Annotated in this window: 37 protein-coding genes (2 of these 37 only partly in view); 23 read left to right on the forward strand and 14 right to left on the reverse strand. The window is 35.2% G+C overall.

Features of this window, described 5'->3' with window-relative positions; all coding sequences use genetic code 11:
- On the reverse strand, positions 1–231 hold the 5' end (the start) of the coding sequence (locus VB798_RS17355; protein WP_323260617.1) for a hypothetical protein. Its footprint begins 369 nt before the window's first position; the window shows 231 of its 600 coding nt (coding positions 1–231); the start codon lies at positions 229–231; the stop codon falls past the left edge of the window.
- A gap of 156 nt (positions 232–387) precedes the next feature.
- A complete protein-coding gene (gene lpdA / locus VB798_RS17360; RefSeq protein ID WP_323260619.1) occupies positions 388–1,782 on the reverse strand; it encodes a dihydrolipoyl dehydrogenase in 1,395 nt (464 codons plus the stop codon).
- Positions 1,783–1,998: 216 nt separating this feature from the next.
- Here lpdA and VB798_RS17365 point away from each other — a divergent pair, with 216 nt between their 5' ends.
- The 4 genes from VB798_RS17365 to VB798_RS17380 all read left to right on the forward strand — a co-directional run bounded on the left by VB798_RS17365 (position 1,999) and on the right by VB798_RS17380 (position 10,701).
- On the forward strand, positions 1,999–2,922 hold the full coding sequence (locus VB798_RS17365) for a class I SAM-dependent methyltransferase (protein WP_323260621.1): 924 nt from the start codon (positions 1,999–2,001) through the stop codon (positions 2,920–2,922).
- A 167-nt stretch (positions 2,923–3,089) separates the two neighbouring features.
- Positions 3,090–4,164 (forward strand): peptide chain release factor 2 gene (gene prfB, locus VB798_RS17370; RefSeq protein WP_323260623.1). Its coding sequence is split into 2 segments (ribosomal slippage): positions 3,090–3,149 and positions 3,151–4,164, totalling 1,074 coding nucleotides; the frame shifts between segments, so codons are not numbered across the junction.
- A gap of 590 nt (positions 4,165–4,754) precedes the next feature.
- Entirely contained in the window at positions 4,755–7,979 is a 3,225-nt protein-coding gene (locus VB798_RS17375) for a TonB-dependent receptor (protein WP_323260625.1), read from the forward strand.
- 250 nt (positions 7,980–8,229) lie between these two features.
- Entirely contained in the window at positions 8,230–10,701 is a 2,472-nt protein-coding gene (locus VB798_RS17380) for a bifunctional YncE family protein/alkaline phosphatase family protein (protein ID WP_323260627.1), read from the forward strand.
- Between the two features lie 156 nt (positions 10,702–10,857).
- Here the strand turns inward: VB798_RS17380 and VB798_RS17385 are convergent, their stop codons facing one another.
- On the reverse strand, positions 10,858–12,873 hold the full coding sequence (locus VB798_RS17385) for a TonB-dependent receptor plug domain-containing protein (RefSeq protein WP_323260629.1): 2,016 nt from the start codon (positions 12,871–12,873) through the stop codon (positions 10,858–10,860).
- A gap of 368 nt (positions 12,874–13,241) precedes the next feature.
- Between VB798_RS17385 and VB798_RS17390 the strand changes: the two genes are divergently transcribed.
- A complete protein-coding gene (locus tag VB798_RS17390) occupies positions 13,242–16,283 on the forward strand; it encodes a glycoside hydrolase family 3 N-terminal domain-containing protein (protein ID WP_323260631.1) in 3,042 nt (1,013 codons plus the stop codon).
- A gap of 159 nt (positions 16,284–16,442) precedes the next feature.
- Here VB798_RS17390 and VB798_RS17395 read toward each other — a convergent pair whose 3' ends face one another.
- The gene (locus VB798_RS17395) at positions 16,443–17,723 is read right to left on the reverse strand and encodes a DUF349 domain-containing protein (protein WP_323260633.1); all 1,281 of its coding nucleotides are present in this window, start codon (positions 17,721–17,723) and stop codon (positions 16,443–16,445) included.
- A 555-nt stretch (positions 17,724–18,278) separates the two neighbouring features.
- On the opposite strand from VB798_RS17395, the gene ettA reads away from it, so the two are divergent.
- Positions 18,279–19,949, forward strand: coding sequence for an energy-dependent translational throttle protein EttA (gene ettA, locus VB798_RS17400; protein WP_323260635.1), 1,671 nt, complete (start codon positions 18,279–18,281; stop codon positions 19,947–19,949).
- Between the two features lie 67 nt (positions 19,950–20,016).
- Here the strand turns inward: ettA and VB798_RS17405 are convergent, their stop codons facing one another.
- Positions 20,017–21,111, reverse strand: coding sequence for a PorP/SprF family type IX secretion system membrane protein (locus tag VB798_RS17405; protein ID WP_323260637.1), 1,095 nt, complete (start codon positions 21,109–21,111; stop codon positions 20,017–20,019).
- 411 nt (positions 21,112–21,522) lie between these two features.
- Here VB798_RS17405 and VB798_RS17410 point away from each other — a divergent pair, with 411 nt between their 5' ends.
- Together VB798_RS17410 and VB798_RS17415 are read left to right on the forward strand one after the other, a co-directional pair.
- Complete coding sequence (locus VB798_RS17410) at positions 21,523–25,689, forward strand: T9SS type B sorting domain-containing protein (RefSeq protein WP_323260639.1); 4,167 nt, start codon at positions 21,523–21,525, stop codon at positions 25,687–25,689.
- 714 nt (positions 25,690–26,403) lie between these two features.
- On the forward strand, positions 26,404–28,413 hold the full coding sequence (locus VB798_RS17415) for a hypothetical protein (protein WP_323260641.1): 2,010 nt from the start codon (positions 26,404–26,406) through the stop codon (positions 28,411–28,413).
- A 110-nt stretch (positions 28,414–28,523) separates the two neighbouring features.
- Here VB798_RS17415 and trpA read toward each other — a convergent pair whose 3' ends face one another.
- A complete protein-coding gene (gene trpA, locus VB798_RS17420; RefSeq protein ID WP_323260643.1) occupies positions 28,524–29,303 on the reverse strand; it encodes a tryptophan synthase subunit alpha in 780 nt (259 codons plus the stop codon).
- 114 nt (positions 29,304–29,417) lie between these two features.
- Positions 29,418–30,779 carry a UDP-N-acetylmuramate--L-alanine ligase gene (locus VB798_RS17425; RefSeq protein WP_323260645.1) on the reverse strand — a complete coding sequence of 454 codons (1,362 nt, stop codon included), beginning with the start codon at positions 30,777–30,779 and terminating at the stop codon, positions 29,418–29,420.
- 252 nt (positions 30,780–31,031) lie between these two features.
- Between VB798_RS17425 and VB798_RS17430 the strand changes: the two genes are divergently transcribed.
- The 10 genes from VB798_RS17430 (at position 31,032) to VB798_RS17475 (ending at position 47,046) form a co-directional block, all read left to right on the forward strand.
- The gene (locus VB798_RS17430) at positions 31,032–32,513 is read left to right on the forward strand and encodes a type III PLP-dependent enzyme domain-containing protein (RefSeq protein WP_323260646.1); all 1,482 of its coding nucleotides are present in this window, start codon (positions 31,032–31,034) and stop codon (positions 32,511–32,513) included.
- A gap of 306 nt (positions 32,514–32,819) precedes the next feature.
- A complete protein-coding gene (locus VB798_RS17435; protein WP_323260648.1) occupies positions 32,820–32,948 on the forward strand; it encodes a hypothetical protein in 129 nt (42 codons plus the stop codon).
- A gap of 185 nt (positions 32,949–33,133) precedes the next feature.
- The gene (locus VB798_RS17440) at positions 33,134–33,787 is read left to right on the forward strand and encodes an HAD family hydrolase (RefSeq protein ID WP_323260649.1); all 654 of its coding nucleotides are present in this window, start codon (positions 33,134–33,136) and stop codon (positions 33,785–33,787) included.
- Between the two features lie 24 nt (positions 33,788–33,811).
- On the forward strand, positions 33,812–34,750 hold the full coding sequence (locus VB798_RS17445; protein ID WP_323260651.1) for a glycoside hydrolase family 43 protein: 939 nt from the start codon (positions 33,812–33,814) through the stop codon (positions 34,748–34,750).
- A 180-nt stretch (positions 34,751–34,930) separates the two neighbouring features.
- Positions 34,931–35,317, forward strand: a complete 387-nt coding sequence (locus VB798_RS17450) for a MerC domain-containing protein (protein WP_323260653.1) — start codon at positions 34,931–34,933, stop codon at positions 35,315–35,317.
- Positions 35,318–35,547: 230 nt separating this feature from the next.
- On the forward strand, positions 35,548–37,128 hold the full coding sequence (locus VB798_RS17455; RefSeq protein WP_323260655.1) for a C1 family peptidase: 1,581 nt from the start codon (positions 35,548–35,550) through the stop codon (positions 37,126–37,128).
- Between the two features lie 38 nt (positions 37,129–37,166).
- A complete protein-coding gene (locus VB798_RS17460) occupies positions 37,167–40,475 on the forward strand; it encodes a caspase family protein (protein ID WP_323260657.1) in 3,309 nt (1,102 codons plus the stop codon).
- A gap of 630 nt (positions 40,476–41,105) precedes the next feature.
- On the forward strand, positions 41,106–43,679 hold the full coding sequence (locus tag VB798_RS17465) for a circularly permuted type 2 ATP-grasp protein (protein ID WP_323260659.1): 2,574 nt from the start codon (positions 41,106–41,108) through the stop codon (positions 43,677–43,679).
- Complete coding sequence (locus VB798_RS17470; RefSeq protein ID WP_323260661.1) at positions 43,669–44,538, forward strand: transglutaminase family protein; 870 nt, start codon at positions 43,669–43,671, stop codon at positions 44,536–44,538. Before VB798_RS17465 ends, VB798_RS17470 begins: the two co-directional genes overlap by 11 nt.
- A 123-nt stretch (positions 44,539–44,661) precedes the next feature.
- Positions 44,662–47,046, forward strand: a complete 2,385-nt coding sequence (locus VB798_RS17475) for a ribonuclease R family protein (protein ID WP_323260663.1) — start codon at positions 44,662–44,664, stop codon at positions 47,044–47,046.
- Between the two features lie 39 nt (positions 47,047–47,085).
- On the opposite strand, the gene VB798_RS17480 is transcribed toward VB798_RS17475, so the two are convergent.
- Entirely contained in the window at positions 47,086–47,595 is a 510-nt protein-coding gene (locus VB798_RS17480) for a D-glycero-alpha-D-manno-heptose-1,7-bisphosphate 7-phosphatase (RefSeq protein ID WP_323260665.1), read from the reverse strand.
- A 358-nt stretch (positions 47,596–47,953) separates the two neighbouring features.
- Positions 47,954–48,391, reverse strand: a complete 438-nt coding sequence (locus VB798_RS17485) for a hypothetical protein (RefSeq protein WP_323260667.1) — start codon at positions 48,389–48,391, stop codon at positions 47,954–47,956.
- 219 nt (positions 48,392–48,610) lie between these two features.
- On the opposite strand from VB798_RS17485, the gene VB798_RS17490 reads away from it, so the two are divergent.
- From VB798_RS17490 to VB798_RS17510, 5 genes are all read left to right on the forward strand, one after another.
- On the forward strand, positions 48,611–50,269 hold the full coding sequence (locus VB798_RS17490) for an amidase family protein (protein WP_323260669.1): 1,659 nt from the start codon (positions 48,611–48,613) through the stop codon (positions 50,267–50,269).
- 3 nt (positions 50,270–50,272) lie between these two features.
- The gene (locus VB798_RS17495) at positions 50,273–51,127 is read left to right on the forward strand and encodes a YybH family protein (protein WP_323260671.1); all 855 of its coding nucleotides are present in this window, start codon (positions 50,273–50,275) and stop codon (positions 51,125–51,127) included.
- A 120-nt stretch (positions 51,128–51,247) separates the two neighbouring features.
- Complete coding sequence (gene nagA / locus VB798_RS17500; protein ID WP_323260673.1) at positions 51,248–52,381, forward strand: N-acetylglucosamine-6-phosphate deacetylase; 1,134 nt, start codon at positions 51,248–51,250, stop codon at positions 52,379–52,381.
- 146 nt (positions 52,382–52,527) lie between these two features.
- Entirely contained in the window at positions 52,528–53,673 is a 1,146-nt protein-coding gene (locus VB798_RS17505) for a methionine aminotransferase (protein WP_323260675.1), read from the forward strand.
- Positions 53,674–53,866: 193 nt separating this feature from the next.
- The gene (locus VB798_RS17510; protein WP_323260677.1) at positions 53,867–54,253 is read left to right on the forward strand and encodes a hypothetical protein; all 387 of its coding nucleotides are present in this window, start codon (positions 53,867–53,869) and stop codon (positions 54,251–54,253) included.
- Here the strand turns inward: VB798_RS17510 and VB798_RS17515 are convergent, their stop codons facing one another.
- The 5 genes from VB798_RS17515 to hisA all read right to left on the reverse strand — a co-directional run.
- Positions 54,254–54,748: an energy transducer TonB gene (locus tag VB798_RS17515; protein ID WP_323260679.1), complete on the reverse strand. Its 495-nt coding sequence runs from the start codon at positions 54,746–54,748 to the stop codon at positions 54,254–54,256.
- A gap of 268 nt (positions 54,749–55,016) precedes the next feature.
- On the reverse strand, positions 55,017–55,361 hold the full coding sequence (locus tag VB798_RS17520) for a phage holin family protein (protein ID WP_323260681.1): 345 nt from the start codon (positions 55,359–55,361) through the stop codon (positions 55,017–55,019).
- A 35-nt stretch (positions 55,362–55,396) separates the two neighbouring features.
- Complete coding sequence (hisIE, locus tag VB798_RS17525; RefSeq protein WP_323260683.1) at positions 55,397–55,996, reverse strand: bifunctional phosphoribosyl-AMP cyclohydrolase/phosphoribosyl-ATP diphosphatase HisIE; 600 nt, start codon at positions 55,994–55,996, stop codon at positions 55,397–55,399.
- Positions 55,997–56,023: 27 nt separating this feature from the next.
- Positions 56,024–56,794 carry an imidazole glycerol phosphate synthase subunit HisF gene (gene hisF / locus VB798_RS17530; RefSeq protein WP_323260685.1) on the reverse strand — a complete coding sequence of 257 codons (771 nt, stop codon included), beginning with the start codon at positions 56,792–56,794 and terminating at the stop codon, positions 56,024–56,026.
- A gap of 183 nt (positions 56,795–56,977) precedes the next feature.
- Positions 56,978–57,671, reverse strand: partial view of a 1-(5-phosphoribosyl)-5-[(5-phosphoribosylamino)methylideneamino]imidazole-4-carboxamide isomerase gene (gene hisA / locus VB798_RS17535; protein ID WP_323260687.1) — the 3' portion only. Its footprint extends 29 nt past the window's final position; the window shows 694 of its 723 coding nt (coding positions 30–723); its start codon lies off the right edge, out of view; it ends in the stop codon at positions 56,978–56,980.

Genomic DNA, 57,671 nt, shown 5'->3' on the forward strand with positions numbered 1-57,671 from the left:
AACTCCATGTCTGGTCTCTTCAAGCAAAACAATTGCAGTCTTTTTACTGGTAAGATTTTCTATAATCTGTGGATTAAGGGAATATACCTTTTGGATATACCCTCTCAATGATTTTGTCGTTGTTGAATCTGCAATTGTTAACTGAGCAATATCACATTGTGCTTGCACATTAGTTATCGTATTCCACATTGTGAAGAATAAGAAAATTAGATAGAAAATTTGCTTTTTCATGATTTTAAAATTTTAATGTAAGATGTTAGCATTTGAAACCTGTAACACGAGTTTCCAACTCGTGCGTGAATAATAACGAGCTGGAAACTCGTGTTACAAAAAAATCCCTTCTCCAAAAGAAAAGGGATTCGACTATCTGATTTATACTTATTTTTCTTATAAATCCACTGCACAACCATAAGCTGCTTCAGTTGCTCCTTTGATAGCTTCTGAAATGGTTGGGTGTGGGTGAATAGCTGTCATGATTTCGTGAGCAGTCGTTTCTAATTTACGAGCTACTACTACTTCTGCAATCATTTCAGTTACGTTGTAGCCAATCATGTGCGCTCCTAAGAATTCGCCATATTTAGCATCAAAAATTACTTTTACGAAACCGTCTCTAGCACCAGCCGCAGTAGCTTTACCAGATGCTACAAATGGGAATTTCCCAACTTTGATTTCATAACCTGCTTCTTTCGCTTTCTTTTCAGTTAAACCTACTGAAGCTATTTCTGGAGTACAGTAGGTACAGCCCGGAATGTTTGAATAATCTAAAGGTTCAACTTTATGTCCTGAAATTTTCTCAACACAAATGATACCTTCTGCCGAAGCAACGTGTGCTAAAGCTGGTCCAGGCGTAACATCACCAATTGCAAAATAGCCTGGAATGTTGGTTTCATACCATTGGTTTACTAAGATTTTACCTTTATCTGTAATAATACCAACTTCTTCTAAACCAATATTTTCAAGGTTTGAAATAACACCTGCTGCTGATAATACGATGTCTGAATCAATCGTGATATTTCCATTTGGTGTTTTTACTGATACTTTACAACCTTCGCCAGTAGTATCTACAGATTCAACTGAAGAGTTTGTATGAATATCAATTCCTAATTTTTTATATTGTTTCGCTAATTCTTTTGAAACGTCTTCGTCTTCAACAGGAACAACGTTTGGTAAAAATTCTACAATCGTTACTTTCGTTCCCATTGCGGCATATACATAAGCAAATTCAACGCCGATTGCACCAGAACCAATTACAACCAATGATTTAGGTTGTGTTTCTAATGACATCGCTTTGCGGTAGTCAATTACTTTTACGCCATCAATTGGAATATTTGGTAAAGCTCTTGCTCTTGCTCCAGTAGCAATCATGATGTTTTTTGCATCATAAACTGTTACTTTTCCGTCAGCAGCCGTTACTTCAACTTTTTTGTTTTTCAAGGCTTTTCCGTTACCCATGATTACGTCAATTTTGTTCTTTTTCATTAAGAATTGAACACCTTTTGACATAGAATCGGCAACACCACGAGAACGCTTAATGACTGCTCCAAAATCGGCATGAGATTCAGAAACCGTGATTCCGTAATCGGCAGCGTGTTTGATGTATTCAAATACTTGTGCAGATTTTAGTAATGCCTTAGTAGGAATACAACCCCAGTTCAGACAGATACCACCTAAAGACTCACGCTCCACTACCGCACATTTCAAACCCAATTGCGAAGCACGGATTGCCGCTACATATCCACCAGGACCTGAGCCAATCACGATTAAATCATAAACTTGTGCCATTTAATTTTTATTTTTTAAGGGTAATTTCAAATTTTATGCTACAAAGATAAGGATAAGCGGGGAATTGAAAGGAGCTTAGCAAGAAGTTTTTAGCCGAAGTATCAGTACATCTACTTTATCTCTCTAAGTTTTGTCTTAAAAAAAATGCTCTCCAACAAGATTTTTCCTTACATTAGTCTAACGATAAACACTATTTTTTGATTCCCTATTGAAACAATGGAAAATATTTCAAAAAGCTCTTTTGAAGAAACCAGTTACCTCTCTCATGAATCTTGGTTTGCCAAACAGTATCCCGATCAAGAAAAACGCTTGAATACCATTCGTAAATGGCAAAAAAGTATTGAAGATAATACGATAGATTACTGGCTTCATCAACGTTTATTTGACCTTGCCAATCCTTTAATTAATTCAAATGACCATTGGCTAACCGTGGGCGATGGCTACGGTTTTGATGCAAATTATTTTGCTAGAAATGGATGTAAAGTAATGGCTACAGATATCGGCGGAGCATTTTTGCCTTTAGTAAAAGCACAAAAATTGATTGATGATTTTTCGGTAGAAAACGTTGAAAAACTCTCTTTTGACGACAATTCTTTCGATTATGTTTTTTGTAAAGAAGCTTATCACCATTTTCCAAGGGCTTATTTGGGTGTTTATGAAATGATTAGAGTAGCCAAAAAAGCCATCATTTTGGCTGAACCACAAGACCCATTGACCAAAATGCCTTTGATGCTTGCGGTTAAAAATATCCTCGACCGTTTCGACCCCACCATTTTACAGAAGTATTGGAAAAATCGTTACTCTTTTGAAGAAGTTGGCAATTATGTCTTTAAACTTTCGGACAGGGAAATGGAAAAAATAGCAATGGGCATGAATTTACCAGCAATCGCCTTTAAAGGAATTAATAATTCTTATTGGAAAGCTGGTCTTGATACAGAAATTGCCAATAATACTTCGGCGGCTTTTCGTAAAATCCAGTCGAAACTTCGTAGAGATAATTTACTTTGTAAACTCGGTATTTTGCCTTACCAAGTGCTGAGTGCGGTTATTTTCAAAACCTTGCCGACTCAGGAGACCATCACAAAATTGAAAAATGAAGGATATTTGTATTACGAGTTTCCTAAAAATCCTTATTTATAAAAGCAAGAAACATTTCATGACAAAGCCTTCTAATTCAAAAATTTAGAAGGCTTTGTTTTTTCTAGCTATCTTTGTCAATGGAAGTTTCTAAATGGTTTTTGTATGAATCATCTTCGATTTAATTACTCTTCAGAACTGACATTTACGAAATTAAAATACTTTAACGCATGACAAAAGACAGGTTCAATGACCTGAAAGCCAAAGTAGAGGCTTTGAGGGGGTATCTTTGACTACGATAATAAGAAATTCCAGATTGAGGAATTAGAAGTAATTACGCTCGACCCTGAGTTTTGGTCGGATTCTAAAAAAGCAGAATCGACGATGCAAAAGATTAGAGCTTTGAAGTTTTGGACAATCGGTTTCGACCAACTCAATACTTTTGTTGACGACCTTGACACCATTTGGGAGTTTTACGAAATGGGCGAAGCTACCGAAGCTGAAGTAGATGCCGAAGGAGCAAAATTAGAGGAGAAATTAGCTGAATTAGAATTCCGCAAAATGATGTCTGACGAAGGCGATAGTATGTCGGCAGTACTTGAAATCAACGCAGGTGCTGGCGGAACAGAATCGCAAGACTGGGCAAGTATGCTGATGCGTATGTACATTATGTGGGCTGAAAAAAATGGTTTCAAAGTAAAAGAAGCCGACCATAACGATGGCGATGTAGCGGGTATTAAATCTGTTACTTTGGAAATCGACGGTGAATATGCTTACGGAAACCTGAAATCTGAAAATGGCGTACATCGTTTAGTAAGGATTTCTCCTTTTGATTCAAACGCTCGTCGTCATACTTCATTTGCTTCGGTTTATGTGTATCCTTTGGCGGATGATTCTATCGAAATTGAGGTAAATCCAGCAGATATTGATTGGGATACTTTCCGTTCGGGCGGAGCAGGTGGACAAAACGTAAACAAGGTAGAAACGGCTGTTCGTTTAACCCACCGACCTTCGGGAATTATCATTGCTTGTCAACAAGAACGCTCACAATTGATGAACAAAGAGGTAGCTTTACGACTTTTGAAATCGAAATTGTATCAGATAGAAATTGACAAACGCAATGCTGCCAGAGCAGAAGTAGAAGCAGGTAAAAAGAAAATTGAATGGGGTTCACAAATCAGAAGTTATGTGTTGGATGATAGACGAGTGAAAGACCACCGAACGAATTATCAAACTTCTAATACTGATGCCGTGCTAAATGGTGAAATCAATGAGTTTATTAAGGCTTATTTGATGGAAGCTTAATTAGATAAAAGAGGCAAGATATTAGAAACAAGATTAGATATTAAGCATCATATTGAGCGGTAACCCTTGCGGTTACCGTTTTTTGTTTACACATCTGTTTATCCTAATTTCCTTCAAAAGGCATCTCGAATCATTCTCAAAGTATCTCCCGACATACTTTTTTGCGGTATTTTGCGGTATTTAGTATCTCTCGACATACTAAAAGAATATATCTAGATACTTTTTTGCGGTATTTTGCGGTAAAAAGTATCTCTTGATATACTTGAAGTATGTATTGAGATACTTTTAGTATCTTTTTCCCTTCAAAAACCGAAGAAAACCGCAAAAGCTAATATAAAACCCAAACTACAACATACTTATTAAAAGAAGTATCAAAATCTGTTCTTCAACAAACTTTCTACTAAAAGAAATTACTAATCAAATAATAATAAACAATTATCAAAACTGCTATTCTCCCCTACTTGTGTAAAGTTAACATTATGCCTATTTTAACTTTTAGACTGGTTATAATTTGGTAATATTTAAAACCGTTTCGAGCAAAATAGTGAAGATAATTTTGTGTTCAACAATTCACTTAATCCATCTTCAACATGCAAATCCTTACTCTTTACTTCACAAAAAAGAGTCTCTTTAAAAAGCTCTTTTTACTATTTTGTATTACTCTTTTGGGTAATATATCTTTCGGACAAGGTACTGATGCTACCATTTCTGGAAAAGTATTAGACGAAAAAGGCGAAGTTGTGCCTGGTGTTTCTATCCGTGTTAAAAATGAATCTACAGGTTTCCAAACAGGAACAGTTACTAATACGCAAGGCGAATATCATCTACAACAATTACCCCTCGGAAAGCCCTATTCTATCACCTTTTCTTTCGTGGGTTATCAAACACAAAAGTTTTCAAATTATGCCTTGAACCAAGGAGATAAATTGAAAATTGATACCAAACTTGTTCAGGGAAGTACGCAATTATCAGAAGTGACTGTTAGCGCAAATTCTTTTGTGAACAAAGAAACTGAACGTGCTGGTGCGGCTATTGCTGTTACTTCTTTACAAATGAAACAGTTGCCAATGGAAGGTAGAAACTTTTCAGCTTTAACAGCTCTATCGCCATTACAGGGTAAAAATGGTAGTTTTAGCGGTCAGCGTTCTTCATCTACCAATGTTACAATGGATGGTGTAAATGCCCGTAGCATGTACACCAACGGTACTGTTGGAAATGGACCTTATACCATTTCGCAAGAAGCCATTCGTGAATTTCAGGTTTCAACCAACAATTATGATGTTACGCAAGGTCGCCAAGGTGGGGGTTCTGTTAATGCAGTAACTAAAAATGGTACAAATACAACGGAAGGTTCAGCCTTTTTCTATCAGCGTGCTAGTCAGGCTTCGATATTTGGCAACAAATTATTTCCATTAAATAGCGAGTACAATGCCAACGGAACACCAAGAACAACTAATATCGACCAAAAACAGTATGGTTTCTCATTAGGTGGTGCTTTAATCAAAGATAAACTTCATTACTTCGTTGCTTTCGACCGCCAGAACGAAACAATTCCTTTCCAAATTGCGCCAGTTTACAATGCTTTACAAGAGCAAAACTTCGGGATTACTAAAGCCAATTTAGATCAGTTAATTGCTGTGGCTAGAGAAAAGTATGGCATGAAAAACACACAACAATATGGAGATTTTTCAAGAGAAACGGTGGCTAATGCTATTTTTGCTCGTTTAGATTGGCAGATTAATGAAAAAAATAAATTGACTTTCCGTAATAACTTGACTACTTGGAACAGCCCAATGTCAACAAGTGATAACTCTAATATCAATTTATTAGAAAGCTGGATTGGCTTTAAATCTACAGAAAACAGTTCGTTATTTTCTCTACGTTCTGATTTAGCGCCAGATTTAACCAACGAATTGAAATTCCAATTTCAAACAGTTTCTCGTAATTACATCGTTAGTTCAGATTTACCAACGGAAAACATTCCTAGAGCCATTATCACAGTAAGGTCGGTAATTCCTACAGAAAGTAATCCGAATGCTACTCAAACTAGAACAGTACAATTTGGTGGACAAAGATTTGGTACAGAATACGCTAAAGACAAAACCATTCAATTAGCCAACACAACTTATTTGAGAAGAGGTAATTTGAATTTCAAATTCGGAACAGATAATATGTTGACTTTCTTGGATTCTAAAATCGTAAACGAAATGAATGGACGTTTCTTCTTTTCAAGTTTACAAGATTTTATTGACAAAAAGCCAAGCAGATACGCTCGTGAAGTACCTTTAGTAAATCCAGCAGTGAAACAATCTTTGTTAGATTTAGCGCTTTTTGCACAAGTAGAATTTGAACCTTTCAAAAACGTAACAGCAATGGCGGGTTTACGTTATGATGTTACGATTTTCTTTAAACAAGGAGACCCGAACCCACTTACAGAAAGCAAATTAGGCATTAAAACCAATAATACTTTAGCTGATTATAACAATATTCAACCAAGATTACAATTGACTTGGGATGTGGATGGTCGCCAGAAAGATATTATTAAATTTGGTGGAGGTATTTTCTCAGCGCAGCCAGTTTCGTATTTACAATTGAACAACATCCAAAATGCTGGTACCATTGTAGGTTCAATCGACGTTTCGGGTACAGGAGTACCAAGTCCAGATTTTGCGGCTTATCGTAATAATCCTGCTTCTACTCCGGGTATTCCAGCGGGTTCAAGTTATATTTCTACTATTAATGCTGTAAGTAAAGATTTCCAAGTTCCTTCAATTTATAAAATCAACTTCTCTTACAACCGTTTCTTTAATGCAAGATTCCGTGCAGGTATCAACTTGTTATGGTCTAAAACAGTTAATAACTACGTTTATTACGATAGAAACATTGTTGACCAACCTTACTTTACATTGAGCAACGAAGCGAATCGTGGTGTGTATGTTCCTGCCAATACTATTCCAGCGAATGGTTCTACCGACTGGACAAAAGGTAGAAAATCAGATGAATTAGGAAGAGTATTAGAATTAGAATCTTCTGGAAAATTAGACCAAATTGCGGTAGTAATTGATGCAAGTATGAAAATTGGTAAAGATGGATATTTTACCATTAGCTATACTAAAAACGATACCAAAGATAATAGCTCGTTCAACTGCTGTGTAGCCAATACTTCTACTTTCAGACCAGTTGTTGATGACCCACGTGACCAAACAGTTTCTTATTCAGATGACCAATTCTCTGATAAATTAGTCGTTTCAGCGGCTACTCCAACGGTAAAAGGTTTTCAGTTAGGTGCAATTTTTAATGGTGTTGGCGGTACTCGTTACTCATTCTTAGTAGGTGGAAACAAGAGTATTAATGGCGACTTTGTATTAACAAACGACTTGGCTTATGTTTTTGACCCAAATGGTGCTAATGTTCCAGAAGCCATCAGAAAAGGTATTCAAGGTTTGTTGGATAATCCAGACGTTACTCCAAGTGTAAAAACTTATATTCGTGAAAATATCGGTAAAGTAGCTGAAAGAAATGGTGGTGTAAATCCATTTTATTATACTGTCGATTTACGTTTGACGAAGGATGTTAGATTCTTGAACAAACACAACATTTCTCTTTCGGCTGATTGCTTCAACTTTATGAATTTATTAAATAAAGATTTAGGCGTAAGTTATAACCACGGAAATGTTAACTTAGTCTCGATGACGGGCTTCGACCAAGCTACTAAAAATTATGCTTACAATGTAGAAACTGGAGCAGGAAGAAAATTATCAACCGCTGGCGGTACTCCTTGGAGAATCCAATTAGGTTTAAGATATTCATTTTAAGAAATCTCTTTATTCATAGTGATTAGTAAATAGTGATTGTCGATTAGCATTTCAAGACTCTAATTATCAAGAAATTACGATAAAAAATGTCAGTTAAATTGTAAACATCACTTACTATCCTTTCAAAAAACGGTTACTTATGTAACCGTTTTTTGTCATTTAAAAATTACTTATCACGATTCAAATTCCTAAAATATAGTTATTAAAGTCTCATATTTCCACATACTTTCTGAACAAACCATTTCAACAAATGAAACATGTAAGCTTTTTCATCGGCATAATTTTATGCTGTTTGGCTTGTAATCCAAAACAAAGCTCCAATCAAAATCGCAAAGACCCCATTCTTGAAAGTCTGGTCGCAAAAAGAGTTACACTTCCTAATGGTTGGTCATTAACACCCGTAGGCAAAAGTATTCAATTAAATGATTTGCCTTTAAACTTAGTGGTTTCGCCTTCGCAAAAACTATTGGCTGTTACCAACAATGGACAAAGTACTCAGAGCATTACTTTGATTGATGCCGCTACCGAAAAAGTATTGGATGATGTCATCATCAAAAAATCTTGGGTAGGTTTAGCATTTAGTCAAGATGAAAAATACTTGTATGCCTCTGGTGGCAACGATAACGTAGTGGTGATTTATAAAATAGAAAACCAAAAACTGATTCAAGACGGAGAAATTACTTTAGGAGAAGCTTTTCCAAAAGCTAAAATTTCACCCGCTGGGATTTGTGTGGACGCTAATCGTTTGTATGTAGTCGCTAAAGATTCAAAGTCTTTGTTTATCTGTGATTTGGCTACCAGAAAAGTTATCAAAGAAGAAAAACTAAGTGCCGAACCATATACTTGTATGTTAGCACCCAACAGTAATGAATTGTACATTACGCTTTGGGGAGGAGCAAAAGTAATCGTTTATAATCCAGCTCAGGCGAAAATCACGGCTGAAATTGCTACGAATAGTCATCCAAACGATATGGTTTTTACAAAAGATGGAAAGTATTTATTCGTACCTAATGGAAATGATAATACTGTTTCGGTGATTGAAACTTCCACCAAAAGATTGATTGAACATATTTCCGCTTCTTTATATCCAAATGCTCCGATTGGCTCAACACCCAATGCAGTAGCACTTTCGCCAGACGAAAATACACTTTACATTGCCAATGCTGACAATAACTGTTTAGCCGTTTTTGATGTTAGTCAGAAAGGAAAAAGTTTATCGAAAGGTTTTATTCCAACAGGCTGGTATCCAACCGCAGTAAAAACCATCGGAGATAAAATTTATGTAACTAACGGTAAAGGCTTTAGTTCAAAACCAAATCCAAAAGGGCCCAATCCATTAGCCAAAAAGAAACCACAAGAAGTAGGTGCAAACCCAGAAGCCAACAAAGAAGTAGTAGAATATATTGCGGGTTTGTTGAAAGGAACGATGTCAATCATTGATGTTCCTAATGAGCAAACTTTGGCGAGTTATTCGCAAGTAGTTTTTCAAAATACTCCTTACAGCAAAGCAGTAGAAAAATTAGCAATGGGCGAAAGCGACAATCCAATTCCGATGAAAGTTGGAGGAAAATCGCCTATCAAATATGTTTTTTATATCATCAAAGAAAACCGTACTTATGACCAAGTGCTGGGAGATATAAAAGAAGGAAATGGAGACCCATCGCTTTGTATTTTTCCTGAAAAATTAACGCCGAATCAACATAAAATTGTAAGAGATTATGTGTTGTTGGATAATTTTTATGTGGATGCAGAAGTTTCTGCCGACGGACATAACTGGTCAACCGCAGCCTATGCCAATGACTATGTAGAGAAAAACTGGGTAACAAGTTATGGAGGAAGAGGCGGTTCTTATGATTTTGAAGGTCAGCGAGAAATTGCTTATCCTAAAAATGGTTTCATTTGGGATTTCTGCAAAAGAGCAAATATTCCTTTCAGAACTTATGGAGAATTTGCCGATGGCCCAGAAGGAAATTATGCAGGTGTAAAAGGAAATGTTTGTAGAAACTATAAAGGTTGGGACATGAATTTCAAAGATTCTGACCGTGAAAAACAATGGGAAGCAGATTTCGATTCTTTGTTAACCATCAATGCTGTTCCTCGTTTCAGTAGTTTAAGAATGGGAAATGACCATACTTCTGGTTCAAGAAAAGGCGCATTTAGTGTAGAAGCAGCCATTGCCGATAACGATTTGGCAGTTGGAAATTTCATAGAACATCTTTCAAAATCTAAAATCTGGAAAGAATCGGTGGTGTTTATTTTGGAAGATGATGCACAAAATGGTTCAGACCACGTTGATGCTCATCGTTCTACGGCGTATGTGGTGAGTCCTTATACCAAAAGAAAATTTGTAGATCATACCATGTACTCTACTTCGGGGATGTTGAGAACGATGGAATTGATTTTAGGTTTACCGCCAATGAGCCAATACGATGCAGGAGCAACCCCAATGTTTAGATGTTTTACCAAAAATATTGATTTAACGCCTTTCAAAGCTTTACCCGCAAATGTTGATATTAACCAAAGAAATCTTGCTATCAATACAGGAAAACGCAAAACCAACTTTGATTTTAGTCATGAAGATGCTGCTCCAGATTTAGCTTTTAATGAAGACATTTGGAAAGTAATGAGAGGAGAAAACAGCAAAATGCCTCCTCCAAAAAGAAGTGCTTTTGTGAAAATCCCTGCAAAAGCAGAAAAGGAAGACGAAGATGATGACGATTAAATGACTTTGTTAAACATGAGTCATTCTGATTTTTAAAATCACAAAAAAGCGGTCGAAATTAATTTTTCGACCGCTTTTTGTAAAATAAGTAAGATATATAAATATTTTAAATTCATAACTCATACTTCATATCTCATAATTCTTGTTTAACTCTTCTTAAAAACGATACATTAAAGTAGCTATCAAACTTCTACCAACACCATTAATTCCTGAACCATGTGTGCGGTAATCTACATTAAAAATATTTTGAAACGAGCCTATCAAAGTAACATTTTTATATTCGTAACCCGAATAAATATTGAGTACATTCCAACCGTTTGTTCCGCCTTTTGGAATTCTGTTGTCATCTTTATCGCCTTGTGCCAATCGGTCTTGTTTTCCCGCAAAGATGTCTTCTACTTTTACAAAAAAAGCATTACTTGCCTGATAATGTACTCCTGCTCTACCCGACAGTGGAGGAATTCTTCTTACAGGTTCGTTCTTCGTTTCGTTTTGTCCATAAGTATAAGCTAAGTCTGTATAGATTTTAATTTCAGGTAAAACCATCCATTCTGTCGCCCATTCAAAACCTTGTATATAGGCTTTTTCAACATTCTCTTTTCGGTAAACCTGATAATCATTAATCTTTTGTCCTTCTACTTTTACTCGTGCGATCAAATTTCTTAACTGATTATGATACAAAGCAACACTTGAAGAAAAAGTAGGAGTTCTGAATTTATAACCCCATTCAAAATTATAAGAATTTTCAGGTTTTAAGTTGGCAGTTGGTAATTCATAACGAAAATCTACAATCCCTAAAGTACCCATATCATCAATATTGGGCGCTCTGAAACCCGTATTAAACGATAAGTAAGTCATAGAATGGTTTTCCTGATGGTAACCCAAAGCCAAATTTCCGACCAAAGCCTGTGGCGAAACATTTACTTTTCCTAAAGTTTGGTCATTCACATTGATAGAATAAGCATTGAAGCGAGCACCAAAATTTACATCCCATTTATTCAAATTGATATGGTGCAAAGAATAAGCCGCATAACTATTAAAGCTTGAAGCATCAGGATACAAACCTCTGCTATAAGTAATTTTATTGTTTTGAAAATCTGTATCTTGTTTCGTACTGTTTACTTTATCTGTATAAAACTCTATTCCAGAACTGGCATCCCAATTAGGTGAAATTTCAGAACGCACATTGATAAAAGAACCAAATGTTTTTACTTGATCATTTTCTACACGATACACATTCGAACCATTTTTCTGAGAATTTCGCCCTTCCTCAGTACCTTGATAAGAAACATTGAAAGCCAAATTTTTCAGTAAAGGGCTTTCACTTTTAATATCAAATTGTAGGTATGAAAGAGCTCTTTTCTGTGGAGACATTTCATTAATCTTAAAGTTTTCAAGCTTTACTTTGTGATAAACAGGCACATGACTTTGATTTAAGTTTTGATGAGTGGCTGTTAAAAACACATTTTTTGAAAGCTGGAATTTAGCTTTTACATCAAATGCTAATTCATCATAACCCGATGGTGTTTGTACTCCAGTAGTATCGCCACCGATTAAATCTCCGAATTTTCTGAGACTCAAACCCGCTTTCAATGCCATTTTCTGCGTAGCGAAAGAAAGTTCTGTTCTCGCTGTCTTTTCAAGTGACGAAGTACCGTATCTGACGATAGCATTCCCATTTACTTTTGGTTTATCAACTGCAAAAACAGGATTAGCAGTATTGATTTGTAAAGTACCGCCCAGTGCATCAGAACCGTACTGTACAGAACCTCCGCCCTTATAAATTTCGATATTTTGAATCAAAAAAGGGTCAATTGTATTTAAGTATTGGTTTGGCCCATAGCGAAAAGTACTGTTATTTAAACGAATACCGTCAATCAAAATAAGCGTTTGGTTTCCAGTCAATCCTCTTAGAAAAGGAGAACCTCCACCATGATTTGTTTTTTGTACAAACACACCATTGGCACCAAATAAAGTTTCTGGAGTACTTCTATATTGATAATTCTTTAGGTTTTTAGCATTTAGTACCGCTACAGAACCCATCGTATTAAATACTTTTTGCTCATTTCTTTGAGTAATTACCGTTACTTCATCCAATAAGAAGTTTTGTTTTTTTATCGTTGAATCCGTAGCTATTGAGAGACTCAGTACAAGACAAGTAAAAATTGACATTTTGTTTGTTTTTCAGGTTGATAATAATTATCCATTAAGGCCTAATTTGATATTTTTTGAACCCTCAATTTTTACAATTCTCCTTAAAATACCTATTGATTCTTTTTATCAAATAATTAAGGTTTAACTTCTTTATTATCCCTCAAACTTAAATAGATAATCTTTCCGAATAAACACAGCGATTCTTCGTTATTATCTTAAATGATAAAACATTTTCAATTTATAATTTCCCATCTTCCTCAAACTTCTTTTACTATTTAGGTAAGCGATTTTTATATAATCCAAATTTCCTCTTCCTGTTTAATAAGCGTTAAATTTATTGTAAGTTTGTATCTTTTTTACTTGTATATCAACCATTAATTCATCAAATGTATAAGCAATTTTCATTGTTTTTGCTCACACTTATACTCCTTTGGTTTGCCATCAAAAGTTCACCTATAGGAGCTTTAAATAATACGTTTTTGCCTTTTTCAAAAACGGAAAAGAAGGTGTTGAATGACAAGAAAATTGTCAAAAAAACTCGTGTACTTCAAGCTCCTAAATTCATCAATCATAGTCAGTTATTAGAAAACCAATGGGTTGATAGTATTTTCACTTCAATGGATAATGACCAAAAAATTGGTCAATTTTTCATGGTAGCGGTCAATCCAACGCATGGAGAAGCACACTTTAAAAAACTCGAAAATCTAATTCAACATAATTATATCGGTGGCTTGATATTTTTTCAAGGCGAACCCACTTCTTATGCCAACCTGAATAACCGTTTTCAATCAACTACAAAAATTCCTTTGTTGGTAGGTATTGATGGAGAATGGGGTTTGGCAATGCGTGTAAATGCCACCATGGCTTTCCCTAAACAAATTACTTTGGGGGCGATTCAGGATAATTCATTAATCTACGACATGGGTACAGAAATTGCCCGTCAATGCAAACGGTTGGGGATTCACCTAAACTTTGCTCCTGTTGTTGATATTAATTCTAATCCTCAAAATCCTGTGATTGGCTTCCGCTCTTTTGGTGAAATTGCCGAAAATGTTGCCGCCAAAAGTAGTGCCTATATGAAAGGCATGCAGAACAATCAACTTTTGGCTTGTGCCAAACATTTTCCAGGTCATGGCGATACGCATAGCGATTCACATTTTACTTTACCACAAGTATCGTATGGTTTCGAACGTATGCACGATATTGAGCTAGTGCCTTTTAAACAACTCATTGAAGATTCTATCAAAAGTGTTATCGTTGGTCACTTACAAATTCCTTTTTATGACTGGCGTCCTGCTACGCTTTCACAAAGTATCATTACCAATTTATTGAAAAAAGAAATGGGTTTCAAAGGCTTGGTCATTACTGATGCCTTGAATATGAAGGGCGTGCGTAGTGGCAAAGGAGTTTCGTCTGGAGAAATTGATTTACAGGCATTTATTGCTGGAAATGACATTTTATTGTACTCCGAAAATATTCCAGAAGGCATTAATAAAATTAAAGATGCCATTCAATCGGGTGTAATTCTACAAACCGAAATTGATAACCGTGTCAAAAAAATACTTCATGCTAAATATTGGGTTGGTTTGAATCGCTTCAAATACATTGAAACCAATAATTTATATCAAGAATTACATACGCCTGAGGCACAGCAAATCAAGCAAGAATTATTTGAGAATGCGATTACCGTCGTGAAAGATACAAGAAAGTTTTTACCGCTTTCAACTGAAAACAATAAATTGGTTTCGGTCAGTTTGGATATTGCTTCAAACAATCGTTTTCAGCAAGCATTGGCTTCTTTTACGCCGATGCCACAGTTTTCGAATGTGAATAAAAACGATGAAAGCTTTTTTAATGAAGTATTAAAAAATGTTGATTCAACTCAAACCGTTATTCTAAGTGTTCATAACATCAATAAAAAATCTGCTAGCAGATTAGATTTGACTTTTGGCGTACAAGATTTTATCAAAAGACTTGAGAAAAAAACTGCCAACGTTGTAGTCTGCGTATTTGGGAATCCTTATAGTTTAAAATACTTTCCTGAAGTATCTAATCTAGTTTGTGGTTATGAAGACGATGATGCCGCTTATTCAGCCATGGCAAAAGTACTTTTCGGACAAATTCCTGCTGTTGGTAAATTGCCTGTTTCGGTAGAAAATCTGTACAAAGCTGGCGATGGAATTACGCTTAAAAGACAAGGACAATTAGAAAAAGCCACGCCTGAAAGTGTTGGAATGAATCCAGAAGTACTCAAAGGCATCGACCCAATTATTACTTCATCCATCAGTCAGAAAGTATTTCCGGGTTGCCAAGTATTAGTTGCCAGAAAAGGAAAAATCATTCTGAATAAAAACTATGGACAGCTTGCGTATGAATTAACAAGCCCGCCAGTAACGAATCAGACGGTTTATGATTTAGCTTCTGTTACCAAAGTATCGGCAACACTCCAAGCTGTAATGTACCTTTATGACCAAAAGAAGATTGCTTTAGATGAAAAAATCGTTACTTATCTTCCAGAACTCAGAGGAACAAACAAAGAAAACATGACAATTCGTGATGTTCTTTGGCACCAAGCAGGATTGGTTGCTTATATTCCTTTTTGGGAAAAAACACGGATTCCTTTAGGTTGGAAAAAAGAATATTATAGCGATACGCAGTCTTTGGAATATCCATTAGAAGTAGCCGAAGGCATGTTTGCCAAAACAGCCATCCGAGATTCTGTTTGGAAATGGGTCATCAAATCTCCATTAATCAATAAACGAGATAAAGACGGAAGCTTTAGCTATGTTTATAGCGACTTAGGCTTGATGATAATGCAACATCTTGTAGAAAGAATGCTTGGACAAAGTTTGGATGTTTTCACAAATTCATACTTATATGAACCTTTGGGCATGAAAACAACAGGATTTAATCCTTTGAAAAAAATAGAAAAAGCCAAAATTGCACCCACCGAAAATGATAGACTTTTTCGAGGAAAAGAATTACAAGGAACCGTTCAAGACCAAACCGCCGCCATGTTGGGAGGCGTGTCAGGGCATGCAGGATTGTTTAGTTCAGCCTCAGATTTAGTAAAATTATTTGAGATGAATCTTGAAAAAGGAAGTATTCATCAGCTAAAATTCTTTAGTGAAGAAACTATCAACGCATTTACCAACAGTGTTTCTTCAAAAAGTGACAGGGCTTTGGGTTGGGATAAACTTCCAGCGGATGGCGAAAGTAATTATATTTCAGCCTCTGTTTCGCCAAGTTCTTATGGGCATTCAGGTTATACGGGCACTTTGGTTTGGGTAGATCCAGAAAAGGAATTGGTTTTTATTTTTCTTTCAAACAGAGTACATCCTTCGGCAAGTAATAATAAAATTAATGCGCTGAAAATCAGACGAAAAGTAATGGATGTTGTTTATAAATCAATTGAAAAACAACAGTAACACGTTTTCCAACTCGTAAAATAGAAAAATAATTGCTTACGAGTTGGAAACTCGTACTACGAAAAAAGCCTTCCGATTTGTATCAGAAGGCTTTTTCATTTTATACAATTCAGAAACAAGTCTTATTTCTTGCTTCATTTATCTTTCAGTCTAAAAAAACTATTGATCTAACAAAATTTCAAGTTCTTTCTTGAATTCAATCAATAATGTTTCTTTCATTGAGATTTTACGCTTTTGCGTGTTGATTTTATTCATCACCAATTTGTCTCCCATTTGACCATTGTAATTGGCATCAGAGATGAATGAATCCAATTCATTTTTCTCTTTTTTAGTCATGTAATCCATTTGATTAATCATGATTTTCAATTGTTCAATTCTTGGTTTTTCATGTAAAGCTGGGTGACGATAGCTAATTACTCTTAGCAAGTAATTCATTTCGAAAATCTTATCACAGATATTTCTGAAACGTTCAGCAATACTTCTATCAACATTTTTGGCAAGAGCCGATAACTCTTTCCATTTCACTAAATATCCTTTTGCCTTTTCAGAAGTTTGTGGAATCAAATCTTGTTGTTTGAACAAACCTTCTAATTCGGTAGTCATATCCTTCATTTGCTGTACTCTAGGATCAACTCTTGGTGTTGATACAATTCCTTTTTCACGGTTGTAGCGCTCAAAGAAGAAATCGCTTGAACGTTTGAATTGTTTCCAAAGTTGGCTTTGCTTTTTAGGCGGCACCTGACTAATGGTTTTCCATTCACGTTGCAAATCCTTGATTTTAAGGAAACCAGCATCTACATCTTTTTCATAACGTAAATTACGAGCTTCGTCAACAATACGTTGAAGCGTAGCAAGTTTTTCGTCGATGATGCGGTTTTTCTCAGCATAATATTCACGACGTCTTACGAAGAAATCATCTACAATACCGTTGAATTCTTCTTCAACGCCATCTTGCAAAGATTTATCAACAGGTCCTGTTTTCAACCATTTGGTTTTAATTTCCATAATGGTTTCAGTAGTTACTGCCCAATCTTCATTCTTGCTTGCTTCTCTCAACTCTTCAATCAAAGCTCTTTTAATTTCAAGATTTTTGATTTGGTTGTGCAAAATAAGCTCTCTTAGTTCCAATTCTAAGCCATCCAAGCGTTCAAGCAAGGGCATAAAATTCCCTAAGCCATCAAATTCTACGAGATTTTTGCGAAGTTGAAGTAGTTTGGTAAGATAAGAGCCTTTGTTCTGAGCTTCTTCTACTTGTTCAAAAAGTAAGGATACTTTATTTTCGGCAATCGTAAAACGATTCACAAAATATTGTAGGGCCTCCTCTTCTGTGTTTCTAACAACACCAATCTGACGTTCTGGATATTCTGAATATCCTTTTAAATAGACCTTACCATCTTTACAATAGCCATAGTCGGCGGAGTTCTTAACTGTATTTTCCATTGGTTTACATTACATGATTAGAGTGTCTGGCAAGGCTCATAACTCTAAGAGATTCATGGTTTAGGTTGAATTTATTTTAGTAGTTTTGTGATTGTTTAAAATTCTATTTTACTTATTTGTTATGAAACGATTCTGATTGAAAATAATTTCAAAATTCTAAAATTAACAAATTTTGAAAATGAAAACTCTTCTAACACCTAAATTTTCCGCAATTTACTGATTTTCAGCAAAAAATCTAATGATTTATCCACATAATCCATGTATTCTGTAAATTTTTATTTTAGCGCATAAATCAAGCCCAAAATAAACGATAATTGAATATTAATTGCACTCAAAACCATTAAATTATTTATTAAAAAAATCTTTAAAAGCATTACAACCCGAAATTCATTGAATTTTGGCCTCATAATTAAACTACCAGACAAGAAAGGTAAGGAGGCTTTAATTAAAAATACTATCTTTGAATGAATGATTAAGGTTTTATTTTCAGAACAAAATCATTCTATTAATTTTTATAAAACGACAACTAATTATATTAAACGATAAATTAACCCAATGAGTCAGGAAACAATTATTTTTTCTATGGAACGTGTTTCTAAAACGGTTCCACCCCAAAAACAAATACTTAAAAATATTTACTTATCATTTTTCTACGGAGCAAAAATTGGCGTATTAGGGCTAAATGGCTCAGGGAAATCTTCTCTTTTAAGAATCATTGCTGGTAAAGACAAAAGCTACACTGGCGACATTGTATTCTCGGCTGGTTATTCTGTAGGAATGTTGGAACAAGAACCTGAACTCGACCCAACAAAAACCGTAAAAGAAGTTGTAGAAGAAGGTGTTGCTGAAATTGTAGCTTTATTGAAAGAATTTGATGAAATCAACGAAGCTTTTGGCGACCCAGATGCTGATTTTGATAAATTATTAGAACGCCAAGGCGAAGTACAAGAAAAACTTGACCACTTCAATGCTTGGGAATTGGATACTCGTTTAGAAAGAGCGATGGACGCTTTGCGTTGCCCTCCTTCTGATGCCAATGTTGCCAACCTTTCTGGTGGTGAAAAACGTCGTGTGGCTTTGTGCCGTTTGTTATTACAAGAGCCAGACGTATTGTTATTAGATGAACCAACCAACCACTTAGATGCTGAATCTGTATTATGGTTAGAAGAACATCTTCGTCAATATAAAGGAACGGTAATTGCCGTAACTCACGACCGTTACTTCTTAGATAACGTAGCGGGATGGATTTTGGAATTAGACAGAGGCGAAGGTATTCCTTGGAAAGGAAATTATTCTTCTTGGTTAGAGCAAAAACAAAATCGTTTAGCACAAGAAGAAAAGACGGAATCTCGTCGTCAGAAAACTTTACAACGTGAATTAGAATGGGTACGCATGGCACCGAAAGCACGTCAGGCAAAATCTAAAGCACGTTTAGAAGCTTACGATAAATTGATGTCGGAAGAAAACCGTCAGAAAGAAGATAAACTAGAATTATTCATTCCTGCTGGGCCAAGATTAGGAAATAAAGTAATTGAAGTAAACAATGTAACGAAAGCTTATGGCGATAAGTTATTGTTTGATAATCTTACTTTCTCTTTACCACCTGCGGGTATTGTTGGGGTAATCGGACCAAATGGTGCGGGAAAAACAACATTGTTTAAATTAATTACTGGACAAGCACAGCCAGATGCAGGAACATTTGAAGTTGGCGAAACCGTTCAAATGGCTTATGTTGACCAAGAACATAACCAATTAAAAGGTGAAAAATCTGTTTTTGAAACCATTTCTGGTGGAACAGAACATACTTTATTGGGCGGAAAACAAGTAAATGCTAGAGCTTATGTAAGTAAATTCAATTTCAACGGAGCTGATCAAGAAAAGAAAATTGGTAACCTTTCAGGTGGAGAACGTAACCGTGTTCACTTAGCGATGATGTTGAAAGAAGGTGCTAACTTACTTTTGCTAGATGAGCCTACCAACGATTTGGACGTCAATACTTTGCGTGCCTTAGAAGAAGCCCTTGAAAACTTTGGAGGTTGTGCGGTAGTCATCTCCCATGATAGATGGTTCTTAGATAGAATTGCAACGCACATTTTGGCTTTTGAAGGAAATTCGCAAGTATATTGGTTTGAAGGAAACTTCTCTGATTATGAAGAAAATCGCAAAAAACGTTTAGGTAACGATGCAACACCAAAACGTATTCGTTATAAGAAGTTGGGAGAGTAATTCACCATTATTCTCAGCAAAAAGCCATCAAAATTGTTTAAAATCAATTTTTGATGGCTTTTTTATGTTAAAACTTCGGACATTTCAATTCGCCTTTTCTTGGACGGACATTTCGCTTCGGTTGAATTAAATCGCTGAAAGTATATGAAAGGGATAATTCATGCGCTCCACCAGTCGAACTTAATCTTGAAATCGTAGCATCGTAGCTATAACCAATTGAAAAATTATCTTGTCGATAACCGACCAAAAACACTAAAGCATCGTGACTAATGATACTTGTGTTATCTTTCTTATATGTTTTTATCGGAATTCCTCTGTACCAAGCTCCAATGACAATTGGCGAATAAGTTAAGTATGCTCCCACATCTAATTGGTCAGATTGTCCCTGACGTCTATAATGAACAACGGGCGTAATACTTTTCTCTCTATCAACAGCATCTCCTAAATTATTCCCTAACATATAATCATCCAAAGGAATATTAAACCCTGCTTGAATACCAATTCTGACAGGTAAAACTGCATTTTGATTTGAAAAAGATTGATTTGGCTGATTAATATGATGAACAGATGCGCCAACCCAAAATTGTTCTCCATAAACAATTGCGCCCGATGAAAAATCCCAATATTTCAATTGTGGAGTAAGATTATTTCCACCTTGTAAAATTTGGTCGGAAGAGTAACGTGGATAAGCTCCAGTAGTCAGATAAGTATTAATTTGGTCGCCAAAAGTATAATCTGCAAAGTTTACGCCACGGGTTACATACGACCCTTGAACCCCTAAATTGGCTCTTAGACCATCACTTATTTTGAGGTGGTAAGAGTAAAAAGCTCCAATATCAGTCGTAGTTAAATTAGTAAACTGACGGTCGGAAGTAAGTAATAAGCCAACGCCACTTTTCAGTTTCTCCAAATACAAGTCCGCAGAAAGCGATGAAGTAACAAAATTAGCGCTTAATGATGGCCATTGATTTCTATGATTTAAACTCACTCTAGGAGCTTTTGCAGAACCCGCAAAAGCAGGATTTAAAAACATGGGCGCTGCATAAAACTGTGAATATTGTGGATCTTGAGCCTTTGCAAAAGGCCAAGATAAAATAATAAACAATATCAACAGAAAACTTCTTTTTAACATGGAATTAGGAATGGTTATGAGTATCTTCATCAGCGATTAATCATACTGTTAAATATTAGTAAAATATTTTTATCCAAAAAACAATTAGCCTTCAAAATGTACTTTCCCAACACGAATCTGTACTATTTAATGTTTTCTATAATTTTAAACAGTAAATTTCGTTAAAAAAAGCGCTACATTCCCCTAAATTACGTTGATATAATCAATACCTCTATTGTAAAATCATTTTTAAAAACTCATGGGCGGAGCAAATGGTTTTGTTTATGTTAATGTAGAAGAGCCTAAATTTAAAGAAGATTTTGTCATTAAAATCAATATTTTTAATAAGTATTTTAACATCCAACCTTTTAGGTATAATAGCTGTCTATATCGGAAGCAAAGAGTATTTTCATTTTTTATAACGAAAGAATGTTTAGAATTAGTAGCATACAACGATTTTTTTTGCTCATCACCTTTGTTTTTTTAACATGGGCTTGGTCAAATACGGCTCATGCTCAATTCAGTGTAGCAAAAACTTGTTTATCAGAATGTTCAGATACGACCGCTGCAACCGTTTTTAAAGATTTGGTTGCTACTCCAGCCACAGCTTGGCGATGGGATTTTGGTGACCCTGCCAGTACCCTAAAAAATACTTCTACTTTAAGGAATCCAGCACACTTATACACTACTCCGGGTACAAAAACCGTAACCCTTGTTCGTACTGAAAATGGTGTGCCTGTTACTTATACCAAAACATTTGAAATTTTTGCGCCACCACAAGCTTTCTTTTTGGGACAAACTCCTTCGCAGCAAGATACCACTATTTGTAATCCCGGTTCTATTGTATTAAATCCTTATCCAAATGGAGGGGCTCAACCACAATATAAATATCGTTGGTTTCCAAAAGGCGATAGTACGCAAACGCTCATTGCGGATACTACAAGCTGTTATTCAGTACAAGTAACAGATTCTATCACGGGCTGTTCTGCTCAAAATAAAATCAATGTTCAGCTTTGTATTCCGCCGCCGCCAAAACCTGCCGAAACCTCTTGGTACTTCGGTAATAATGCTGGTATTAAATTTTCAAATGGCTCGGCTACGGCTGATACTGAAGGAAAATTAAATACGGTAGAAGGGGTTTCATCCATAGCTGACCAAAATGGTAATTTACTTTTTTATACCGACGGACGAAAAGTATATGATAAAGATGGGACGGAAATGCAAGCCGTATTTCCGACTGATACCTTGAAGGGAAGCTCCTTTTCAACACAATCTGCCGTAATTGTGCCACAACCTAGTTGTCAGGGTTGCCAGTCTTATTATTATATTTTTACGACGACAGAAATTAATGGACAAAAAAAACTAACCTATTCAATTGTTGATATTCGAATGAATGAAGGGAAAGGGAAAGTAATTGCCAAAAATTTACCTTTAGATGACGTTTCTTCTACCGAAAATCTAATCTCAACTTTTGTTAAAAAAGACTCAACTTATTGGGTAATTTCTCATGATTATAGTAACAATACTTATAGAATGTATCGTGTTACTAAAAATGGAATTTCTATTTCAAAAACCATTAATATTGGTTCAACGATAGATTCTCCAGAAAAAGCAGAAGGCTATTTAAAGGTTTCGCAAGATGCGACAAAATTAGCCATCGCTATTCCTGGTGGAACAAGAAATCTTGTGGAGTTATATGATTTTGCAGATTCAACAGGTGCAATTACGAATAAAAAAATAATTGATTTAGGACCAGCCCCACCAACCGTTTATGGTGTTGAGTTTTCGCCAGATAGCAAAACGCTCTTTGTGACGATGAAAGCGGATACCATTAAAAAACCAGGTTCATACTCTTCTTTATTGCGTTATGATTTAACGCAAGGAGATTCTGTATCGTTGGCGAAATCTAAAATCACTTTAGATTCTTCTAAAAAAGAATATTATGGTTCTGTACAATTAGGACCAGACGGAAGAATTTATTTAGCCGTACAAGGAAGTGATACGTTGGGTGTGATAAAATTACCGAATGATACCGTTTCTTATACCAATGCCACTAAAGTAAAAATAGATACAGCTTACTATCAAAGAGATGCTTTTAGTTTAAATGGAAAAACCAGTCAATTGGGTTTACCAACGACTACAACGGTAGTAATTACAAGAGGTTCTGGAGTAGGTATTATGGCTTCGGATACTTGTTTTGGTTCTCCCTCTACTTTCCAGACCAATCATCTTTGCGAAGGAGAGACTTTTAAAAATACTCATACTGATTGGCGATTTTATGCTGGACCAGCACCACAACCTAACGCAAAGGGAGAATACGTCCCTGTCGGAACACCCGTTCATTCCGTCAATGGTGGTGATGGAGATGCTGGCTTACAAGTTTCCTATACTTTCCTTGCGCCTGGCAAATACCATGTTTTTGTAAACATGGGCAATAAATGTAAACCTGATTCTTTACTTCCTCCGCAAGAGTTTGAAATATTTGCCATTCCTAATGCAGATTTAGGCAATGATATCAATCTTTGCCAGAATACAACTACGTTAAATTCTGGAAATACACTTGCTGATAGTCATTATTTTTGGTTGATTGACGGTAGCTATTTGCCAAGAGATACGCTGAGAACTTTAACAGCAACAAGGTCAGGGAAATACACAGTGTTTGTAGAAAAAAATGGTTGTATTGCAGAAGATTCTGTGAAGGTAAATCTCTTTTCGGCAAAACCATTTAATCTTCCTGCAGATACAACTATCTGCCAAAATTCTTCTTTTACTTTATCGGCACTCAATGCAGGTAGTAGCCCCACAAGTACCTATTTATGGAATACAGGACAAACCACACCAAGTATCGTAGTAGTTCGTCCGGGAACTTATTCTGTAATCGTTAAAGAAAGTACAACCAATTGTGAAGTAAGGGACCAAGTTGTGGTTAGTGCATTGCCCAAACCAACTTTTGTAGTCAATAAAACGCTGCCAAGTAATTGTAACATCAGAGATGGACAAATTGCTATTCAGAGTTTATCGCCAACAGATAATTACACATTTGTTTGGTATAAAGATGGCGTACTTATCGCTGGACAAAGTAGAAACTCCATTAGAGGTTTGGATGCTGGTAGTTATCGTGTGACCATCCAAAGTAGAGTTGCTTGTGATACTACTTTCAATATTCCTTTATTGGCATTGGGTAATACCAAACCTAATATCGTAGTAAGACCAACAGATACTTATTGTGATGTATTGAACGATGGCTCAATAGCTTTTACAGTGAATGCGAATAGTGGCATTCAGCCAATTACTTTTGATTTAAAGATTAATGGAAATCCAGATGTGACAATTAAAAGTGGTTCAGTTGGTTCAATATTGGTTTCATCAGGAAATTACTTAATAAATGGATTGGGTGCTGGAACATATACTTTGGAACTAGAAGATGCTTCGGGTTGTAAACACATTGAAAGTCCACTGATAATTGCAGTAAGACCAAGAACAGTAACCACTATTTCAAGACCACCAATTGAATGTCTGGGAGAAACAATTGTCCTCCAAGCCGTTAATACTACTGGTTCAATTTTATGGAATACTGGCGCAACAACGCCTAGCATTAATGTAACACAGGCTGGTATTTATTCAGTTACAGTAATTGATTTTACAGGAAAATGTATCAGTAAGGCTAATTCTTTGGTTTCGTTCAAGCCACTTCCAGTGATTAATGTAAATGTTCCAAACGAAATTTGTACTGAAACTCGCCCTGTACAATTTACGGCTAGTCCAGCAACTGGTACTTGGTTTGGTTCAAATATTAGTTCAAATGGGCTTTATACTCCTCCGTCATTGGCACAAAATGATAATGTTCGTTATGAATTAACTGGCGCAAATGGTTGTGTTGGTAAAGTTGCTAGAACGATTAAAATTTCACAATCACCCAAAGTAGATTTAGGTGCGGATAGAGATGTTTGTAGAAATGGCATAGATTTCATCGGTACAAATCTTGAAACTGGTGTTACTTATCGCTGGAATACTGGACAAACAACCAATATTATTTATCCTACTCAACAAGGACGTTTTACTCTAAATGCCAATTTAGGTAATTGTAGAACGACAGATGATATTGTGATTCGTTTATTGCCTTCACCATTTATTCCATTAAAATCTGAAGTACCATTGTGCGTGCCAGATGCGTTGCCAATTAATCTTGATGCTGGTTCTGGTGCTGGACAAAGCTATCGTTGGTTTCCGGGTGGACAAACGAGTCAAATGATTTCAGTATCAAATATTGGAATTTATACGGTAGAAGTAACGAATACTTTAGGCTGTACGAGTCGTGCAAGTACGAACGTCGTGGATAGATGCGAACCAAGTATTTTAGTACCTGATATTTTTACGCCAAATGGCGACTTCCAAAATGATTCGTTTCAAGTATTCACGGCACATATCAGGGATTTTGATTTGAAAATTTATAATCGTTGGGGCGAATTGTTATATACTTCAAAACGCACAGACGAACCTTGGGATGGCAAGTATAAAGGCGTTTTATTGAAGCCAGATTCATTCGTTTGGGAAATTACTTATACGGCTGAATACTTCCCAGAAAGAGGAAAACTCAAAAAACAAGGAGCTGTTACGATAGCTTGGTAAATAAAAAGCGTTGAAAACCATTTGAAGTTTTCAACGCTTTTTTGTTTTTAGATAAACAACTCATGGCATGACTAATGGGATTGTTTTTCAATTGACAAATTACTGTAAGTCATGCCATGAGTAAGGATTTGCCTATTAAGCTCGTCGAGACAGGAGAAACGGCACAACATATATCTAAATGATAATGACTATTCACTAAATGAAATAGACATATATCTAAATGATGATGGCTATTCACGAAATGAAATTGACATATATCTAAATGATAATGACTATTCACTAAATGTAATGGACATATATCTAAATGATGATGGCTATTCACTAAATGAAATAGACGTATATCTAAATGATGGTGGTTATTCACTAAATGTAATGGACATATATCTAATTTGACGATGGTTATTCACTACGCCTTTGCCCGTGTCATCACGGGCAATATTTCGTTGATTTGCATATTATAAACTGGTAAAATACTCGTGGAAGCACGAGCTATGGCACAAAACCTTGTGACATTTTAACCAAATAAAAACAGATTGGATATTTAGAAATAAATACTTAGTTTTAAAAGTGTGAACAAACTAAATAAATTCAGATACATGTAATATAACTGCCCATCAGGCTATTTTTTTTTATAGTTTATGGCGGTTATATATTCGTTGCCTGCAATTTTGCTGACACCATAAATAATTGCAAAATAATAATGACAATATCTTAATGAAAAAAGAATATACACTTGGTTACTTTCTTGAATTAAAGCACATTGAAAGAGCATATAAGCTAATAAAAAAACAAATTGACCAAGACAGTCCACTCTATAATACTTTAGAATTCAAAATTTATAGACAAGAAGGTTTTGGTAACAATTTTGACGCTACTGATTTTTATGAAAGATTAGTTCGCAATGATGTATTTTACTACTTTCAAAATGAACTATTTTTATTTGACTATTTAGGTGTACAATCTGCATATAAAATTAGAAATTATCACTTCCTTTCATTTCAAGCATTGATTATATATTATGCGATTGGGCTTTATCTGCACGAGGTTCTAAACCAATACCAAAGTGATTTTGAACCAATCTTAGCAAAATCAAGAGGGAAGGTTTTTTATGGAGGAAAACTAAATCATAAAGAACCAGATAAATCAACTATTTTCTATTATGAAGACTATCAAGAATTTTTAACTAAAAAAGAGGAGTTTACAAAACCAGAAGATGACAAAGTAAAATATGTAATTACAGTAGATATAAAATCATTCTTCTATACAATAAATCATAGAACATTACTTTCAATTATTAATAACAATGCAACGAAAGTTACAAAGAAAGCAATGCGTTATGACGAGAATACCATCGCAACAATTGAATTTTATTTAAAGTATTTAATGAAAGGCAATCTGGGAATTCCTGTGTCCTCTCAAAACTTGGTTTCAAGTTTTTTAAGTTCTGTATACTTTGCACCATTCGACCAATATTTAATTGACAATTATCTCAATAACCCTAAAATTTCTTATATCCGATATGTTGATGATTTCTATTTAATTTATGAAGTTGATAAAGTAAATGAAAGTACTTCGTCAAGAAATTTAATTTATGATATTGAAAATGACATTTCAGATTTTTTAAGTAATGAATTAAGTTTAGGTGTTAGTAGTGAAAAGGGTGCAAGAACAAAAATTGATGATTTAGATAGCTATTATGATTTTCTAACATTTTCAAGTACAACAAGTCCAAGCGAAATTGAATATGAGCCAGTTCAGATAAAAGATATTGCCCAAGAAAAACAAACAGAAGGCAAATCTGTAAAAGAAATATTTACTGATTGCATAGATATTATTAAGACAGTAAAAAATCAGCTCTCGGGTTTTGATAAACTCACAATTGAAAAAAGAGATGCAAATTTTTTAAACCAAATTTTAATAAATGAAAAGGTTAGAGATTATTGTAAAAGCACTGAAGCTTTGAAATTAATTTCAGATGAAAAACTTTTTTTAGACTACAGTTCACTTGACTTTGTTCTAGTCAAATTAAAAGTATTCTTACATTTAATTTCATTAGAAAAAGCTAGTAGAGATTACTTCCATTCCCTTCTTGTGAAAGAAGGAGAAAACAAAAGAAATCTCAATCAAAAACTAATGCTAATTGAAAGATTTGTTTTACAATTAGAGTTTTTAAGTAACAAAGACCCAAAAGAAAAAACGATATTAAAATCTGATTTACAAAAATATAAAGACGATTACATTAAAATAGTTGAAGACTTTAAAGAAAGACAACCCAAAAACTTGTACGCCAAATTGGTTTTAAAAATGCTTGACAATAATATTTGTTTGACAAATTTTCAGCCAATATATGATAGCAATAGACTAAACCTTGTTGCAAACACTTCACTAATGCAACAAATCAAACAAAGGCATTTAAACGAAAGACTCGACTCTTATAATGTTGCCTTTAACCACTTACTTAATGAGTTTCAAAACTTAGTAGAAGCTGCATATTTTAATGGAGTTAAACAAGACGCTTTGGAAATTAGAAATAAACTAATTGAGAAGAAATTTAAAGTAAAGGAAATATTACTAGTTAGTGACTTTTTTAAACGAAGAAATCAAAATTCAATCTCTCATTCAAATGACCCAGAACTAGGATTTTGGGGAGTTTCAGAGTTAGAGTATAAAGAATATAAAGACAAGATTTTTCCAATAATGACAAAACTCAACACAATAAGATAAAACTGCATGCAACATTAGGGTTTGGCATTATTGAGACTCGGTAAACAAAAAAGCGTTGAAAACTTCAAATGGTTTTCAACGCTTTTTTATTTTCGGGTTGGAAACCCGAATTACTGTCCTTTTACCATTTTTACAAAGGCTTTTGTATCGCCATCTAAATCTGTGGAGGTACTTAGCATTTTGATAAAGGCACTACCAATAATTGCTCCTGCTGAATGGGATGAAGCCTTTTTGAAGGTTTCATTATCTGAAATACCAAAACCAATCAATCTTGGGTTTTTCAAATTCATGGCATTTACTCTTTCAAAATATTCTTCTTGTACATCTGAAATACCAGATTTTGCCCCAGTAGTACTTGCCGACGAAACCATGTAAATAAAACCATGTGATATTTCGTCGATATGTCTGATTCTACTTTCACTCGTTTGTGGCGTAATCAAGAAAATATTCAGAATACCATATTTATCGAAAGTTGCTTTGTATTCTTCTTCATAAACACTTGCAGGCATGTCTGGCAAAATCAAACCATCAATACCTACTTCTTGGCATTTCTGACAGAAAGCTTCTACCCCAAACTGCAAAACAGGATTCAGATAACCCATCAATAAAATGGGTACAGTAATTCCTTGCTCACGAATACCTGCTAATTGTTCAAACAAAAGCTTTACTGTCATACCATTATCCAAAGCTACTTGGTTAGCTTGTTGAATGGTTTCGCCATCCGCCACAGGGTCTGAATAAGGCATTCCGATTTCGACTAAATCTGCTCCACCTTCTTGTAAAGATTTCAAAATCAATGTTGTATCATTGATTTTAGGAAAACCTGCTGTAAAATAAACGTTTAGATTATTATTCTTTTTTTCTGAAAAAAGTGCTGTAATACGGTTCATTGTATGGTTGAACCTCACCCCCCAGCCCCCTCTCCTGTTGAGAGGGGGAGCTTAAACTTGGGAGTATCTCCCCCTCTCAACAGGAGAGGGGGGCGGGGGGTGAGGTTTTATTTTTTATTGTAAAATTCCTTGAGATAATTCTTTAAAGTCAAGTCCATCAAAAGTACCTGACGACATCATTAATAAATTACAGCCACGCCATCGCTCTGCTAATAAAAAGGCTTTGAGTGAATCGCTTTCGGTAAAGACTAATAAATTCGGATTATTGAAATGGCTTTTAATGTCTTCGGGCGTAATGGCTGGCAACTTTTTATGTGCCAAGGTTTTCGGGCTGAAATATACAATAGCAACATCAGCAGCATTCAATTTGTTGGAATATTCTCCTAAGAAATCTTTATTCAAACTACTGAAAGTATGCAATTCTAAACAAGCCACTAATTTACGATTAGGGAATTGTGCTTTTACAGCCTTAGTTGTTGCCTCTACTTTAGAAGGAGCATGAGCAAAGTCTTTATAAATGATTGTTTCATCATTTTCAGCCACTAACTCCAAACGTTTGGCTGCACCTTTGAAAGACGGAATAGCTTGGTAAAATTCATCTTCTTCGATACCGATTTGAGAAAGTACCAATTTCGCACCATTCAGATTCTTTAGATTATGTTCTCCGAATACTTCAATTTCCAATTCCTTTTTATCAGGTAAAATCAAGAATGTTTTACCATTTTTTACTTTATGCGGATGTGCTTTGTATGGAAACTTACGAACGCTCTCGAAGTTCTTCTCTCCTATTTTGTTGACTAATTTATCCGTTTCATCATAAATAAAACTACCTGCCTTTGGCAAAGTATCAGCCAATAATTCAAATTGATGCACGTAATCGTTGAAATCTGGATAAACGTTGATATGGTCCCAAGCAATGCCAGACATCAGTACTACATGCGGGTGATAATGCAAAAATTTAGGCTGGCGGTCGATTGGCGACGACAGGTACTCATCCCCTTCAATCACAATTACAGGAGCATCCGACAAACTTGCCATCGTATCAAAACCTTCAATTCTAGCACCAACCATATAATCAAACTTGCGTTTGTGATACTTCAACACGTGCAAAATCATAGAAGTAATGGTAGTTTTTCCATGACTTCCGGCAATGACAACTCTTTGCTTGTGCAAGCTTTGGCTGTAAATAAATTCGGGATATGAATAGATTTTCACGCCTAATGCTTGGGCTTGGGCTAATTCTGGATTATCCACACGAGCGTGCATTCCTAGAATTACACAATCTAAATCGCTAGTAATTTTCGATGGAAACCAACCGATTTCGGCAGGAAGTAAACCTTTTTCGCCTAACAAAGTTCTTGAAGGCTCATAGATTTCATCATCCGAACCTGTTATTTGATAGCCTTTATTATGTAAATCGATGGCTAAATTGTGCATGGCAGCACCTCCAATAGCAATAAAATGTATTTTTTTCATGAAACCTGTTTACGGAAAGTAATCCCCGTAGAAACTAATTCTAAAAACGGAACGTTAAATATAGAATAAATCCAATTTTTATGCTTGCAAAGGTCATACTTTTATTGCACTTTTGCACGCTTTTTATTGTAGCTTTTCGTTAATAGTAAACAACGAAAACTTATCTTTACTAAATAAAACTTCTGAGATTAAGTTTCACGAAGATATAAGTATTTTTAATCAAAACCCCGCATTTATGCTTTTCGCAGTAGGATGAAAAATTACATTGACCTAATTGACCAAACCATTGAGTTCCCAACCTTGGAATTCAACATAGACCAAGACAATGAACTTTTGTTCAATAATGTTCCACTTATGGACATTATCCAGCAATATGGTACACCCTTGAAAATTACGTACTTACCCAAAGTTGGCGAGCATATCGAGAATGCCAAAAGGATGTTTAAGAACGCCATCAAAAAGTACAACTATAAGGGGAATTATACTTATTGTTATTGTACAAAATCTTCCCATTTTAAGTTTATTGTTGAGGAGGTTCTTAGTCACAATGTGCACCTTGAAACATCTTCTGCTTTCGATATTTCATTAATTCGTGATTTGTACCGAGAAAATAAGATTTCTAAGTCGAATTACATTCTTTGCAACGGCTATAAATTACCCCTTTACACACAGTATATCAGCGAGTTAATCAACGAAGGTTTTAATTGCATTCCAATTTTAGACAACCTAAAAGAAATTGACTTTTATGATAAATTTGTGACGACTGAAACCGTAAATTTAGGTATCAGAATCGCCACAGACGAAGAACCTGACTTTGCTTTTTATACTTCTCGTTTGGGTTTGCGTTACTCTGACGTAATGGATTTGTACAAAAACAAAATCCAAAACAGCGAACGCTATAAATTAAAAATGTTACACTTTTTCATCAATACAGGTATTAAAGATAGTGCCTATTATTGGTCGGAATTGAGCCGTTTTATTTATAAGTATTGCGAACTGAAAAAAGTTTGTCCTGAATTAGACTCTATCGACTTGGGTGGCGGTCTGCCAATCCAAACTTCATTGCAATTCAATTATGATTATCAAGCAATGATTGACGAAATCGTTGAATCAATTTCATGGATTTGCAATAAAAGTAACGTTCCTGTTCCGAATTTGTTTACAGAATTTGGTTCTTATACGGTTGGCGAAAGTGGTGCGGTTTTATACGAAATCATCGACCAAAAATTACAGAACGATAAAGAATTGTGGTACATGATTAATGGTTCTTTCATTACGCAGTTGCCAGATTCGTGGGGAATGAACCAAAAATACATCATGTTGCCAGTGAATAACTGGGGAAGTCCATACCAAAAAGTGAATTTAGGTGGACTTACTTGCGACTCGATGGATTTTTATAATACCGAAGCTCACAGTTCAGATTTGTACTTACCAATTTTTGAAGAAGGACAAGAACGCCAGTTTGTAGGTTTCTTCCACACAGGTGCTTATCAAGAATCTTTAGGTGGTTATGGTGGTATTCAACACTGTTTAATTCCTGCTCCAAAACACGTAATTGTTGACAGATTAGAAAATGGCACAATCACAACTCGCCTTTTTGCCGACGAACAAGGCAAAGAAGGAATGATGACGATTTTGGGCTACGGAGAAAAAGAGGACAAAGAAGAAAAAGTATTTATCCTAAGCCAAGATGAATTGACTTTGGCAGAAAACCTTTCGATGGTAGAACAATGATTTTCTAAGTGAGGAGTTTTGAGTGAGGAATGCGGAGTATTTTGTTAATACTAATTTCGAATTCTAAAGACAAATACTAAATCTTTAACGTGGGAGTTAATTCCCTCGTTATAAATGAAAGAGGATAATCTCTATACATTTCACAGATTAGCTTTTTGTTCAAATCCGAAATCTGATGACCGAAACCAGATAGCCTTACTCGTAAATCTTTGTAAATTAATCAATTGCGAAACAATATTTATTTCTTTTTTTCGTAATTTAACGTAAGAGTAACGCTTTACTACTACTTACATACAAATTTTAATCATGAAAAAAGCTAGCATCATCATTGGTTTTTTGGCAGTTTTGTCTTTAGCATCTTGTGCAAGAAAAAATAATTGCCCAGCTTATGGAAGCACAAGTATTGACAAGCCAACCTATAAAGGTAGAAATTAATACTTTCCGCTAACACATTGAAAAAAGCAACAACAGAGGAAATTCTCCTTCGTTGTTGCTTTTTCATTTTCTGAAAAACATACAAGGTTTTGCGGAACTCAATAAATCGTGTTAAGTTTACACGATTTATATTTTCATTCAATTCTTCTCAAAAAATATTAATCATTTACAGTAAAAAGACAATTATGCAGGCATTTATTTTCGATATGGATGGCACAATGGTGGATAATATGATGGTTCATCACCGTGCTTGGCAATTAAAATTAAAAGAATTAGGACTTGACTTAACCCTTGAAGAAGTAAAAGAACGTTGTCACGGAAAAAATGAGGAAATTATTGAAAGATTATTTCCCAATCGTTTTACTCCAGAAGAACGCTATCGAGTTTCTTTTGAAAAAGAAGAGCAATATAGAGCAGTATTTAAAGATGAACTTCGTTTAATTGATGGACTTCAAGCATTTTTAGACGAAGCAAAAGCAGCTAATATTCCATTAGGAATTGGCAGCGCAGCACCCGCCGAAAATGTAGATTTCGTATTGGATAATTTAGGAATTCGTCATTACTTCTCGTCAGTCGTACATTCTGGTTTAGTCGATAAAGGCAAGCCAGATCCAGAAGTATTTGAAAAAGTGGCAAAAGAATTAGGTGTTTCATTGAACAAAAGCCTCGTTTTTGAAGATTCACCAACAGGTGCTAAAACTTCTGTCAATGCGGGTTGTCAAACAATTATCTTAACAACTACACACGATAAAACTGAATTTGAAGCTTTTTCGAACATTAAATTATTTTTGAGTGATTACCAAAACCTCACGATTGAACAAGTAAAAAATCTTTTTTAACAACCTTTAGCATTATTACCTAATATGAAAAAAAGTATCTTTTGTTTAGTACTCCTTTTTACAATAGTTTATTCTAAAACACAGGCTCAAGATAAAGTTTTGTTGTTTTCTTACTTCGTTGATAACGGACAAGACGGTTTACATTTCGCTTCAAGTACAGATGGTTTAACTTGGAATATAGTAAAAAATGGAAAATCGTTCTTAAAACCCGCTGTTGGTAAAGATAAATTAATGCGTGACCCATGTATTATTCAAGGAGCTGATGGCGAATTTAAAATGGTTTGGACAAGTGGTTGGAATGATAGAATTATTGGTTATGCGTCGTCTAAAGACCTAATCAATTGGTCGGAACAGCAAGCCATTCCTGTAATGGAACATGAACCCACTGCCAAAAACTCTTGGGCTCCAGAAGTATTCTATGATAAAAAGACAAAAAACTACCTGATTTTTTGGGCTACAACCATTCCTGGAAGACACTCAGCAATTGGCGAAACAGAGCGTGAAAAAGGCTTGAATCACCGAATTTATTATGTGAAAACTCGTGATTTTAAGACTTTCAGTGAAACTAAAATGTTCTTCAATCCTACTTTCAGTGCGATTGATGCTACGATTTTAAAAGATGGAAAATGGTTTTATATGTTTGTGAAAAATGAAAACCCAAAACCAGCAGAAAAAAATATTAGAATTACTCGTTCTAAAAAAGCAGAAGGGCCATATCCAACTGAAGTATCTGCTCCAATCACTGGAAAATATTGGGCTGAAGGACCAACAAGTGTAAAAATTGGAGAATATACTTATGTGTATTTCGATAAATATACAGAGCATAAGTATGGTGCTATTCGTTCTAAAGACTACAAAACTTGGGAAGATGTTTCAGATAAAGCTGTTTTTCCGAAAGGACTTCGTCACGGAACTGTATTTGAAGTATCAAAAGATGTTTATGATAAATTGATAGCGGAATAAAATTGTACTAAGGCTTTCTAAGTCGTACAGAAAATTATATAACGGTAACTCTTTCGGGTTACCGTTTTGCTTTTACGAAAAGTAAGAGATTAATTTGAATGATTCTCCCTAAAAAATAAAAACAAAACTTTTATTTGCAATGACGTTGCATTGTATTATTTTTGCAACATGATTACAACAATGGAACATACACATCGTCATACGTTAAAAATAGAGAAGGTTGGTTTTTACCTTTCTATTCTTTGTGCGATACATTGCATAGCTACTCCAGTATTAATTACGCTTATTCCATTTTTGGGTGGAAGCTTAATTGCTGACCATTCTTGGGAATTATGGTTTATTGGTGGAAGTATTTTGTTAGCAGGAATCATTTTGTGGATAGACTATAGAAAGCACGTCAATGCGATTCCCCTTTTACTCTTGAATGGAAGTTTACTTATTAAACTTATCGAAGTACTTTGGTTAGGAGAAAGTTTTGAATTTATCACTGGTAGCTTAGGTGCTTTATTAATTGCTTCAGCATATTATATCAATTGGAAAGCAAAAGTAAAATCTTGCAATTGCTAAGATTTATAAAAATACTCATACATAAAAATCCCTTTCAGTTGCTGGAAGGGATTTTTTGTTTGTAAATCATCTCTTTATTAAAAGTAAATAGCCTTTAAAACACCTTTAAAGGCTATTTATGTCTAAACTTATAAGTCTGGACTCATTCCATTTGCCTACTCTTCTCACTTTCCCCATCTTTAACTTGGCATTTAATCGCCTTCTATTTTTAAAACAAATCATTCCATTTCATGAAAAAGAGATACTTCTTCATCGTATTCTTAGCATTCTGCTCATCAACAATCAATCACGCCTTTTCGCAAAAAAAAGGTACTGGTGCTAATTTCGACCTTTCTACGATTGCCGCTACTCCGCAAAAAGTAGAACTTTCTTTACGCAGTTTTAGAGGAATGCCAACGGCTCATTCGCTGGAAAAATATTGTCCCACACCTGGCGACCAAGGTAATCATGGTACTTGTGTGGCATTTGCTAATGGTTATGGCATTGCTACTATTTTATATGCCAAAGCTCATAACCTTACCGATAAAGCACTGATTAATAAATATGCCTTCTCTCCTACTTTCTTGTATGAACAAATCAAGAAAGCAGATGATGCTGACTGCCAAAATGGAGCAGATCCAATCACTGCTATTCTTACGATGATTGAAAAAGGCGAAGCATTGATGAAGAATGTTCCCTACAAATGTGGTTTGCCTATCACGCCAGAAGTATCTAAAGAAGCCATTAAATATCGCATTGCCGATGCTGCGATTCTCTATGCTGCTGGTATTAAAGAGTATGACAAACCCGAACAAGCCAGAATTGATTTAACCAAAAAAGCACTCTTGGAAGGTTCGCCTGTTTCTACTGGTTTTAATTTGCCTGAAACCTTTTTCAAGATAAAGTCTGATGTTTGGGAGCCTTCTCCCAACGAAGCTTTGAATGATTGGAAACATAATGGACACGCCATGGCAATTGTGGGTTACGACGATAACAAAGCTGGCGGAGCATTCAGAGTACTCAATAGCTGGGGAACCGACTGGGCAGACTATGGTTATGTCTGGATAAAATATCAAGATTATGCAAAATGGTGTGTAATGGCAATTCAGGTTTTTGGAGGAACTGATACGCCAGTACCTGTTGAAGTGCAACCTACACCACCAAAACCCCAACCAAATCCTGACCCAAAACCACAGCCTAAGCCCGAACAGACTTTTAGTTTAAGTGGCAATATTGAGTTCAAACTTAATACTGGCGAAAATATGGCTGTTGGAAAAACTTCTACCAGAAACTTAACCGTTGAAGAAGAATTTCAAGGTCCAAAAGAAGATTTAGTAGCTTACTCAATGGCAAATGCCTACACAAGTGGAACGGCTTTTCGCTTTTATATGAATGTAGATGCCGAAGCTTATGTATATGCTTTTGCCACAGATTTAACTGGACAAGTAAATAGAATTTTACCTTTTAATGATAATACTTCAACCCATGTTGGAGCGAATAGTATCATCGCTTTTCCTTCGGATACTAAAGTTATAAAGTTAGATAACCAAAAAGGTACTGATTATCTCTTGATTTTATACGCTGCCGAAAAACTAGATGCTAAAGCCATCGCCGAAAAAATGAATGGAATGACGGGTGCTTTAAGTACCAAAATCAAAGCTGTGTTAGGAAATAAATTGATTGACAAAGCTAAAATTACTTATGATTCAAGCCGTGTTGCTTTTAGTACAAAAGGACATTCAACCAGAAATTTAACAGTTGCGGATGATGCCCCCGCTACGCCAACTACTGGCAGTGTTGTACCATTAATGGTTGAAATAAAACATAATTAAAATAGCTGATTTCTATAAATTTTTATAATCAAAACATCATGAAAAAGTTCTTAATCTTTTTACTCTTATTCCCATTCATATTTTTCGCTCAAAAACCACAATTAGTCATCAAATCGGGTTTACAAAGTGAGCTTATTATGGCTTCTATTTCGCCAGATAATAAAATTGGTTTAACGGTTGAGGTCAACGAAACACTCATTCTTTGGGAACTAAGTACAGGCAAACAACTACAAAGTTTTTCGAATATTATGGCGGCTGATTTTAGATTAGACAACAAAACGATTGATGTTGTAACGAATCAATATAAATTTCAAACGATAGACTATGCAGGAAAAGTAATTAGCCAAAGCCCGATTAATAATACAGGAAACGATAAAAACAATCGTTTCAATTGGTCGTATTATCGAAAATCAGCTTTGTTATTAAATAATGCCAGTATTTATACTCGTGAAAATGGGTACAGAGGAACGATTAGAATCAATAAATTTGGAATTGAGCAAGACTATTCGGAAGAACGAAATATTATTTCAATTCCTAAAGGGAACGATGTAACATTGTGTAAAGTACCAAGTGGAGAAATCATCAAAGTTCTCAATTTCAATTTGGCTAAAAGCGATTATGCAAGTGCTCCAATTCTTGATATTAAATTCACCAGATTTTCTCCAGATGGACGCTACTTGATGGCAGGAAACAACAATTCATTAGAAGTATTGGATATTAATACTGGTCAAAGTATTTATTCATATACTCATCCCAATGATTACAAAACTAAATTGTTAAACCTTGCTGGTTTTTCTCCTGATAGTAAAAAAATCTTTGTCCATACTACAAATGAAATAATTTTAATCAACCTTGAAACCAAGAAAGATATTTGGCGAATTAAACAAGGTGGTTTTTATATCAGTGAATACGGTAGCCGAAAAGGAGTAATCCGTTTTTCTGATGATGGAAAAAAGATATTATTCGGAACATTAAAAAACCTAAGCCTCCTCAATGCTGAAAATGGACAAACCATCACTAAGCTATTTGGCGTAACCAATGAAGAAGTATTCTATCATCATTTTTCTGAATCTTCAAATCAATTATTAATCGAATTAGATAAAAAAGCCGTCAACTGGGACTTATCTTCTGGCGCAATGCGTAAAGTAATTCTGACAACTCAACCAGCATTCGACTATCACTTACAACTTAATCAAAAAGGGAATAAACTATATGACTTTTGGACTGAAATAGATTTGGCAAACAATGCTCATAAAGATTTTCCTTATGAAGGTTCAATTAGTAATGTCAATCGTACTCCATCATTCATGGGTCTGTCATTCGATGATAAATATCTTTTCCATATTGGTTATTACTTAGACCCTAATGTTGAAGATAAATACAGCATCAATCAAGATAAATTGGTGGTGGCTGACGTCACAACGAAGAAAATCATTTGGAGGAAAAAAGCGATTGATAAAGCTGCTTTTGCCCATACTTCAAAACAAATAGCCACGATTAATACGTATGGAGGTTTTACAAGTATTGACTTATTAGACGGTGCTACGGGAAACCTAGTCAAGAAAATTACTTTACCCAAAAAATATGTAGGTGGCGGAAGATTGACATTCTCATTAAATGATAAATACCTTACTTGCCAGTCGGGTAATGGACAAATAATCGTTGAAGTCAGCACAGGAAAAACAATAGAAATCCCAGAGCTTTTACCCAATGGCAAAAAAACCTTTTACTCAGCCACTTTTACGGCGGATGAAAATTATTTGATTGCTAGTAACTATGATGGAGAGTTACATTTTTACAATATTCAACAACAAAGATGGGATTCTTCCAAAACAATAAAAGCCTATAACGACCCCGTAGCAGGCGTAACAGTTAGTAAAAACAACCGTTATTTATTTACAAATGCCAGAGAAAACAACGTAAAACTTTGGGATTTACAAACAGGTGAATTATTAGCTACTTTATATCCAAATCCATCCACAAGCGATTGGGCGGTTGTCACGCCAAATGGTCAATTCGATGCTTCAGCGAATGCTCAAAAAGACCTTTATTTCGTAAAAGGCATTAATACTTTCCCTTTAGAAATACTCTACGAAAAATATTATACTCCCAAATTATTGGCTCGTCTCTTAGCTGGAGAACGTTTTCCTAGCATAGATGCAGATTTTGATGATTTGCACAAAGCGCCCATTTGTAAGATCTCGTATGAACAAAAAACAAGAAACCTAACCGTGGAAGATGATACAAAACCAAGCTATGAAAATACAACGGGACTCGCAGAAATAACAGTAAATGCTACTGCCGAAAATGATAAAATTGATGAAATCAGGTTATTTCATAACGGAAAAATTGTGAATTTGGCCACTCGTGGCTTGTTCGTAACCGATAATACTACTGGAACAGATACCAAGAAATACACCATCAATTTATTGGCAGGACAGAATATTTTCAGAGCCATCGCCCTGAATAGCCAAAGAACAGAAAGTCAGCCCGATGAAATTATTGTCCATTATAAAGCTGGAAACCAACCGAATAACAAACCAAATATTGCTAAAGATGGTGGCATTATCGACCCCGTTGATAAAAATGCAACCCTCCACTTGGTGGTAGTTGGTATCAATAAATATCAGAATGAGAAATTATCACTCAACTACGCCCTAGCAGATGCTACTGCCTTTAAAGATGAAATCGAAAAAGATGCAAAAACGGTTATCTCTAACGTAAAAACATATTTCGTTACCGATACTAAAGCCGATAAAAATGGAATTGTAAATGCTTTGACAGAAGTACAAAAAATGGCTAAAGCACAAGATGTCTTTGTATTTTATTATGCTGGACACGGGGTAATTTCTGATAAAAACAAAGAATTTTACTTAGTGCCAACCGATGTTGCAGACCTGAAAAATGTAGATGAAATACTTTTACAAAAGGGAATTCCTTCGAAGCAATTACAAGCTTATGCCGTTAATATACAGGCACAAAAACAAGTATTTATTTTGGATGCCTGTCAAAGTGCAGGAGCATTTGAACAATTAATGACGTCAGATGCGAAACAACAAAAAAGTTTAGCCGTGGTAGCAAGAAGTACAGGAACACATTGGATGGCAGCATCGGGTTCTAAGCAATTCGCCAATGAATTTGCTACACTCGGACACGGTGCTTTTACTTATGTGTTGCTTCAAGCACTGAAAGGACAGGCAGCCAATAATAAAATGATTACAGTAAACGGGCTCAAAAACTTTATTCAAGTACAAGTACCCGAACTCATGAAAAAATACAGCGGAACGCCACAATATCCAGCAAGCTATGGTTTTGGGAATGATTTCCCTGTGGAAATGATGAAGTAAAAGCAATATTTGATTAGAGTAAGTATTTAATTAAAGCTATAAGGCTTTGGGGTTAAAACTCTTATTATTCTCAATTATGCAAATCCTTATAGGTTTTCAAAGAATCAAAAACCTATCTCTGAGACCCATCAACCTATCAAAAAGATGGAAAATTCTATCTTTTTGATAGGTTGATGGGTCTTTTTTGCGGGATTTTGCGGCAAAAAGTATCAAAATCCTATCTTTTTTGCGGGAAATTGCGTGATTTAGATGAAATTGATAGACTCAAAGTATCAAAAAGCTTTCTTTTAGAGCAATTGTACGCTTAAAAACCGAAGAAAACCGCAAATGGTATATTTGCTAATTAGATTTTAGTTCATTTTCAATTTCTTCTTTTGCCGTTGTTTGTGTCTTCACAAACAATTAAACGGCTTGTTTTTCTCTAATATATTTGCGTTAATTCATAAACTTTTTTGTTCGTGGAGACACGAACTACGGCAGAAGACACAAACATCCGCAGAGATTATTTGAGTAACATTCATATAACTACGCCACCTCCTAATCGAAATTTATAGCCAACAGTATAAGGTTTAGCGACAAAAACCTTAATTTTAATAAATTTTAAAATACTTCATTTACAATCAATGAGCGATGATTACAGATATATCTCCTAATTTACTTCAGTCCTATCAAAAGGAAATCAATTCTTATGATGAAATCTTGGGAGCAAACGGTCAAGTAAAACCTCATTGGAAAGCCCTTTTTGATACTTTAGAAAAAATTGGCATGAAGGAACTCCATTCTCGCAATGTTGAAATCATCAATAAGCTTCGTGAAAATGGGGTTACTTATAATGTTTATGAAAATTCAGGAAGTTTAAATCGCCCTTGGCAATTAGACCCTATCCCTTTTCTGATTGAACAACAAGAATGGAATAATATTGCTAAAGGACTTAAACAAAGGGCTTTAGTATTAGATTTAATGCTCAGAGATATTTATGGACCTCAGCGTTTAATCAAAGAAAATATCCTTCCGCCCGAATTAGTCTATGGCAATACGGGCTTTTTCAGGGTTTGTAATGATGTAAAACTTCCTTCGGAAAATCAATTAACACTGTATGCTGCCGACATCGCTCGTGGTCCCGACGGCAGAATGTGGGTACTTGACAATAGAACACAAGCACCTTCTGGGATGGGCTATGCCCTTGAAAACAGAAGTGTGATGAGTAAAATCTTGCCCGAACTTACCAATGGTATGTTTGTAAGCAGGCTTTCTCCTTTCTTTAATAATTTTCAACAAACGGTTTCTGCTTTAGCCTCCAAAGCCAAAGACCATCCCAATATTGTTTATTTAACACCAGGTTCAAATAATGAAACTTATTTTGAACATGCCTATTTAGCAACTTATTTGGGTTACACTTTAGTACAAGGTGATGATTTATTGGTACGTGATGGCTTCGTTTGGTTGAAATCAATAGATGGTTTAGAAAAAGTAGATGTCATTATCCGAAGAATTGATGATGACTGGTGCGACCCACTAGAACTTCGTCAGGATTCTCGTTTAGGAATTCCGGGCTTATTGCATGCTATTCGTTTAGGTAATGTTTCCGTGATTAATCCTCCTGGTTCAAGCGTACTTGAAAACAATGGTTTATTACCATTTATGAATGCAGCTTGTCGTTTCTTTTTAGGCGAAACCCTAATTATGCCATCGGTAGCTACTTGGTGGTGTGGACAAGCCAAAGAGATGAATCATGTTTTGGCGAATCTTCCAAAACTGATAATCAAAAGTACCAATCGTAAACAAAAGTTGAGGTCTGTTTATGGTAAATCTTTATCAAATCAAGAATTAGATGAGCTTCGAAAAGATATTCTCAGAAACCCATCTGAATTTGTTGCTCAAGAAGAAGTAAGCCTTTCTACCACACCTGCTTTGGTGAATGGTAAAATTGAACCTCGCTTTGCTGCTTTGCGTGCTTACTTGGTTTCAGACGGAAAGAATTATCAAGTAATGGAAGGAGGACTTACCCGAAGTTCAGCTGTGAGAGATCGCTTTGAGATTTCGCATCAATATGGTGGTTTTTCAAAAGATACTTGGATTGTTTCTGATAAAGTATTGGATACTCCACAGAAAATTGTAGTTCAGCAAACGGCTTCAGTAATCCACCACACTTCGCTACCAAGTAGAAGTGCCGAAAATCTCTTTTGGGTTGGTCGTTATTGCGAAAGAACTATGGCAACGACCAAGTTTTTGAAAATTACGATTAATGCTTTACAAGAAAACGTAAACTTTGGAGGTTCGGTAAAGTCTGAGCATATCCATGTTTTATTAAAATCGCTTACGCATCTTACGCTTACTTATCCGGGTTTTATTGATGAAGAAAATTCAGTGCTTCTGAAAAACCCTTATCAGGAAATTCACGATTTAGTTTTTAATTCTAAAAGAGGCGGTACTGTTGCTTGTAGTGTAGAATCCTTTTTAAGAGGCGTAATTACTGTAAGCGATAAATGGAGCCATGATACTTGGCGGATTATTAACCTGATAGAAAATAGCTTAAAGAAAATTAAAAGTTCTGACCCAGAAGTAAACAACCCGAATGTCATCCAGAAAGTATTGGATAAACTGCACACTCGTTTATTTACTTTTTATGGAATTATTTCGGAATCAATGCCGAGAGATAAAGGTTTCTATTTGTTTGAATCAGGGAAATGGATAGAAAGAATTCTTTCAAGAATTAGCATTATTCGCTCTACTTTTAGTTTCAAAAATGATTTGAATGTTGAAAACGATTTAATTGAAGCCGTATTAATTAATCATCATTTATTGGTTCATTATCGTTTATTATATAAATCGCACTTAAGTTTGGAAGCGATGTTAGATATGGTATTGCTTGAAGAAAATTTACCTTATTCTTTAAGTTATCAATTAGATGCCTTGGCTGAATGTCTTTCAAAATTACCAAAAACGTCACAAGATGAAAGATTAACCAAAGCAGAGAAAGCGGTTTTAGAAGCATCGACGAAAATCAAATTAACGGATATTTCAACCTTGAGTACTTATGACACTGAAACTTTATACCGAGAAAATTTAGATAGCTTATTAGCCAATATTTTTGATTTAATTTCATCGGTAACAGTAAGTTTAACAGATTTGTACTTTACGCATACCGTCATACAGCACTCATTAATGGAAAATCCAGAAAATAGTGATACCAATGAAATATAACCTCACACACCAAACAACATATAAATACCTTGACCCTGTCAATAGCTATCATAGCTTGGTATGCCTGAAACCACAGACGATACCCTCACAGCTATGTCATAGTTTTTCGCTTAAAATTAGTCCCAAACCTGCTGAAATTGTAGAAAGGACTGATTTTTTCGGGAATAATATTCATTACTTTTCTATACAGTCAGCCCATCAAGAATTGATTGTAAAAACAGAAAGTAAAGTAGAAACTTTTACTAAAATAATTAATACAGAAGCTTCTGTTTCTTGTAAAGAAGCCAGAGAAAAAGTAAAGAATACAAGTAGCTTAAAAATAGAACTTTTACAATATTTACTTCCTAGTCCATTCATTTATTGGGATGAAGAAATTCAGGCTTTTGCACAAGATTGCTTTCCAGACGAACGCTCTTTATATGAAAGTGTAAAAGCACTTTGTCATAAAATTTTCACTCAGTTTTCTTTCGTTTCTAATTTTACCAATATCAATACGCCTATCAAAACTGTATTGAAAGAACGAAAAGGAGTTTGTCAGGATTTTTCGCATTTAGCCATTGCTTGCTTGCGAAGTTTAGGTTTTGCGGCTCGTTATGTAAGCGGTTATTTAGAAACGCTTCCTCCTCCCGGAAAGAAAAAACTGCAAGGTTCAGACGCATCTCATGCTTGGATTTCAGTATTTATACCCAACATTGGCTGGTGCGAATTTGACCCGACCAATGATTTAGTTCCTCAAGAAAGGCATATCATTACGGCTTATGGACGAGATTATAGCGATGTTCCTCCACTAAAAGGAATCATTTTTAGTTCGGGAAAACATACTTTATCGGTTTCGGTAGATGTAATTCCATTGCTTTAGCAACAATGACTATTGGTATTAAATTGTTAATTCCTCACTTATTTCTAAATCACTCATTCACTAAATAGCTAAGAAATCAGTTGCTTTTTACCTATATTTGAGAAATAACATATTAATTCCTAAATGATTAACCCAAAACAAATCAAAGAACAAACTTTTCGTGATAGAATTAAAGGTGAAATACTTGAATTTTTTCGCTTAAATGAAGATACAGCTTGGTCGCTCAACCAAGTACATAAAGCATTTTCCGTTCGTGACCGCAGTACAAAAACCTTGTACGGAGAACTTCTTGAAGACCTCCACAAAAACAAAAAAATTATCCGTCAACAAAACGGAAGTTATATTATTGATACAGTAACACAATTTGTTGTTGGAAGAGTTGACCACGTAAATGCTCGTTTTGCATTTATTGTTGTAGAAGACCGAGAAGACGATATTTGGGTAAATACTCGTGAACTCAACGGCGCTGTTGACGGCGATACCGTAAAAGTATTAGTTTTTCCAAAAGGTAAAAAAGGCACAACCAGAGCCGAAGGCGAAGTTGTAGAAATTATAGAAAGAGGTAGAAAAGAATTAGTAGGTACGATTGAAATTTTACCAAACTACGCTTTTGTAACACCCGATGCCAAAAAAATATTTCAAGATGTATTTGTCTCAAAATATGATATTGGCGATGCTCAAAATGGCGATAAAGTAATCATTAAGATTATGAGCTGGGCAGAGAAAGAGCGTAAAATGGAAGGACAAGTAATAGAAGTTTTAGGAAAAGCTGGCGAAAACAATACCGAAATGCACGCTATTTTAGCAGAATTTGGTTTGCCAATCAATTTTCCAAAAGCGATTGAAGATGAAGCCGAAGCAATTCCTGTTAAAATTTCTGCCACAGAAATCAAAAAGCGTCGTGATTTCAGAGAAACAACAACTTTCACGATTGACCCAGCCGATGCCAAAGATTTTGATGATGCACTAAGTTTTACTTTCTTAGAAAATGGTAATTACGAAATCGGAGTACACATTGCCGATGTTACACATTATGTTTTGCCAGAAACTAATTTAGAAGCTGAAGCTTTCAAAAGAGCTACTTCGGTATATTTGGTGGACAGAGTTGTACCGATGTTGCCAGAAAAATTATCGAATGGCTTGTGTTCGCTTCGTCCGAATGAAGATAAATTGACTTTTTCAGCCGTTTTTGAAATCACACCAGAAGCCAAAGTTGTTGGCGAATGGTTCGGTAGAACTGTTATTCATTCAGATAGAAGGTTTACTTATGAAGAAGCCCAAGAAGTATTGGATGGAGAAGTTGTCAATGCCAAAACAGAAGAAGTTCAGCCAACTGAAATTGTAGCAGAAGAACCCAAGAAAAAAGGTCGTAAAAAGAAAACGGATGAAGTAGCAATACTTCCAAATTTCTCAAAAGAACTTTTAACCTTGAATGAATTAGCTCATAAACTTCGTGACGAACGTTTTGCCAAAGGTGCCGTAAATTTTGAAACCGTTGAAGTAAAATTCAATTTAGACGAAAACGGAAAACCACTTGGAATTTATCAGAAAATCAGAAAAGATTCGCATAAACTGATTGAAGAATTTATGCTACTTGCCAATAAAAAAGTAGCAGAGTATGTCTTCAATTTACGCAAAACCGAACCTAGAAATACGATGGTGTATCGTACTCACGATGCACCAGACCCAGAAAAGTTGAAAAACTTCTCTACTTTTGCTAAGCGTTTTGGTTATAATGTACAAACAGAAGTTTCGCAGATTAGTACTTCTTTCAATGCTTTAATGCACGATGTAGAAGGAAAGCCAGAGCAAAATATTTTGGAAAATTTGGCAGTAAGAACAATGTCAAAAGCAAAATACAGTACCGACCCAGTCGGTCACTTTGGTTTGGCATTTCCATTTTACTCGCATTTTACCAGTCCGATTCGCCGTTATCCAGATATGATGGCGCACCGAATGCTTCAACATTATTTAGATGGCGGACAGCCTTTGGAGCGGGCACCTTGGGAAGCTCGTTGCAAGCATAGTTCTGAAATGGAAAAAATGGCGGCCGAAGCAGAGCGTGCTTCTATCAAATACAAGCAAGTAGAGTACATGAGCTTGATGGAAGAAGGCAAAGTTTGGGAAGGAATTATTTCGGGCGTTACCGAATTCGGGATTTTTGTAGAAATTACAGAAACTGCTTCGGAAGGTTTAATCAGAATGAATGATTTGAAAGATGATTTCTACGATTACGACCGTGATAATTACAGAATTGTCGGACAAAGAAATGGACGAGTATTTACTTTTGGTGATAAATTACAAGTAAAAGTAAAAGAATGTAATTTAGGACGTAGAAGTATGGATTTGACTTTGGTTGGCAATGATGGCGATGGAAAAAGAAAGACAAAACCTTCGCACCGTGGCGATTCTAGACATAAATCTAAAAGCTCAAAATCAGCACCAAGAGGCGACAGACGCTCAAAAGGTTCAGAAGGTAGAGATAGGTCTAAAAAACGAGATAGATAATAAAACAAAAAGAGGTGGCAAATTGCTACCTCTTTTTGTTTATTGTAAAACCAGTTCACTTGCTTTTAGCAAATTACTGGTGGTTAATTCTGAAAGTGATTCTTCTGGTTTTTCGGTTAAATGAATGGTTTTCACACCTGCTTTTTTTCCTGCTTTAATATCTCGATGTGCATCGCCAATCATCCACGAGGCATCACGGTCTATTTTATATTTGGCGATAGCCTTTTCAATCATCAAAGAATCTGGTTTACGAGTCAATGAAGCTGAATTAAATTTTTCGTGATGTGGACTAAAGTAAATATCATCTAATAAATTTCCACATTGTTCTTGAAAATAGTTGTGACATTTCCATACATCCTCACGAGTATAAATTCCTTTGGCAATTCCCGACTGATTGGTAATTACAATTAATAAGTATCCCGCAGCCTTAAATCTTTTCAACGCCTCAATCGCTCCTTCTGGAATAATCAAATCCTCAAGTCGGTACACATAATCAACTCTATCAATGTTCAATACGCCGTCACGGTCTAAAAAAATACATTTCTTCATCACTTATAAATTTAGTCAATAGATAAAAAACGACTTTGAAAAGCAAAATAATTTGGTTCAAAGTTAAAACCACAGTACAATATAACTATTTTGTTATTTTTTTGTACAATTTATTCTGTTTTTTTATCTAACAGTAATAGTATTCAGATTTTTCACAAAAAAACGCAGACTTTCTGACAAGTCTGCGTTTTTCGCTAAAAATCTTTGGATTTGAGATTTTGGCTATCGGTCATCAAATTTCGGAAATCGGATTTCAGATGTCGGATTTATTCTTTATTACAAAGCTATTTCGGAATCCAGACTTATTTTAATTAAAGTTTAATTCCGATTGCCGACAGCCGAAGTCTGAAAGCCCAAACTACAATTTATCCCAAGGAATACGGCTCAATAATAAAACCAAACCTAAACCAAAGAAAATTAAAGCATTTTTATGACGAACAATTGCATCTGTAGCACGTTTGTTCTTTGAATACCCTACTGTAATCAAAGCAATCGCAATGATGTTTGTTAGGATATGTTCTACTGCAATTTTACGATACTCTGCAATTTTCATTACTTCAGAACCGAAATCTGTAAAAGCTTTCATTCCGAATGGGCTTAAGAACAAGTATAAAACCAAGCCAATCAATAATTGCGTGTGATTAGAGATTAGGAAGAAAAGACCAAACTTACGGTCGGTTTCAGTGAAATCACTTTTTGAACTTAAACCCATTGCCGCACGGACAATCACAATAAGCCCTAGAATCATCACGACAAAGAAAAGTGTCTTATGAATTAATTGAAAAATTTCGTACATAAATTTTGGGTTTTGATTTGTCAATATTTTCTCAAAGATAATAAACAAAGGTTTCGTTTATCGTGTAATTTTATAAAAACATCAACATTATAGCTTTTGAGCTTTGAGAAGTCAGTTATGAGCATTTTCAACTTACTCATAGAAATTTGCCCTCAATAAAAGTCTGAAAGCTCAAAGCTGATTTCTCAAAGCTTACAATCACTTCATCCACAAAAAATCATGAACAAAAAATTACTCATCACATCTCTTTGTTTGGCAAGTATGGCTTTCGGAGCATTTATCACCAAAAGCTTAGAAAACGAAAGTATTACGATTGACATCGTAAAAAAAGCCGAAAGAATAATTGGTTTAGAATTTACTCAGTCAGAAGCAGATTCTATGTTAGCTGAACTCAACGATACTCGTAAAAGTTTTGAAGAAATCAGAAAAGTAGAACTCAAAAACGAAGTTGCACCGGCTTTAGTGTTCAATCCTTTACCAACAGGTTTTGAATTTGAAAAGGGTAATTCTTTTTTTAAAGCTTCAAATATTTCAACGATTTCACTTCCAAAAGATAAAAATGATTTAGCTTTTTACTCCGTCAGACAATTAGCAGCATTAATTCAAAACAAGAAAATCACTTCGCTTGAACTGACGAAATTCTTTTTAGAACGCCTGAAAAAGTACGATACTCAATTGGCTTGTGTCGTTACACTCACGGAAGATTTAGCCTTACAACAAGCCGCAAAAGCTGATGCAGAAATTGCTGCTGGAAAGTATAAAGGTTTATTACACGGAATTCCTTATGGAGCCAAAGATTTGTTAGCCAAAAAAGGTTACAAAACCACTTGGGGTTCTGTGCCTTACAAAGACCAAGTATTAGATTACGATGCCGTCGTAATTCAACGATTAGAAAAAGTTGGTGCTGTTTTATGTGCAAAACTTACTTTAGGAGAATTGGCTTGGGGCGATGTTTGGTTTGGCGGAACAACCAAAAATCCTTGGAATTTAAAACGTGGTTCTTCAGGTTCTTCGGCGGGTTCTGCTTCATCAGTAGCGGCTGGATTATTACCTTTTGCCATTGGTTCTGAAACCTTGGGTTCAATCGTTTCTCCATCTTCCGAATGCGGTGATACAGGTTTGCGCCCTACTTTTGGACGAGTACCAAGAACTGGCGCAATGGCTTTAAGTTGGAGTATGGATAAATTAGGACCAATTTGTAGAACCGTTGAAGACTGCGCCATTGTTTTTAACGCTATTTTAGGAAAAGACGGACAAGACCAAAGTGTGATTGACGCACCTTTTCAATTCGATGGTAACAAAAAAGATTTAAAAGGTATTAAAATAGCTTATTTGAAAAAAGATTTTGAAGGAAAGTATCCCAACAAAACACAAGATTCACTCACTTTAGTCACGATGAAAAAATTGGGTGCTGAATTAATTCCTTTAGAATTGCCTAATTTGCCATCTAACGATATTAGTTTTTTACTCAGTGTAGAATCGGCGGCAGCATTTGATGAATTGACTCGTTCAGGAAAAGATGATTTAATGGTTCGTCAAATTAAAAATGCTTGGCCAAATGCTTTCAGAGCAGCTAGATTTATTCCTGCGGTAGAGTATTTACAGGCGAATCGTCACAGAACTTTATTGATTCAGGAATTTAACAATAGGTTGAAAGGAATCGACGTTTACTTATCACCCGCCTTTGCCAGTAGAAATTTAACAATGACCAACTTAACGGGACATCCTTGCGTGGTTTTACCAAACGGATTCCGTGCGGAAGGTCGCCCAACAAGTATTACTTTTATGGGGAAATTATTTGGCGAAGGCAAATTATTACAAGTAGCTAAAATTTATCAAGATGCCACAGATTTCCATTTGAAGCATCCTAAATTATAAAATATGTACTTCAAACAATTGCTATTATCAGTAGCTTTGGGTTTTCCCTTAGCTACTTTTTCCCAAGAAGTAAAGCAAGAAGAAGCTTTACAAAAAATGGTAGAAAGCGAAAAAGCCTTTGCTCAAACTTCTGTTGACAAAAGTACCAAAAGTGCTTTTCTAGCATTTTTAGGAACAGATGCTGTTGTTTTTGACAAAGGAATGCCCGTAAATGGCGTTGAACATTGGCAAAAAATAACGTTCAATCAAAGTTTAAATTGGCAGCCTTATTTTGCTGAAATAGCAGGTTCTGGTGATTTTGGTTATACCGCTGGCAACTGGCAAATTTACGATTCAAAAACACAAGCGAAAGCATTGGCTTTTGGCAGTTTTGTTTCACTTTGGAAAAAACAAGATGATGGTAATTGGAAAGTAGCCATTGATATAGGCGTGAATCATGTTGAAAATACCAACAAAAATGCCTCTATAACCAAGAATTATCCAGTTTTTAAGCCTACTGAATTAAAAAATAACGCTACCTTCGCCGAACGTTTTGTTTTTATGAACGACCATTTTTATTGGAAAAATGCGAAGAATTCTCCCAATCCTTTTGAAGCTAATTTATCGCAACATGTAAGAATTTTCAGAAATGGGCAATTGCCCATTCTTGGAAAAGAAGCCGCCAATCAGTTTTTGAAAAAATCGTATGATAAAAAACTGATTTACACTGGTTTAAAAGTAATTGCTTCGTCTTCTGGAGATTTAGCTTGTGTTTATGGCACAATCTCTGGCAATGGGAAAACTGGCAATTATTTAAGAATGTGGCGACAAGAAGCAAAAGGTGTCTGGAAAATCACCCTTGAAATCGTTAGTATTTAACTTAAGTAATCTCAATCTATACACAATAGATGTGACATTTTATTTATTACAAATAATTGATAATGAGCAGCTTAAAAAACTAATCACCAATCACTATTTACAAATCACTGATATCGCATTATGTACGCTTTAAAAAACTGCCAAATATTTACCTCAGAAGAGATTCTTACGCATAAAATCTTAGTCATTAAAGGCACTAAAATTGCTAAAATTCTTAATGATGATGAGATTGAAGATTTAGATAATCTTTTTCCTGATATTCAAATCATCGATTTAGAAGGCTATAACATTGCTCCTTCTTTAATTGATGCTCAAATTTATGGCGGTGGCGGAAGTTTGTACAATTCTAAAACAACAGAAGAAACAATCCATAATACTTATTTGGAAATTCGTCGTGCTGGAACAGCGCATTTTCAAATCACACTTTCATCAACGCCTTTAGAGAAAATTTTAGAATCGATAGAAGTAGCCAAAAGCTATCTTAAAAACGGCGGACAAGGTTTAGTTGGTTTGCATTTGGAAGGTCCTTTCTTTAGTTTTCCAAAAAGAGGCGCTCACGTTGCTGAATTTATCAGAAAACCAAGTATCGAAGAATTAACCACCATTATTGAAGCATGTAAAGGTTTACCAACCTACATGACCATCGCTCCTGAAGAATTTACTGACGAACAGCTTGATTTACTGTTACAAAGTGAAATAAAAATTGCAGCAGGACACAGTTCTGCTACGTATCAACAAGCTAAATATGCTTTCGATAAAGGGATTAAAAGAGTAACGCACTTGTTCAATGCCATGTCGGCTTTTCAAGGACGTGAACCTGGTTTAGTGGGTGCTACCTATGATTCAGAAGCTTGGGCAAGTATTATCCCCGATGGTATCCATGTGGATTTTACGAGTGTAAAAATCTCTAAAAAAATCATGGGTAAAAGGCTTTTTATCATTACTGATGCAGTAACCAATGATGTTTCAGGAGATTATAAATTTATTCATGCTGGCACGCATTATACAGATACCAAAGGTACTCTTTCTGGCTCTGCTTTAACGATGCTTCAAGCCGTAAAAAATTGCGTTGAAAAAGTAGATATTCCTTTGCCAGAAGCATTAAGAATGGCTTCAACTTATCCCGCAGAAGTACTTGGACTTGAACATTCTTTGGGTAAAGTTCAAAAGGATCATTTGGCAAATCTCTTTATTTTCGACGATTCTCTCAATATAAAAGGCTTAATTGAAAATGGCTGTTTGGAATGGTTTTAGGTATAATTGTGATTGAGTGAGTTGTGAGTTAGTGAATTAAGGAAAATGTTATTAATTCAAGTAAGTTGTTCTTACAAGCATAACATTCCTAAGATAACCAATATAAAATCTGACATCTGAAAGCCGAATACCGAAAGCATTTAAAAATGAATTTGATTTCTAAACAACCCAATACAGGAACTACTATTTTCACGGTAATGTCAAAATTGGCTTCTGAACACGAAGCTTTGAATTTATCACAAGGTTTTCCAAATTTTGATTGTTCTCCTAAACTGGCCGAATTGGTTAATCATTACCTCAAGAAAGGGATGAACCAATATGCTCCAATGACGGGTATTCAATCTCTTCGAGAAATCATTGCCCAGAAAGTAAGCGATTTATATCAAGTAAATTATCATCCTGACAGCGAAGTGACGGTTGTTTCTGGCGCAACGGAAGCACTTTATGCAGCGATTACGTCAGTTGTTCACCAAGGCGATGAAGTAATTCTATTAGAGCCTTGTTATGACTCTTACACGCCAGCAATTACTTTAAATGGAGGAATTCCTGTTTATGTAACTTTAACGCCAGAAAATGAGTATAAAATTGATTGGGAAATTGTAAAGTCGAAAATTACTGAAAAGACCAAACTAATAATTCTGAATACGCCTCATAATCCAACTGGAACTGTACTTTCGGAAGAAGATTTGAATCGTTTGGCTGATATTGTGAAAGACACCAATATTTTTCTGATTGGTGATGAAGTATATGAACACATTATTTTTGATGGATTATCGCATTGGTCTTTACTCCGAAATCCTGTTCTAAAAGAACGCAGTTTTATTTGTGGTTCTTTCGGAAAAACATTTCATGTTACGGGCTGGAAAGTTGGTTATTGTCTCGCTCCAAAACAATTAAGCGAAGAATTCAGGAAAGTACATCAGTGGCTAACATTCTCGACGGTCACTCCTATTCAATATGCTTTAGCAGATTTCTTGCAAGAACCTGAAAATTATCTTTCCATTCCGAAGTTCTATCAGGAAAAGCGTGATAAATTCTTGACTTGTATTCAAGATTCTCGCTTTACCTTTACGCCAGCAAAAGGTAGTTTCTTTCAATGCGTGAATTATGAAAAAATTACAGAGGAAAACGATTATGATTTAGCCATTCGCTTAACGAAGGAAATTGGTGTAGCAAGTATTCCAGTTTCGGTATTTTATCATCGAAAAAATGACTTTAAAATTCTAAGATTTTGTTTTGCGAAAGATGATGAAACCTTAGAGAAAGCTGGAGAAAGACTATCGAAACTTTAGGATTTTGGTAGTCTGATTTCGGATATTGGATTGATAAATAAAACCTTATTAATAAGTAGTCAATACAATTTAATCGACGTTTTTTTGCAAAAATTGATAATTAGAAACTTACAATTCTAATCACCAATTACTATTTACTAATCACTACTTAATTAAAATTTGCACGCTTAAATACTAGATTTATTCCAAAAACATGAAACATACAATTTATATTTTACTCTTATTGATTACTTGTGCTTCTTGCACAAAACAACCAAAATTAGACGGTTTAGATTTAGAAAAATTTAAAAATGATTTCGGTGGCTGTAAAGGCGAAAGGTTGAAAATGGTTGACAAACTAAAATCTTTGAAAGAAGAAATCAAAGGAGTAAGTTCAAACGATTTGGATGATTATTTAGGAAAGCCAGATATTCAGCAATTAGCCGACCGTAGCCAAGAATATTATATTTACTTTTTAGAACCGGGCAGTCATTGTGAAGACGTTAAAAAGAAATCTAACGCACAAATGATGGCGGTAAGATTCAGCGCCATGGGAATGGCAACTGAAGTAAATTTCCAAAGAGGAATGCCCGAAGAGTAATTAGAATTTTATCGGTAAAACATAAAAAGAAGCAACGGGGATTCCTTGTATCTTGGCAGGAATCCAAGTTTTCATTTTCTTAACAAGATTGATTGCCTCAGCACTTAGTTTGGGCGAAATTCTATTATCTATTACATGTATTTTAGAGATTTCACCAAAGCGTTCTACTTTGAACCTCACCAAAACAGTCTCTCCTTTTGTATCATTAGGACGCACCAAGTTTTGATAGATAAATTTATTCAATCCATCCTGTCCTTCCGAAAACATTGCAGGCGATTCTACTTCGTAATAAGTTGAATCCAAATCTATTGTCATGTCTTTGAAAAAGGAATTTTTCTCCTTGTCTTTTTTACTGACAGGACTCTGTATTTCCAGAACACTTGCAATAAGATTTTTATCTTTTTCTGAAAAAGAATTGGTTGAAATGGTACTTTTTTGTGCTTTAGCATTCATCCCCAATAGAAGGACGATGCCAAATAGTGTAAAATTTTTCATTATTTATTACTTAGGACTTTATAAATTCAAAAACAGGGTAACACCTATCAATTACTTAGAAAAAATGATGAACAAACGACCAAAATGAAATACTATTTTGAACTCATGTAGAAAACAGCACATTTTTAAAAAATTACCTTGTGGTAAATTACAAGTACAAATGTAATCGTTTTTTTTAGTTTTTCAATTATGTGTAAATTTTTATCAAAATATTTATACATAATTGAAAAACAAGCACTTAGCAAGGTTAAAATCTAGTATAAAATACTTAGTCTTTATCAAAAAACCAACCCAAAACAGTTGAAGTAATTGATAAAGCAAAACTAAAAATCAAAGGAGGAACAAAGCCATTAACATGAAAGCCATCAATAAAGTAATCTACAATATATACTACGATTACATTAATAACCAAGAGGAATAAACCCAAAGAAAGCACCGTAATTGGAAAGCTAACGAGCTTTAATATAGGTTTCAAAAATGTATTGGCAAAGCCCATCGCTAATACCACCAAAATAGACGTTTGAAAGCCGTCGATACTAATGCCATTAATATACTTTGACCCAAACATAACCACGATGGCAATGATTAAATATTTGATAATGAAGTTTGTCATTTCGCAAATTATTGTTCTATAATTGTAATTAATTTTTAACGTGAATGTCTTGAGCGAAGTACATCAATAATTTCATCAAAATCAAGTCCTCTTTGTTCTAATAGGACTAAATAATGAAATAATAAGTCAGCAGCTTCACCTTTGAACAGTTCATCGTTCGAATCCATCGCCTCAATCACTAATTCTACGGCTTCCTCTCCTACTTTTTGAGCAATTTTATTTGTTCCTTTTTCAAATAAACTAGCAGTATAGGACTTCTCTGAAGGGTTATTTTTACGATCACGAATGACTGCTTTTAGGTGATTCAACCATCCCGCTTGTCCCGGTTCATTTTTTTCTCCCCAACAAGTATCTGCACCAGTATGGCAAGTTGGGCCAGCGGGATTTACTTTTATCAACAAAGTATCTTCATCACAATCTTTCAAAATTTCTACAACGTGCAAGAAATTATCAGACGTTTCGCCTTTTGTCCAGAGACGTTGCTTAGAACGACTGAAAAAAGTTACGACACCTTCACGCTCTGTTTTTTCCAAAGCTTCTTGGTTCATATAACCAAGCATTAGTACTTTTTCTGTCTTAGCATCTTGGATGACAGCAGGGATTAGTCCTCCCTGTTTTTCAAAATCTACTTGCATGTTTTTGAATTTAATTTTTCGCAAAAATTATAGTCTAACAGAGATTCCCTTCTCTCTTAAATACTCTTTTAATTCAATAATATCTATTTCCTTGAAATGGAAAATACTTGCTGCCAAACCTGCATCGGCTTTTCCTACGGTGAATACTTCGTTGAAGTGTTCCATCGTTCCCGCTCCGCCCGAAGCAATGATTGGAATTGATGAATTTCCAGAAATTGCCGCTGTTAATTCATTCGCAAAGCCAGCTTTCGTGCCGTCGGTATCCATTGAAGTCAGCAAAATTTCTCCTGCTCCACGCTCTTCTACTTCTTTTGCCCAAGCCAAAGTACGCAAAGCTGTTGGTTTTCTGCCACCATGGGTATGAACGATATGTTCTGAAATTCCATTTTCAGTAACAACAAAGCGAGTATCAATCGCCACAATAATACATTGCGAACCAAACTGTAAAGCTAGTTCATTAATCAATTCTGGTCGGCGAACAGCAGAGGAATTAATTGATACTTTATCTGCACCCGCATTAAGCAAAGCTGAAACGTCTTCAATAGAAGAAATTCCTCCACCTACGGTAAAAGGAATATTGACATTTCGAGCTACGTTTCTGACCAAATCAATTAATGTTTTGCGGTTATCAACGGTGGCAGTAATATCCAAAAACACTAATTCGTCTGCCCCTTGTTCAGCGTAAATTGCACCTAATTCTACGGGGTCGCCTGCATCACGAAGGTTCACGAAATTCGTGCCTTTCACTGTGCGACCGTCTTTTATATCAAGACAAGGAATTATTCTTTTTGTAAGCATTGTATATAGCTTTCGGCTATCAGCGGTGAGCTTTCAGCCATTTTTTAGACTTTAGGACTTAAAGACACAAGATTTTAGATACAAGAATCAAGATTAAAGACTTGTAAATTTTATTTGGATTTTAAGACTTTGTATTTCCTTAAAACATCTGAAATCCGACATCCAATATCCCAAATCCAAGATCTATTTATGTAAATCAGCAATCTGTTTCAAAGTAATTCTACCTTCATAAATCGCTTTGCCGACGATTACTCCGAAGATATTCATTTCGTCTAATTTCAAAATATCATCCATAACCGAAACGCCTCCACTGGCAATAATTTGTAAGTTTGGAAATTGGTCTTGGAGATTTTTATATAACTGAAAACTTGGTCCTTCTAATAGTCCGTCTTTTGCTACATCTGTTGAAATTGTATATTTCGCTCCTTTTTCGATATAATTTCCTACAAAATCATAGACCGAAGTAGTGGTAGCTTCTTCCCAACCTGAAATGGCTATTTTTTCATCACGAGCATCTGCTCCGAGAATGATTTTTTCTCCGCCATAGTTTTGTAGCCATCCTTCAAATAAATCAGGATTTTTTACGGCTACACTTCCGCCTGTTACTTGTTTTGCTCCTGAATTAAAAGCAATTTCAATCATTTCGTCTGATTGTACTCCTCCTCCAAAATCAATATGAAGGTTAGTTTTACTTGCCAACAATTCTAATACTTTATGATTGATGATACGTTTTTGTTTTGCACCGTCTAAATCAACCAAATGCAAACGCTGAATACCTGCATCTTCAAAAGACTTGGCTACTTCTAATGGATTTTCGTTATAGATTTTTTTCTGAGCATAATCGCCCTGCGTAAGACGAACACATTTTCCGTCAATT

Source organism: Arcicella lustrica (genome assembly GCF_034930985.1).
In the GTDB taxonomy this organism is placed as follows: domain Bacteria; phylum Bacteroidota; class Bacteroidia; order Cytophagales; family Spirosomataceae; genus Arcicella; species Arcicella lustrica.

Coding starts and splice junctions, on each gene's coding strand:
- hisIE (WP_323260683.1), bottom strand. CDS start 55,996: ATGCAAGTAGATTTTGAAAAACAGGGAGGACTAATCCCTGCTGTCATC.
- VB798_RS17390 (WP_323260631.1), top strand. CDS start 13,242: ATGTATAAGCAATTTTCATTGTTTTTGCTCACACTTATACTCCTTTGG.
- VB798_RS17440 (WP_323260649.1), top strand. CDS start 33,134: ATGCAGGCATTTATTTTCGATATGGATGGCACAATGGTGGATAATATG.
- VB798_RS17510 (WP_323260677.1), top strand. CDS start 53,867: ATGAAACATACAATTTATATTTTACTCTTATTGATTACTTGTGCTTCT.
- VB798_RS17480 (WP_323260665.1), bottom strand. CDS start 47,595: ATGAAGAAATGTATTTTTTTAGACCGTGACGGCGTATTGAACATTGAT.
- VB798_RS17415 (WP_323260641.1), top strand. CDS start 26,404: ATGAAAAAAGAATATACACTTGGTTACTTTCTTGAATTAAAGCACATT.
- lpdA (WP_323260619.1), bottom strand. CDS start 1,782: ATGGCACAAGTTTATGATTTAATCGTGATTGGCTCAGGTCCTGGTGGA.
- VB798_RS17460 (WP_323260657.1), top strand. CDS start 37,167: ATGAAAAAGTTCTTAATCTTTTTACTCTTATTCCCATTCATATTTTTC.
- VB798_RS17470 (WP_323260661.1), top strand. CDS start 43,669: ATGAAATATAACCTCACACACCAAACAACATATAAATACCTTGACCCT.
- VB798_RS17455 (WP_323260655.1), top strand. CDS start 35,548: ATGAAAAAGAGATACTTCTTCATCGTATTCTTAGCATTCTGCTCATCA.
- VB798_RS17515 (WP_323260679.1), bottom strand. CDS start 54,748: ATGAAAAATTTTACACTATTTGGCATCGTCCTTCTATTGGGGATGAAT.
- VB798_RS17520 (WP_323260681.1), bottom strand. CDS start 55,361: ATGACAAACTTCATTATCAAATATTTAATCATTGCCATCGTGGTTATG.
- trpA (WP_323260643.1), bottom strand. CDS start 29,303: ATGAACCGTATTACAGCACTTTTTTCAGAAAAAAAGAATAATAATCTA.
- hisF (WP_323260685.1), bottom strand. CDS start 56,794: ATGCTTACAAAAAGAATAATTCCTTGTCTTGATATAAAAGACGGTCGC.
- VB798_RS17365 (WP_323260621.1), top strand. CDS start 1,999: ATGGAAAATATTTCAAAAAGCTCTTTTGAAGAAACCAGTTACCTCTCT.
- VB798_RS17395 (WP_323260633.1), bottom strand. CDS start 17,723: ATGGAAAATACAGTTAAGAACTCCGCCGACTATGGCTATTGTAAAGAT.
- nagA (WP_323260673.1), top strand. CDS start 51,248: ATGTACGCTTTAAAAAACTGCCAAATATTTACCTCAGAAGAGATTCTT.
- VB798_RS17405 (WP_323260637.1), bottom strand. CDS start 21,111: ATGAAGATACTCATAACCATTCCTAATTCCATGTTAAAAAGAAGTTTT.
- VB798_RS17465 (WP_323260659.1), top strand. CDS start 41,106: ATGATTACAGATATATCTCCTAATTTACTTCAGTCCTATCAAAAGGAA.
- VB798_RS17380 (WP_323260627.1), top strand. CDS start 8,230: ATGAAACATGTAAGCTTTTTCATCGGCATAATTTTATGCTGTTTGGCT.
- VB798_RS17495 (WP_323260671.1), top strand. CDS start 50,273: ATGTACTTCAAACAATTGCTATTATCAGTAGCTTTGGGTTTTCCCTTA.
- VB798_RS17435 (WP_323260648.1), top strand. CDS start 32,820: ATGAAAAAAGCTAGCATCATCATTGGTTTTTTGGCAGTTTTGTCTTTA.
- VB798_RS17475 (WP_323260663.1), top strand. CDS start 44,662: ATGATTAACCCAAAACAAATCAAAGAACAAACTTTTCGTGATAGAATT.
- VB798_RS17430 (WP_323260646.1), top strand. CDS start 31,032: ATGAAAAATTACATTGACCTAATTGACCAAACCATTGAGTTCCCAACC.
- VB798_RS17485 (WP_323260667.1), bottom strand. CDS start 48,391: ATGTACGAAATTTTTCAATTAATTCATAAGACACTTTTCTTTGTCGTG.
- VB798_RS17490 (WP_323260669.1), top strand. CDS start 48,611: ATGAACAAAAAATTACTCATCACATCTCTTTGTTTGGCAAGTATGGCT.
- VB798_RS17425 (WP_323260645.1), bottom strand. CDS start 30,779: ATGAAAAAAATACATTTTATTGCTATTGGAGGTGCTGCCATGCACAAT.
- VB798_RS17375 (WP_323260625.1), top strand. CDS start 4,755: ATGCAAATCCTTACTCTTTACTTCACAAAAAAGAGTCTCTTTAAAAAG.
- ettA (WP_323260635.1), top strand. CDS start 18,279: ATGAGTCAGGAAACAATTATTTTTTCTATGGAACGTGTTTCTAAAACG.
- VB798_RS17450 (WP_323260653.1), top strand. CDS start 34,931: ATGGAACATACACATCGTCATACGTTAAAAATAGAGAAGGTTGGTTTT.
- VB798_RS17505 (WP_323260675.1), top strand. CDS start 52,528: ATGAATTTGATTTCTAAACAACCCAATACAGGAACTACTATTTTCACG.
- VB798_RS17385 (WP_323260629.1), bottom strand. CDS start 12,873: ATGTCAATTTTTACTTGTCTTGTACTGAGTCTCTCAATAGCTACGGAT.
- VB798_RS17445 (WP_323260651.1), top strand. CDS start 33,812: ATGAAAAAAAGTATCTTTTGTTTAGTACTCCTTTTTACAATAGTTTAT.